General features: G+C 64.5%; 56 protein-coding genes (1 of these 56 cut by a window edge). 26 read left to right on the top strand and 30 right to left on the bottom strand.

Features of this window, described 5'->3' with window-relative positions; genetic code table 11:
- Positions 1-995 carry the 3' portion of an efflux transporter outer membrane subunit gene (locus AWB79_RS26660; protein ID WP_232471029.1) on the top strand. 544 nt of this gene lie to the left of the window's left edge, so only the last 995 of its 1,539 coding nucleotides appear in the window; its start codon lies off the left edge, out of view; its stop codon occupies positions 993-995.
- Here the strand turns inward: AWB79_RS26660 and AWB79_RS26655 are convergent.
- Positions 992-1,231 (bottom strand): hypothetical protein, encoded by a 240-nt coding sequence (locus AWB79_RS26655; protein WP_061170446.1) that lies wholly within the window; start codon positions 1,229-1,231, stop codon positions 992-994. The genes AWB79_RS26660 and AWB79_RS26655 overlap by 4 nt on opposite strands.
- A gap of 201 nt (positions 1,232-1,432) precedes the next feature.
- Between AWB79_RS26655 and AWB79_RS26650 the strand changes: the two genes are divergently transcribed.
- A complete protein-coding gene (locus tag AWB79_RS26650; RefSeq protein WP_061170445.1) occupies positions 1,433-1,897 on the top strand; it encodes a response regulator in 465 nt (154 codons plus the stop codon).
- A 3-nt stretch (positions 1,898-1,900) separates the two neighbouring features.
- Here the strand turns inward: AWB79_RS26650 and AWB79_RS26645 are convergent, their stop codons facing one another.
- From AWB79_RS26645 to AWB79_RS26635, 3 genes are all read right to left on the bottom strand, one after another.
- Positions 1,901-2,251, bottom strand: a complete 351-nt coding sequence (locus AWB79_RS26645) for a hypothetical protein (protein ID WP_232471028.1) — start codon at positions 2,249-2,251, stop codon at positions 1,901-1,903.
- Positions 2,252-2,516: 265 nt separating this feature from the next.
- A complete protein-coding gene (locus AWB79_RS26640) occupies positions 2,517-2,876 on the bottom strand; it encodes a hypothetical protein (protein WP_061170443.1) in 360 nt (119 codons plus the stop codon).
- Positions 2,877-3,012: 136 nt separating this feature from the next.
- Positions 3,013-3,951 carry a serine hydrolase domain-containing protein gene (locus AWB79_RS26635; protein ID WP_061170442.1) on the bottom strand — a complete coding sequence of 313 codons (939 nt, stop codon included), beginning with the start codon at positions 3,949-3,951 and terminating at the stop codon, positions 3,013-3,015.
- A 262-nt stretch (positions 3,952-4,213) separates the two neighbouring features.
- Here AWB79_RS26635 and AWB79_RS26630 point away from each other — a divergent pair, with 262 nt between their 5' ends.
- Positions 4,214-5,605: an AarF/UbiB family protein gene (locus AWB79_RS26630; protein ID WP_232471027.1), complete on the top strand. Its 1,392-nt coding sequence runs from the start codon at positions 4,214-4,216 to the stop codon at positions 5,603-5,605.
- Here AWB79_RS26630 and AWB79_RS26625 read toward each other — a convergent pair.
- The 8 genes from AWB79_RS26625 to cyoA form a co-directional block, all read right to left on the bottom strand.
- Positions 5,602-6,399 carry an IclR family transcriptional regulator gene (locus AWB79_RS26625; protein WP_061170474.1) on the bottom strand — a complete coding sequence of 266 codons (798 nt, stop codon included), beginning with the start codon at positions 6,397-6,399 and terminating at the stop codon, positions 5,602-5,604. The two genes, AWB79_RS26630 and AWB79_RS26625, sit on opposite strands and share 4 nt — an antisense overlap.
- 10 nt (positions 6,400-6,409) lie before the next feature.
- Positions 6,410-7,120: an SDR family NAD(P)-dependent oxidoreductase gene (locus AWB79_RS26620; RefSeq protein WP_061170440.1), complete on the bottom strand. Its 711-nt coding sequence runs from the start codon at positions 7,118-7,120 to the stop codon at positions 6,410-6,412.
- A 16-nt stretch (positions 7,121-7,136) separates the two neighbouring features.
- Positions 7,137-8,438, bottom strand: a complete 1,302-nt coding sequence (locus AWB79_RS26615; protein ID WP_061170439.1) for an MFS transporter — start codon at positions 8,436-8,438, stop codon at positions 7,137-7,139.
- A gap of 62 nt (positions 8,439-8,500) precedes the next feature.
- Complete coding sequence (locus AWB79_RS26610; RefSeq protein ID WP_061170438.1) at positions 8,501-9,028, bottom strand: 2,4'-dihydroxyacetophenone dioxygenase family protein; 528 nt, start codon at positions 9,026-9,028, stop codon at positions 8,501-8,503.
- Between the two features lie 188 nt (positions 9,029-9,216).
- Positions 9,217-9,549: a cytochrome o ubiquinol oxidase subunit IV gene (gene cyoD / locus AWB79_RS26605; RefSeq protein ID WP_061170437.1), complete on the bottom strand. Its 333-nt coding sequence runs from the start codon at positions 9,547-9,549 to the stop codon at positions 9,217-9,219.
- The gene (cyoC, locus tag AWB79_RS26600) at positions 9,549-10,157 is read right to left on the bottom strand and encodes a cytochrome o ubiquinol oxidase subunit III (protein WP_061170436.1); all 609 of its coding nucleotides are present in this window, start codon (positions 10,155-10,157) and stop codon (positions 9,549-9,551) included. Before cyoC ends, cyoD begins: the two co-directional genes overlap by 1 nt.
- Complete coding sequence (gene cyoB, locus AWB79_RS26595; RefSeq protein ID WP_061170435.1) at positions 10,158-12,167, bottom strand: cytochrome o ubiquinol oxidase subunit I; 2,010 nt, start codon at positions 12,165-12,167, stop codon at positions 10,158-10,160.
- 3 nt (positions 12,168-12,170) lie between these two features.
- A complete protein-coding gene (gene cyoA / locus AWB79_RS26590; RefSeq protein ID WP_061170434.1) occupies positions 12,171-13,058 on the bottom strand; it encodes a ubiquinol oxidase subunit II in 888 nt (295 codons plus the stop codon).
- A 393-nt stretch (positions 13,059-13,451) separates the two neighbouring features.
- Between cyoA and AWB79_RS26585 the strand changes: the two genes are divergently transcribed.
- The 10 genes from AWB79_RS26585 (at position 13,452) to AWB79_RS26540 (ending at position 27,109) form a co-directional block, all read left to right on the top strand.
- The gene (locus AWB79_RS26585) at positions 13,452-14,744 is read left to right on the top strand and encodes an MFS transporter (RefSeq protein ID WP_061170433.1); all 1,293 of its coding nucleotides are present in this window, start codon (positions 13,452-13,454) and stop codon (positions 14,742-14,744) included.
- 2 nt (positions 14,745-14,746) lie between these two features.
- Positions 14,747-16,135 carry a NarK family nitrate/nitrite MFS transporter gene (locus AWB79_RS26580; protein WP_061170432.1) on the top strand — a complete coding sequence of 463 codons (1,389 nt, stop codon included), beginning with the start codon at positions 14,747-14,749 and terminating at the stop codon, positions 16,133-16,135.
- A 142-nt stretch (positions 16,136-16,277) separates the two neighbouring features.
- A complete protein-coding gene (locus AWB79_RS26575; protein WP_061170431.1) occupies positions 16,278-19,985 on the top strand; it encodes a nitrate reductase subunit alpha in 3,708 nt (1,235 codons plus the stop codon).
- Positions 19,982-21,535, top strand: coding sequence for a nitrate reductase subunit beta (gene narH / locus AWB79_RS26570; protein ID WP_061170430.1), 1,554 nt, complete (start codon positions 19,982-19,984; stop codon positions 21,533-21,535). Before AWB79_RS26575 ends, narH begins: the two co-directional genes overlap by 4 nt.
- A 14-nt stretch (positions 21,536-21,549) precedes the next feature.
- Positions 21,550-22,224: a nitrate reductase molybdenum cofactor assembly chaperone gene (gene narJ, locus AWB79_RS26565; protein ID WP_061170429.1), complete on the top strand. Its 675-nt coding sequence runs from the start codon at positions 21,550-21,552 to the stop codon at positions 22,222-22,224.
- Complete coding sequence (gene narI, locus AWB79_RS26560) at positions 22,221-22,904, top strand: respiratory nitrate reductase subunit gamma (RefSeq protein WP_061170428.1); 684 nt, start codon at positions 22,221-22,223, stop codon at positions 22,902-22,904. The genes narJ and narI overlap by 4 nt, the downstream gene beginning before the upstream one ends.
- Positions 22,905-22,919: 15 nt before the next feature.
- A complete protein-coding gene (locus AWB79_RS26555) occupies positions 22,920-24,767 on the top strand; it encodes a type IV pili methyl-accepting chemotaxis transducer N-terminal domain-containing protein (protein ID WP_061170427.1) in 1,848 nt (615 codons plus the stop codon).
- A gap of 44 nt (positions 24,768-24,811) precedes the next feature.
- Positions 24,812-25,486 (top strand): response regulator, encoded by a 675-nt coding sequence (locus AWB79_RS26550; protein WP_061170426.1) that lies wholly within the window; start codon positions 24,812-24,814, stop codon positions 25,484-25,486.
- A gap of 91 nt (positions 25,487-25,577) precedes the next feature.
- Positions 25,578-26,753: an NAD(P)H-dependent flavin oxidoreductase gene (locus AWB79_RS26545; RefSeq protein WP_061170425.1), complete on the top strand. Its 1,176-nt coding sequence runs from the start codon at positions 25,578-25,580 to the stop codon at positions 26,751-26,753.
- A 134-nt stretch (positions 26,754-26,887) separates the two neighbouring features.
- Positions 26,888-27,109, top strand: a complete 222-nt coding sequence (locus tag AWB79_RS26540; protein ID WP_061170424.1) for a DUF3079 domain-containing protein — start codon at positions 26,888-26,890, stop codon at positions 27,107-27,109.
- A gap of 18 nt (positions 27,110-27,127) precedes the next feature.
- On the opposite strand, the gene AWB79_RS26535 is transcribed toward AWB79_RS26540, so the two are convergent.
- Genes AWB79_RS26535 through napE form a run of 14 tightly spaced genes read right to left on the bottom strand, consistent with a single transcriptional unit; the run spans position 27,128 to position 37,820 of the window.
- Complete coding sequence (locus AWB79_RS26535; RefSeq protein ID WP_061170423.1) at positions 27,128-28,177, bottom strand: tetratricopeptide repeat protein; 1,050 nt, start codon at positions 28,175-28,177, stop codon at positions 27,128-27,130.
- A complete protein-coding gene (locus AWB79_RS26530) occupies positions 28,174-28,557 on the bottom strand; it encodes a cytochrome c-type biogenesis protein (RefSeq protein WP_061170422.1) in 384 nt (127 codons plus the stop codon). Before AWB79_RS26530 ends, AWB79_RS26535 begins: the two co-directional genes overlap by 4 nt.
- Positions 28,550-29,089 (bottom strand): DsbE family thiol:disulfide interchange protein, encoded by a 540-nt coding sequence (locus AWB79_RS26525; RefSeq protein ID WP_061170421.1) that lies wholly within the window; start codon positions 29,087-29,089, stop codon positions 28,550-28,552. The genes AWB79_RS26530 and AWB79_RS26525 overlap by 8 nt, the downstream gene beginning before the upstream one ends.
- Positions 29,086-31,056, bottom strand: a complete 1,971-nt coding sequence (locus tag AWB79_RS26520; RefSeq protein ID WP_061170420.1) for a heme lyase CcmF/NrfE family subunit — start codon at positions 31,054-31,056, stop codon at positions 29,086-29,088. The genes AWB79_RS26525 and AWB79_RS26520 overlap by 4 nt, the downstream gene beginning before the upstream one ends.
- Positions 31,053-31,508 carry a cytochrome c maturation protein CcmE gene (gene ccmE / locus AWB79_RS26515; protein WP_061170419.1) on the bottom strand — a complete coding sequence of 152 codons (456 nt, stop codon included), beginning with the start codon at positions 31,506-31,508 and terminating at the stop codon, positions 31,053-31,055. Before ccmE ends, AWB79_RS26520 begins: the two co-directional genes overlap by 4 nt.
- Entirely contained in the window at positions 31,505-31,645 is a 141-nt protein-coding gene (locus AWB79_RS40165) for a hypothetical protein (protein WP_198399103.1), read from the bottom strand. The genes ccmE and AWB79_RS40165 overlap by 4 nt, the downstream gene beginning before the upstream one ends.
- Positions 31,642-32,382, bottom strand: a complete 741-nt coding sequence (gene ccmC / locus AWB79_RS26510) for a heme ABC transporter permease CcmC (RefSeq protein WP_061170418.1) — start codon at positions 32,380-32,382, stop codon at positions 31,642-31,644. Before ccmC ends, AWB79_RS40165 begins: the two co-directional genes overlap by 4 nt.
- Positions 32,383-32,387: 5 nt before the next feature.
- Complete coding sequence (gene ccmB / locus AWB79_RS26505) at positions 32,388-33,065, bottom strand: heme exporter protein CcmB (RefSeq protein ID WP_061170417.1); 678 nt, start codon at positions 33,063-33,065, stop codon at positions 32,388-32,390.
- Positions 33,062-33,685 (bottom strand): cytochrome c biogenesis heme-transporting ATPase CcmA, encoded by a 624-nt coding sequence (gene ccmA / locus AWB79_RS26500; RefSeq protein ID WP_061170416.1) that lies wholly within the window; start codon positions 33,683-33,685, stop codon positions 33,062-33,064. The genes ccmB and ccmA overlap by 4 nt, the downstream gene beginning before the upstream one ends.
- A 38-nt stretch (positions 33,686-33,723) precedes the next feature.
- Positions 33,724-34,329 carry a NapC/NirT family cytochrome c gene (locus tag AWB79_RS26495; RefSeq protein ID WP_061170415.1) on the bottom strand — a complete coding sequence of 202 codons (606 nt, stop codon included), beginning with the start codon at positions 34,327-34,329 and terminating at the stop codon, positions 33,724-33,726.
- Between the two features lie 9 nt (positions 34,330-34,338).
- The gene (locus AWB79_RS26490) at positions 34,339-34,824 is read right to left on the bottom strand and encodes a nitrate reductase cytochrome c-type subunit (RefSeq protein ID WP_061170414.1); all 486 of its coding nucleotides are present in this window, start codon (positions 34,822-34,824) and stop codon (positions 34,339-34,341) included.
- A gap of 9 nt (positions 34,825-34,833) precedes the next feature.
- Positions 34,834-37,317, bottom strand: coding sequence for a periplasmic nitrate reductase subunit alpha (gene napA / locus AWB79_RS26485; protein WP_061170413.1), 2,484 nt, complete (start codon positions 37,315-37,317; stop codon positions 34,834-34,836).
- Positions 37,289-37,627: a chaperone NapD gene (locus tag AWB79_RS26480; RefSeq protein ID WP_063963554.1), complete on the bottom strand. Its 339-nt coding sequence runs from the start codon at positions 37,625-37,627 to the stop codon at positions 37,289-37,291. The genes napA and AWB79_RS26480 overlap by 29 nt, the downstream gene beginning before the upstream one ends.
- A gap of 34 nt (positions 37,628-37,661) precedes the next feature.
- Positions 37,662-37,820: a periplasmic nitrate reductase, NapE protein gene (gene napE / locus AWB79_RS26475; protein WP_061170411.1), complete on the bottom strand. Its 159-nt coding sequence runs from the start codon at positions 37,818-37,820 to the stop codon at positions 37,662-37,664.
- 329 nt (positions 37,821-38,149) lie between these two features.
- Between napE and AWB79_RS26470 the strand changes: the two genes are divergently transcribed.
- The gene (locus AWB79_RS26470; RefSeq protein WP_061170410.1) at positions 38,150-38,572 is read left to right on the top strand and encodes a hypothetical protein; all 423 of its coding nucleotides are present in this window, start codon (positions 38,150-38,152) and stop codon (positions 38,570-38,572) included.
- 39 nt (positions 38,573-38,611) lie between these two features.
- Here the strand turns inward: AWB79_RS26470 and AWB79_RS26465 are convergent, their stop codons facing one another.
- Positions 38,612-38,914 (bottom strand): hypothetical protein, encoded by a 303-nt coding sequence (locus AWB79_RS26465; protein WP_061170409.1) that lies wholly within the window; start codon positions 38,912-38,914, stop codon positions 38,612-38,614.
- Between the two features lie 40 nt (positions 38,915-38,954).
- Here AWB79_RS26465 and AWB79_RS26460 point away from each other — a divergent pair, with 40 nt between their 5' ends.
- Complete coding sequence (locus AWB79_RS26460) at positions 38,955-39,377, top strand: HNH endonuclease (RefSeq protein ID WP_232471026.1); 423 nt, start codon at positions 38,955-38,957, stop codon at positions 39,375-39,377.
- Between the two features lie 16 nt (positions 39,378-39,393).
- Here AWB79_RS26460 and AWB79_RS26455 read toward each other — a convergent pair whose 3' ends face one another.
- Positions 39,394-39,672 carry a hypothetical protein gene (locus AWB79_RS26455; RefSeq protein ID WP_061170407.1) on the bottom strand — a complete coding sequence of 93 codons (279 nt, stop codon included), beginning with the start codon at positions 39,670-39,672 and terminating at the stop codon, positions 39,394-39,396.
- Positions 39,673-40,097: 425 nt separating this feature from the next.
- On the opposite strand from AWB79_RS26455, the gene AWB79_RS26445 reads away from it, so the two are divergent.
- Positions 40,098-41,156, top strand: coding sequence for an NAD(P)-dependent alcohol dehydrogenase (locus AWB79_RS26445; protein ID WP_061170405.1), 1,059 nt, complete (start codon positions 40,098-40,100; stop codon positions 41,154-41,156).
- A gap of 9 nt (positions 41,157-41,165) precedes the next feature.
- Here AWB79_RS26445 and AWB79_RS26440 read toward each other — a convergent pair whose 3' ends face one another.
- Positions 41,166-42,062: a LysR family transcriptional regulator gene (locus tag AWB79_RS26440; protein WP_061170404.1), complete on the bottom strand. Its 897-nt coding sequence runs from the start codon at positions 42,060-42,062 to the stop codon at positions 41,166-41,168.
- A 100-nt stretch (positions 42,063-42,162) separates the two neighbouring features.
- Between AWB79_RS26440 and AWB79_RS26435 the strand changes: the two genes are divergently transcribed.
- The 9 genes from AWB79_RS26435 (at position 42,163) to AWB79_RS26395 (ending at position 55,391) form a co-directional block, all read left to right on the top strand.
- A complete protein-coding gene (locus AWB79_RS26435) occupies positions 42,163-43,467 on the top strand; it encodes a CitMHS family transporter (protein WP_061170403.1) in 1,305 nt (434 codons plus the stop codon).
- Between the two features lie 12 nt (positions 43,468-43,479).
- Positions 43,480-44,838, top strand: a complete 1,359-nt coding sequence (locus tag AWB79_RS26430; RefSeq protein WP_061170402.1) for an acyclic terpene utilization AtuA family protein — start codon at positions 43,480-43,482, stop codon at positions 44,836-44,838.
- Positions 44,825-45,151 (top strand): AtuA-related protein, encoded by a 327-nt coding sequence (locus AWB79_RS26425; RefSeq protein WP_061170401.1) that lies wholly within the window; start codon positions 44,825-44,827, stop codon positions 45,149-45,151. Before AWB79_RS26430 ends, AWB79_RS26425 begins: the two co-directional genes overlap by 14 nt.
- A gap of 194 nt (positions 45,152-45,345) precedes the next feature.
- Positions 45,346-46,548 carry a non-hydrolyzing UDP-N-acetylglucosamine 2-epimerase gene (gene wecB / locus AWB79_RS26420; RefSeq protein WP_061170400.1) on the top strand — a complete coding sequence of 401 codons (1,203 nt, stop codon included), beginning with the start codon at positions 45,346-45,348 and terminating at the stop codon, positions 46,546-46,548.
- 232 nt (positions 46,549-46,780) lie between these two features.
- Complete coding sequence (locus tag AWB79_RS26415; protein ID WP_061170399.1) at positions 46,781-49,009, top strand: cellulose biosynthesis cyclic di-GMP-binding regulatory protein BcsB; 2,229 nt, start codon at positions 46,781-46,783, stop codon at positions 49,007-49,009.
- Complete coding sequence (locus tag AWB79_RS26410) at positions 49,009-51,189, top strand: glycosyl transferase family protein (RefSeq protein WP_061170473.1); 2,181 nt, start codon at positions 49,009-49,011, stop codon at positions 51,187-51,189. The genes AWB79_RS26415 and AWB79_RS26410 overlap by 1 nt, the downstream gene beginning before the upstream one ends.
- Positions 51,186-53,609, top strand: a complete 2,424-nt coding sequence (locus AWB79_RS26405) for an NfrA family protein (protein ID WP_061170398.1) — start codon at positions 51,186-51,188, stop codon at positions 53,607-53,609. Before AWB79_RS26410 ends, AWB79_RS26405 begins: the two co-directional genes overlap by 4 nt.
- The gene (locus AWB79_RS26400; RefSeq protein WP_374728566.1) at positions 53,606-54,469 is read left to right on the top strand and encodes an alpha-amylase family protein; all 864 of its coding nucleotides are present in this window, start codon (positions 53,606-53,608) and stop codon (positions 54,467-54,469) included. The genes AWB79_RS26405 and AWB79_RS26400 overlap by 4 nt, the downstream gene beginning before the upstream one ends.
- A 175-nt stretch (positions 54,470-54,644) precedes the next feature.
- The gene (locus tag AWB79_RS26395; RefSeq protein ID WP_061170396.1) at positions 54,645-55,391 is read left to right on the top strand and encodes a peptidoglycan DD-metalloendopeptidase family protein; all 747 of its coding nucleotides are present in this window, start codon (positions 54,645-54,647) and stop codon (positions 55,389-55,391) included.
- Between the two features lie 38 nt (positions 55,392-55,429).
- On the opposite strand, the gene AWB79_RS26390 is transcribed toward AWB79_RS26395, so the two are convergent.
- Entirely contained in the window at positions 55,430-55,708 is a 279-nt protein-coding gene (locus AWB79_RS26390) for a hypothetical protein (RefSeq protein WP_061170395.1), read from the bottom strand.
- Positions 55,709-55,914: 206 nt separating this feature from the next.
- Here AWB79_RS26390 and AWB79_RS26385 point away from each other — a divergent pair, with 206 nt between their 5' ends.
- On the top strand, positions 55,915-56,550 hold the full coding sequence (locus AWB79_RS26385; protein ID WP_061170394.1) for a TetR/AcrR family transcriptional regulator: 636 nt from the start codon (positions 55,915-55,917) through the stop codon (positions 56,548-56,550).
- The last annotated feature ends 111 nt before the right edge of the window (positions 56,551-56,661 follow it).

Here is a 56,661-nt window from a genome sequence, read left to right as displayed (position 1 = left end):
TGCGACGCTCGGTGGAATCGGCGAACGCGCAGACGCAGGCAGAAATCGAAAGCCGCAACGATGCGCTGGTTTCGCTCGAATCCGAAGTCGCGCGCACCTATGCGCAATTGCGCGGCGCGCAGGCGATCAAGCAGATCACGCTCGCCGAAATCGACGCCGAGGAGCAGATTCTCGATCTCACGCGCGAGCAGGCGCGCGTCGGCCTGACGAGCCAGCAGGACGTGCAGAGCGCGAGCGCGCAGGTCGGATCGTTGCAGGCGCAACTCCCGTCGCTCGATGCGCAGATCGCGCAGGCGATGAACGGCCTCGCCGTGCTCATCGGCAGTCCGCCCGGCACGCTGGATGCGGAGCTGTCCGACCCGAGCGCCCTGCCACCCGTGCCGCCGACGGTGCCGGTCGGCTTGCCATCGACCCTCGCGCGCCGGCGCCCCGACATCCGCCGGGCCGAGGCGCAACTGCACGCCGCAACCGCGGAAGTGGGCGTGGCGGTGGCGCAGTTGTATCCGGATATCTCACTAACTGGGCAAGTCGGTACGCGGGCCACCAAGGCGCGTTATCTCGCGCACTGGTCGAGCCTGTTCTGGTCGGTGGGGCCGAGCATTTCGCTGCCGATCTTCGAGGGCGGGGCGTTGCGCGCGAACGTGCGTGTGGCGAAGGCTCAGGCTGGCCAGGCGGCGTTGCAGTATCGTCGGACGGTGTTGAACGCGTTGCAGGAAGTGGATAACGCGCTGGTGTCGTATCGCACCGAGCAGGACCGGCGCGCCGCGCTCGAACGCACGGTCGAGGCGAACCGCGTCAGTCTGCAACTCGCCACCGACAGCTATCGCAAGGGCATCACGCCGTTCGTCACCGTGCTCGACGCCGAACGCCAGCTCGCGCAGACACGCGAGCAGCTCGCGCAATCGACCGTCAACGTAACGACGAATCTGATCGCCGTATACAAATCCCTCGGCGGCGGCTGGGAAGAGGACGCGGCCGCGACGGCGCGGAATTAAGGACGGCGTTTCTTCCAGTCGTAATCGGCTGGCGGATCGGCCACGCCTGGCTTGCCGACCGAATGCGGGTTTTCACTGCATAGCGTGACGAAGCCGATGTCCTCGCCATCGGCCTGACGCCGACGCAGCTCCTCCGCGAAGCGCAGCGCGTCGGCGAGCGCGTTCGCATCGAAGCGTTTGCAGGAGGCGGTGCCTTCGGCGTAAGGGTTGCCGCCAAGCCAATATACGACGAACATCGACTAGCCTCTTGTTTGGGGTGCACGCACGACACGGCTGGTGCAAAAGCTGCACGGCGCTCGTACGGCTGCGTGCCGCGACGGCCACGGGTATTCCCGAAGTGTAACGTCGGCGGCCCGCGCCGCGCTTGATGCCGAACGACCGGGCCTTCCGGCGGAACGATCGTTGCTGTCATCTCCGTCCATTCCGAGGCAAACAAGATGCAACGACACGACCGTGTTTCTTCGCAAGCGCTCTGGCAGATTCCGCTACCCGCGACGCGCCATGACGAGCCGCGCGTGCTGATCGCCGATGATGATATGGAGGCGACGCGCGCCATCAGCCTTGCGCTCGAGGACGCCGAGTTCACCGTGCGCGCGGTGCACACCGGACTCGACGCGGTGACGCTCGCGCGCAAGTGGCGCCCGGGCGTGGTGCTGCTCGATCTGATGATGCCGCTCGGCGACGGCTGGGAAGCGGCCGAGGCGATCCGCGCGATCGATCTTTCCACGCTGCTGATCGCGCACACGAGCCGCACCGATCCCGAAGACATGACGCGCGCGCAGCGCACCGGCTTCAACGGGTACTTCGTCAAGCCGACGGAAATCGAAGGCATGATCGCGGTAATCAGGGATTATTTCTCGAAGCAGGACGGCGAGAGTGCGACGGCTCGCTTGCGCAGCTAGGCCTCAAGCGGCGGGACGTTCGGCGTCGTTTTGAGCGTCCGCCTTCAGCATGTCTTGCCAGTACCGGCAGTAGCCGTCCCAGAAGGGCATCTGCGACTGCGCGGATGCGGCCGTCGGCAGCGGATCGGGCAGCATGCGGCGCAACCGGCGGATCTCGCGATGCTTCCATCGCAGCAGCGTGCGGCGGTTTCCGAGCTGCGGCGAGCACAGCTCGTCCATGCTCGCGACGGCGATCGAAAAGCCCTCGGCAGGCCGCGAGGCCATTTTCGTCAGCACTGCCGTCTGCGGACACGGCCCGCTTTCGTGACAGATGATCGCGCCGATTTGCCCAAGGATGTACATGGCCTTTGCCATCGGCCGTTCGTAATGGTGTTGCATGAGGTCTCTCAGAATGTCTCTTATGATTCTTCGCGCAGATGTGCTTGAAACGGCAACGTTCTTGATGTGGGTACGCTGCAGCGTTGCTGATTAATAAGATAACTTATTAAGGTATTTCTGAGATGCTCTTCGACAAAAAGATACGATTCGTTGCGCGCGCGTGTCAATTCTCGTCGATGGAAATGCAAAACGCCCCTGCATGCTCATGCAGGGGCGTTCGGTTTGGCGTCTCGCGCGAGGATCAGCGCTGCTGGGAGTAGTCGAGTGGTTGAGGCATTTCGATGCTCGCCGGCTGGTCAGTTTTCCGATAATGCTCCGCCGCCGCATTCACGCCCCGTTCGTAGTACGACTGCGCGGTGTGCTGCTCCAGCGCTTCTATGCCCGGAAGCTGTTCTTCGACGATCGAATGCATCAGAGCGAGGATGTCGCGCTTCATCGGATCGGGGAAGTGCGAAAACTGCTCGAAGCCACCCGGCGCGGCAACCATGTTGACCAGGGAAGCCAGCAGGCGCGCGCGGCTCTTGCAGTGCTCGCTGATCGGCGTGGAAAGGGAAACGACGGTATTGCCTTGTGCATCGACGGAGATTTGAGGAGCGTTCATTTCGCGCGGACCCGGTTCGGATTGGATGAACGGTATTTAAGTCGAAAGCGCCTAAGAATTCCGTAAGACACATCCTAAGCCCTCCGCGCGCAATGAAAACAGATCGATTCGCCACGCGAAACAATGCCTTGCCCGATCATCCCGACGCGCCCAGCACGTACTGCTCGAACAGCGCGCGCACGCCTTTGTGGGATTCGTCGTTCTCGCAGGTGATGGCGGCGACGGTCCGCTCTCGCGGCGCCACGAAGATGAACTGCTCGCCGTAGCCGGCCGCGAAGAAATAGCGGGGGTCGATCCAGCAGAGATAGCCGTACTTCGCGTCGGCCATTGGCGGGCCGCCTTCGCTTTGCACGGACGTGGCTTCGTCGATGAACCATTCGTCGATGACGCGCGCACCACGCCATGCGCCGCGATCCATCATCAGAATGCCCAGCCTGATCATGTCGCGAGCGCGCAGCATGAGACCCCGACCGCCGAAGGTGTGTCCCGCCTCGTCGCCGATCCATTCGCTCGCGGCAATGTCGAGCGGCGCGAACAGCGTGTCGCGCGCATAACATTCGAGCGTGCGCCCGGTCGCGGATTCCAGCGCGACCGAAAGCAACTGCAACGCGTGCGAGTCGTACTGGAAACGCGCGCCGGGCGGGTGTGCGAAGGGCCGCGATACGATGAAGCGCAACCGGCTGTCTCGCCCGGCGAAGCGCTCGCATGGACCGAGCACGCAGTCGTCGACGACGCTCTGATCCCACTCGAAACCCGAGGTCATGTCGAGCAGATGCCTGAGCGTTATGTGCCGCACGCGCGGGTCGAGGTCCGCAGCTTGCATCTGCGGCACGAGATGATGCGCGGGCGTATCGAGCGGCGGCAGCAGGCGTTCTCGCAACGCCGCACCGACCGCGAGCGCTACGACCGTCTTCGTGACCGAGTTGATGTCCTGCAGGCTCTCTGGCGCGACATCATGCCGATGATGCTCGAACGCGATGGCATCATCGCGCGCGACGACAAAACTGCGCACGCCGCCTTGATCGGCCAGTGCATGACGCAGCGAAGCGAAGTCCTGTTCCTTGAATGACGCCATGGGTGTGTGTGAAATATGAATATTGACAGGATGACGAAGCAAATGTTTCCGATGAATCGCGATGACGTGACCGTTGCGTCCACGTGCACGCCATGCAGAACCGTGTTACATATTGTGTTAGACGTTTAGCAAATCCGGTGCCACTCAAGACGGCAACGTAGCCATACAACGGTTTCAACTCACTTTCAACGAGGCTGAATTGCCCGTCCGACGACTCGCGACGCTTTGGCGGCTTGGCCGCGCATTCGTCCGTGAAAGCCATGTGACCCATGCCAGCGACAACGGCGCGTCGATGACGCGCGTGGCGCGCTTTTTCGCGTCGCATGGCGCGCGCGCCGCTCCGCTCGGCGCGGGTGTGCCGGCGTTGTCGCAACTGTCGCGCGTGCTCGAAAACGCGTCGGATGCGCTCGCGAGTCATCCCGCGCTCGCGGAAACCGCGGTGCGCGTCGCGCTGGCCGAACTCGACGGCCTGTTCACGCCCTACGATGCGCCACGCTTTCGGGCCGCCTGCAAAGCCGCGTTTCCCGCCACGCTGGCGTTCGAACTTGCTGAACTCAGCGACACGCCGTTGCGCTCAGGCGTAGCCGAGCAGACGCACCGCGCGCGCATCGGCGATATTCCGGTGCGCATCACATTGCTGCGCGCCGACGCGCGCGCCGAACTCGACGACGATCTCGCGCTTGCGCTCGCGGCGGCGCGCTTCGCGGAACGCCGTTCGCCCAAGGCGCGCGAGATGCACCCGGTGGAATGGGTGCGCCGCGCGCGCGAAAGCGTCGACGCGATGATCGACCTGCGCCAGCGCGCGGCCGATCAGAGCTATCTGCGCTTCCGCTTGCGTGAGGACAAGCGCCTCGCCGTGCCCGAAGTGCTCTGGGACTATTGCAACGACGCCGTGCTGACCACGCGCGAGATCGAAACTGTGGCCCTTTCGGACGCCGCGGGGATCGCGTCATGCGGACTCGATCAGGCCGACGTCGTCGCCACCCTGATCGAGGCGTTCTTCGAGATGGCGCTGGGCGTCGGCCTGTATCACGCGGGGCTCGACGCGGCGGGCGCGCGCGTGAGCGTCGAGGGGCAGACGCGCGGCCAGATCGTGCTCGAAGCCGACAACCCGATGATGATCTTCGCCGCGCACGAGCGAGAGTTTCTCGTTGGCGTGTCGCATGCGCTGATGGAAGGCGATCACAAGGCGGCGGCCCGCGCGCATCTCGAACATGGTCGGCCGGAAACGAACGCGACACACCATGAAGTGCGTGTCGAGGCGACATACCGGCGCGAGGCGGAGCGCTTCGCCTCGCCGCACGCGCGGCGCAACGTCGGCGTTGCTCATCTATTCGGCGCGATCGGCCGCGCGCCCGCCGAGCATATGTTCAGTGAGGCGCACGGGCGCATCGCGTCGCGCGCGGTGATGCTGTCGAGGTCCGCGGAGCGCATCGAGCGCATGGCGCAGGAACTCGCGCCGGGCGTCGATGTGTGGAAGATCGCGCGCAAGGTCGTCTTGCGGCTGGCGGCGGATCAGTTCAGCTTGCGCAATCTGGCGGCACGCTTCGCACACGAGGCGACGCACTGGCCGCATACGCTGCCGCGCCTGCCCGCGCTGATCGCGAAGCGCGCGGCGGCTTCACAGGACACGCACGGCACCGTGTTCCGCTAGCGCGTGCCCGGACACAGGCAATCGGCGATCGCTCGGCACGCTTGCCTGAGCGGTTCGATATACGTCTCCATCGGCGTGGCGCTTTTTCTGAACAGCGGAATGCTGACGCTCACGCAACCGAGCGTCGCGCCGTTCGCGCCGACGATTGCGCTGCCGTAGCAGAAAATCTGCGCCTCGTTTTCCTCGCGGTCTTCCGAGTAGCCGCGTTCGCGGGTGGCGTCGAGTTCGGCGTCGAGCGCGCTTCGGTCGACGATGGTGTTTGGCGTAAAGCGCTCGAACGCGATGTCTTGCAGCAGCGCATCGCGTTCGGCGGATGTCAGCGTCGACAGATAAGCCTTGCCGACGGAGCTCGAATACAGCGTTACGCGCGTGCCGATGCGCGAGGCCATGCGCACGGCATGCGGGCTTTCCAGTTTCTCGATGTACACCATCTCCGCGCCGCTCTTCACCGCCAGATGCACGGTTTCCTGCGTCGCGTCGCGCAAGGTCCGCAAGGCGTCGGTCGCGGCGACGCGCAAGTCCGAGCGTTCCCAGCTCCGGCTCGCGAGCGACATCAGGCGCGGGCCGAGCGCGTAGCAGCCGCCGCGCACGTTCTCGACGACCAGCCCCTCCGCGATCAGCGCGCCGACGATCCGGTACACCGTCGGGCGCGGATAGCCGCTCGCCGCCGCAAGACGCGCAATGGTTGGCGGCTCGGCGGCGTCGGCGATCAGTTGCAGCACCGCCATGAACTTCGAGAAGGCGGCGGTGCCGGTGGCCTTGGCGGCGTCGAGTGCGTGAGTGTCTGAAGGCATGGTGCCCGCATCATGCCACGAGATAGCCGCCATCGACCGGCACGATCGCGCCGGTCATGAACGACGCCGCCGGCGACGCCAGAAACGCCGTGACGCGCGCGACGTCCTCGGGCAGGCCCCAGCGCTTCATCGGCGTGCGTTCGAGGATGGCCTGCGAGCGGCCGTCGTCGTCCTGCAGCGCCTGCGTGAGCGGCGTCGCGATCCAGCCAGGCGCGACCGCGTTCACGCGAATGCCGTCCGTCGCGTAGGCGATCGCCAGCGACTTCGTCAGTTGCGCGACGCCACCCTTGCTCGCGCTGTACGCGGGCACGAGGCCGCCGCCGAAAAACGTCAGCATCGACGCTGTGTTGACGATCGAGCCCTTGGCTTTCGCGAGCAGCGGGCGGGCCGCCGCGCACATGCGCATCGTGCCGTTCAGATTCACGGCGATCACGCGTTCGAAGGTCTCGATGTCGTGCTCGTCGCCGCGCCGGATCATGCCGGCGCAGTTGACGAGCACGTCGAGCGCGTCGAGGCGTTCGTAGAGCGCGCCGACGCTGGCGCTATCGGCGACATCGAGTTCGACGACTTCGATGCCGGGCATATCGGTGCGGGAAAGGCCGGCCGCGATCACGCGCGCGCCGAGCGCCGAGAACTGCTGCGCGATGCCCGCGCCGATGCCCTGCGTGCCGCCCGTCACGACGACGGTCTTGCTCTTGAAGAGATCAGCTTGAAAAGTCATGACGTGGTTTTGAAAATCAGACGACGGGAACGGCTTCGGCCTGCTGCTCGGTATCCTGAATCGGCGAACGCACGACGAACATGTAGACGAGCGCGGCCGCAAACGCGACGCCCGCGCTGATCAGAAACGCGTTGACGAACGAGTGCGTCTTGTCGACCACCAGACCCGTGATGAACGGCGCGAAGGAGCCGCCGAAATAGCCGCCGAAGTTCTGAATGCTGCCGAGAGACGCGACCATGTGGCGCGGTGCCGCGACGGACACGAGCGCCCAGGCCGCGCCACTCGCCATGTTGACGAAGAACATTGCCGCCGAGAGATAGACGATGGCGAGCGTGAGATTCGGCGTGAACGCGGCGGGCACGGTGAACAGCGCGCCGCCGATGAGACCCGAGCAGATCGGCCACTTGCGGCTGCGTATCGGGGCCATGCCGCGCGCCATCAGGCCATCGGCGATGAAGCCAGACGAGAGCATGCCGAGCGTGCCGGCGAGATACGGAATCGTGACGACCCAGCCGGTCTTCGCGATGGTCAGATGACGTTCGTGTTCGAGATACGCGGGCAGCCACGTGAGATAGAGCCAGACCATATAGATCACGCCCATGAAGCCGAAAATCATGCCCCAGGTCGTCGCCTTGCCGAACAGGCCGCGCCACTCCGCGAACGTCATGCTGCGTTCGGCGCGCTGCGCCGGTTCGCCTTCGGTCAGATGCGCGAGTTCGTGGGATTCGAGCTTCACGTCGCGGCGATTGCGATAGACGATGTACCAGCCGATCGACACCGCAATGCCGAGCGCGCCCATGATGACGAACATGTTGCGCCAGCCGAAAGAAAGCAGGAGCACGGTGAGAATGGGCGGCGCGAGCGCGGGCCCGATCGTCGACGAGGTAACGAAGATGCCCGTCGGCTTGCCGCGTTCGCGTTGCGCGAACCATTCGGAGACGACCTTCGCGCCCGCCGGAAACTGCGGCGCCTCGCCGATGCCGAGCGCAATGCGCGCCGCGAGAAACTGGTGCAGGTTCGTCACGAGGCCGCCGAACAACTGCGCCACCGACCACACGAACATGCCCAGACCGAGCATCACGCGCGCGCCGAAACGATCCAGCATCGCGCCGACGGGCAACTGCGAAAACGCGTACGCGAACGAGAACGCGGAGAGCAGCAGGCCCATCTGCGAGGCGGAGAGGCCGAGTTCCTGCGTGACCGAATGATTCGCAATCGACAAGGTGCTGCGGTCGAGGTAGTTCACGATGCCCGCAAGCATCAGAAACGTGATCGCGACGACCTGAATGCGCTTCAGGCGCGGTGATTTTTCCAGCATGGTGTCTCCTCCGGATGCTCTTTTGAGTCTGATAGAGGTTGAGTTGGGCGTGTTTAGCGGATTTAGCGGATGAACTGGTCGACGAAGTCAGCGCCGAGTCCGACCGCCTCGTAATGCTTGCGGCACATATCCACCTTGGTGAAAACGTCTTCGTAACCGGTGTAGTTGCCGTAGGGGTCGCAATAGAACATCACGCCGTTCACCTGGAAGTACGTGATCATTTCTTCGACGTCTTCCGGCACGTAGAGGGTGTGCGTTTCGCCGGGCGGCTCGAACACGTAACTGCCCTCGGTCGCTTCCCAGTCGTGCTCCAGATAGCGCCAGCGGCCCTTCAGCACCATGCCGTGCACGGCCTGCGGATGCCGGTGACGCGACAGCACACCGGACTTGCGCACGCGCAGAAGATTCATCCAGTAGCCGGTCGAGACGTTCAGGCACAGCGGGCGAAACCACACGTTCTCGGCTTGCGGAACCCACTCGCGTTCGTCAGTGGGAATCGCGCTTCCGATGACGATCTCTTTTTGCGCTTCTTTCGGGAAGGGAAGTTGATACGGCGTCATGGCGTCCGCCGCCGGTTTGGGCGCGCTCATTGCGTCTCCTTGTCCAGATTGTGGATTTTGAAATCAAATTATGGACAGATGGTGTGCTTCGCGACGGCGATTGTCAAGATTCTTTAGCAGACGGCGAATTCGTGCAGTGGGCCTGCAAAACGTTCAGGCGAAAAAAAACGGGCCCGCTCGCGCGGACCCGTTTCTCATCGGTCGATGAAGGTCGAGGATTATCTCGCCATCATCAGCATGTGCACGTTATGCATGACCCAGACCGTGCCGACGATCAGGATCAGCGACATGAGAATGGTGTATGCGAACGACATGGCATGCCAGCGTTGTCCCTTCGACGCGTTCACGTGCAGGAAGAACACCACATGCACGATGACCTGCACCGCGGCCAGCACCGCAAGCGCGACGAGCGCGCTTTCGCCCTTGAACGCGCCCGAGGTCACAGCCCAGAACGAAGACACGGTGAGCACGACGGCCAGCACGAAGCCGATGAGATAACCACGCACGGTGACGTGCGGGAAATCGCTTGATTCGGTATGCGTATGTGCCATCAGACGACGCTCCCAAGATAGACGAACGAAAACACGCAGATCCAGACGATGTCGAGGAAGTGCCAGAAGAGGCTCAGGCAGGCGAGGCGGCGCATGTCGCGCTCGCTCATTTGCGGACTGCGCATGATCTGCACCGCCAGCACGACCAGCCAGATCATGCCGATCGAAACGTGCAGACCGTGCGTGCCGACCAGCGTGAAGAACGCCGACCAGAACGCGCTGCGTTGCGGACCCGCGCCTTCGGCGATCAGATGCGCGAACTCATACATTTCGAGCCACAGAAAGCCCGCGCCTAGCAGGAACGTGACGAACAGCCACGCGAGCACGCCGCCCTTCTTCTTGCGCAGTGCCGAAATCATCGCGAGGCCGAAGGTCAGGCTGCTCATCAGGAGCAGGCCGGTTTCGTACGCGACATCGGTCAGATTGAACAGATCCTTGCCCGTGGGACCGCCGGCCGTCTGCATCGCGAACATCGCGAAGGTCGCGAACAGCGACGCGAACAGCACGCAGTCGGTCATCAGGTAGGCCCAGAAGCCGAACACCGAATGCGACTGATGCTCGTGCTCCTGGTCATGCGCGTGTTGCGCGGAGAGTGTCGATTGCGACATTTACATTGCCTCCAGTTCGAGTTCGCGTTCCGTGCCGGCCTTTGCAGGCGTCTTCGGCGGACGGTTGCGCTCTTCGTTCGCAGTGACGGACGAGGCCGGGATGATGAAGCCCGCGTTGTCGCGGAAGCTGTAGCCGATCGCGGTCGCGACGATACCCACGAGACCCGCGATGGCCAGCCACCAGATATGCCAGATCGCGGCGAAACCGAACGCCAGGGCGAACAGGCCGATCGCGAGACCCGCGCTCGTGTTCGACGGCATGTGGATGTCGCGATACGGACGTGCATCGATGCGGCCGGTTTCCTTCACGTCGGCGAAGTCGTCGAGTGCGCGCACTGCCGGAATCTTCGCGAAGTTGTAGACCGGCGGCGGCGAGCTCATCGTCCATTCGAGCGTGCGGCCATCCCACGGATCGCCCGTGACATCGCGATAAGCCGGCTGATTGCGGCGCAGGATGCTGACCACGATCTGCAGGACCTGGAACACCACGCCCAGCGCGATGATGCCCACGCCGATTGCCGCGACCGTGAAGTACGGTTGCCATGCCGGGTTGTCGTAGTGATTCAGGCGGCGCGTCGCGCCCATGAAGCCGAGGATGTAGATCGGCACGAAGGCCACGAAGAAGCCCACGAACCAGCACCAGAATGCCTTCTTGCCGAGTTTCTCATCCAGCTTGAAACCGAACACCTTCGGCCACCAGTACGACACGCCCGCGAAGTAGCCGAACACCACGCCGCCGATGATCGCGTTATGGAAGTGCGCGATCAGGAACAGCGAGTTGTGCAGCACGAAGTCCGCGCCGGGAATGGCGAGCATCACGCCGGTCATGCCGCCGAGCGTAAAGGTGATGATGAAGCCGATGGTCCACATGACCTGCGAGGTCATTTCCACGCGGCCTCGATACATCGTGAAAATCCAGTTGAAGATTTTCACGCCGGTCGGGATGGAGATGATCATCGTCATAATGCCGAAGAAGGCATTGACGTTCGCGCCCGAACCCATCGTGAAGAAGTGGTGCAGCCACACGAGGAACGAGAGCACCATGATGCAGCACGTCGCCCAGACCATCGTCTTGTAGCCAAACAGCGGCTTCTTCGAGAACGTCGAGACCACTTCCGAGTAGATGCCGAACGCGGGCAGAACCAGGATATAGACCTCGGGGTGACCCCAGGCCCAGATCAGGTTCAGATAGACCATCGGGTTGCCGCCGCCGTCGTTCGTGAAAAAGTGCATGCCGAGGTAACGGTCCGCGGCCAGCAGCGCGAGCGCCACGGTCAGGATCGGAAACGTCGCCATGATCAGCACGTTCGAGCAGAACGCGGTCCACGTGAACACCGGCATCTTCATCCACGTCATGCCTGGCGCGCGCATCTTCACGATGGTCACGAAGAAGTTCACGGCGGTCAGCAGCGTGCCGACACCGGACAACTGCAAGGCCCAGATGTAGTAATCGACGCCGACGCCCGGACTGAACTGCGTCTCGGAGAGCGGCGGATACGCGAGCCAGCCCGTAGCCGAGAACTCGCCCACGAACAGCGACAGGTTGATCAGGATCGCGGCCACGGCCGTCATCCAGAACGACAGCGAGTTGATGAACGGGAAGGCCACGTCACGCGCGCCGATCTGCAGGGGCACGATGAGGTTGAAAAACGCGACCAGCAGCGCCATGGCCATGAAGAAAATCATGATGGTGCCGTGCGCCGTGAAGATCTGATCGTAGTGATGCGGCGGCAGATAGCCGGGCGAATCGAGCGCGATGGCCTGCTGGATGCGCATCATGACGGCGTCGGCGAAGCCGCGCACCAGCATGAGCCCGGCGACGACGAGATACATGACGCCGATGCGCTTGTGATCGACCGACGTCAGATACTCGCGCCAGAGCCAGCCCCATTTGCCGAGTTTGGTGATGAGAGCGGCCGTACCGAGCGCTGCGATCGCCATGAAGACGGTCGCCCCCATGATGATGGGTTCGTGGTACGGGATCGCCTCGAGCGTTAGTTTGCCGAACATGGCTTACCCCTTGGTTACACAGTTTTCGCCATTCACATCGAAACGGCCGTTGTTGTACTTGGCGACGATGTTCTTGAACAGCTTCGGATCGACGGTCGAGAAATAGCGCACCGCGACCTTCTCGCTCGGGCGCGCGACGCCGGCATAGACGTCCATGCTCAATGCTTCGGGTGCTGTTTTGACTTTCTTGAGCCATGCATCGAACTCGGCAGGCGACATGGCGAGCGCGCGGAACTTCATGTCGGAGAAGCCGGCGCCGCTGTAGTTGGCGGAAATGCCCGCGTAGTCGCCGGCGTGATCGGCTTGAAGATGAAGGCGCGTCTGCATGCCGGCCATCGCGTAGATCTGGCTGCCGAGTTGCGGGATGAAGAACGAGTTCATCACCGAATCCGACGTGATGCGGAAGTTCACCGGCGTGCCTACCGGGAACGCGAGCTGGTTCACGGACGCGACGCCAAGGTCCGGATAGATGAACAGCCACTTCCAGTCGAGCGCGACGACTTCGACATTGATCGGCTTGACGTTCGATTCGATCGGCTTGTACGGATCGAGCTCATGTGTGGATTTCCACGTCAGGATGCCGAGATAAAGGATGATGACCGCGGGAATCGCCCAGACCACGACTTCGATGGCCGTGGAGTGCGCCCATTTCGGCGCGTAGGTGGCGTTCTTGTTGGTCGCGCGATAGCGCCATGCGACAAACAGGGTGAGCAGGATCACCGGGACGACGACCAGAAGCATGGCGTAGGTCGCGGTGGCGATCAGCGAGGATTCCGCTGCGCCGATCACGCCTTTCGAGTCCAACACTTCCAGCTTGCAGCCCGAGAGACCGAGACTGGCTATCAACCCCGATAACAATGGCACTGCTAAACGGTGGGTATTTTCATTCATTGCATTCGCTGGTTTCTATGATCGAAGCGTCCCGGGAAGAACGCCGTTGCACGGCTTTGCGCCGCGTCAAGATCATGCCACGCGCGATTTATCGCGATGAGGCGAATGTTTGGAAAATTGTTTCAGATCAAGCTGATGCGACAGGGTGTCGCGGTGAATTCGGGCCTTGGCTTGTAGCGCGAAAGGGCCACGTTGTAGCGCGAAAGGGCCACGAAGTCTACAACGAAGAGGTGAAGTCAAGGGTGTAATAAAGCGTTGATCCGTGCGGCTTGTCCGTTTTAACTACGCCGCTTTGACTAGCGGCATATCGCCGCTGCATCCGCCCGGCGGATAGGCATGTCTCGCGGTGCTCCCTACGCTTGTCGGCAAAGCTACAACGACAAGGAAAGGACGATGAGCGTCGTCAACGCAAGTCTCGAAACCCACGCCCCGACCGGCACGCGCGCATGGCGTGTGCTCGGCGCAAGCACATTCGCATTCACCATCTGCTTCGCCGTCTGGATGGTCTTCGCCATTCTGGGCATTCCACTCAAGAAACAACTCGCCCTCACGGACACGGAATTCGGCCTCATCGCCGCGACACCCGTGCTCACCGGCTCGCTCGCGCGCGTACCGCTCGGCATCTGGACCGACCGCTTCGGCGGACGCATCGTGTTCTTTTGCACGATGGCCGTGACCATCGTGCCGATCTGGCTCATCGGCTACGCCACCGAATTGTGGCAATTCCTCGTGCTCGGCCTGTTCGTCGGCGTTGCCGGCGCGTCGTTTTCGGTCGGCACGCCGTACGTCGCGCGCTGGTTTCCGAAGTCGCGCCAGGGCCTCGCGATGGGCATCTTCGGCGCGGGCAATTCGGGCGCGGCGCTTACCAAGTTCGTCGCGCCGGTGCTGATTCTCGCAGCGGGCACGTGGACCATCGTGCCGAAGGTTTATTCGATCGCGATGCTCGTCACCGCCCTGCTTTTCTGGTTCATGTCGGCGTCGAACCCGGCGCACCGCAGCGGCGGCACGCAAAGCTTCTCCGCCCAGATGGCCGTGCTGAAAGACCGGCGCGTGTTGCGCTACGCGCAGTATTACTCGGTCGTGTTCGGCGGCTATGTGGGTCTCGCGCTGTGGATGCCGCAGTACTACGTCAATCAGTACGGCTTCGGCATCGAACATGCCGCGTTTCTCGCCGCGTGCTTCTCGCTACCGGGCGGCGTGCTGCGCGCGCTCGGCGGCTGGATGTCCGACCGCTTCGGTGCGTATCGCACGACGTGGATCGTCATGTGGGTCGCGCTCGCGTGCTTCTTCCTGTTGAGCTATCCGGTAACGGACTTCGTCGTCCACGCGAAGAACGGTCCGCTCAGTTTTCACCTCTCGATGGGGCCGGTCGCCTACACCGTGCTGATGTTCTTCGTCGGCGTCGCGATGGCGGTCGGCAAGGCGTCGGTGTTCAAGTTCGTGTCGGATGAATTCTCCGAGAACATCGGCGCGGTGTCGGGCGTCGTCGGCCTCGCGGGCGGGCTCGCCGGCTTCCTGCTCCCGATTCTCTTCGGACTGCTCGTCGATCTGACCGGCGTGCGCACCACCTGTTTCATGCTGATGTTCGGTGCGACCGCCGTCAGCCTGATCTGCATGCACTTCACGTTCCAACCTTCCGCGCGCGCGGCGAATCCGCAACGCGCCGTCAACGTCACCAGGCCCTGATCATGTCATCACGTTACCTCCTCACCCGATGGGAGCCCGAGAACACGGACTTCTGGCGGGCCACCGGCGAATCGGTCGCCCGCCGCAACCTGTGGATCTCGATTCCCGCGCTGGCGCTGGCCTTCGCCGTGTGGTCCCTCTGGAGCGTCGCCGTCGTCAATCTCGACCGCGGCGGCTTCCATTTCACGAAGGACCAGTTGTTCTGGCTGACGGCGCTGCCGTCGGTTTCGGGCGCGACGCTGCGCATCTTCTATTCGTTCCTCGTGCCGATCTTCGGCGGACGGCGCTTTACCGCCTTTTCGACCGCGAGCCTGCTGATTCCGGCGCTCGGGCTCGGCTTCGCGCTGCGCGACCCGTCCACGAGCTATTCGACGCTGCTCGTGCTCGCCTTGCTGTGCGGCCTGGGCGGTGCGAATTTCAGCTCGTCGATGGCGAACATCAGTTTCTTCTTTCCGAAGTCGAAGAAAGGCTTCGCGACCGGCATGAACGCGGGCATCGGCAACCTGGGTGTGTCGCTGGTGCAATTCGTCACGCCTCTCGTGATCTCGGCGAGCGTGTTCGGCGCGTTCGCGGGCGAGGGCCAGACCTGGGTGTCTAACGGCGTCGAGCGCGGCATCTGGCTACAGAACGCGGGCTTCGTCTGGGTGCCGTTCATCGTGATCGCGTCGGTCGCGGCGTGGTTTGGCATGAACGACATCGCGGACGCGAAAGCATCGTTTGCCGAGCAGGCGGTCATCTTCAGGCGCAAGCACAACTGGCTGATGTGCCTGCTCTACATCGGCACGTTCGGTTCGTTCATCGGCTTCTCGGCGGGGCTTGCGCTGCTGACGAAGGCGGAGTTTCCGTCGGTCAATCCGACTGCCTACGCGTTCCTCGGCCCCCTCGCGGGCGCGCTCACGCGTCCGATAGGCGGCTGGGTCTCCGACCGGCTGGGCGGCGCGCGCGTCACGCTGTGGACCTTCATCGCGATGATGGCGGCCGTGTTCGGCGTGATGACGTGCCTGCCGCACGAAGGCACGGACGGCAGTTTCGCCGGCTTTCTCGCCATGTTCATCGCGCTGTTCGCGCTGACCGGCATCGGCAACGGCTCGACCTTTCGCATGATCCCGGTGATCTTCCTCACGCAGAAGCAGCGCGAAGCCGAAGGCCAGTCCGACTTCCGCAAAAAGCAGGCGTTTCATGAGGCCGGCAAGGAATCGGCGGCGGTGCTGGGCTTCGCTGGCGCGATCGGCGCGTATGGCGGCTTTTTCATTCCGCGCAGTTTCGGCACATCGATGAGCATGACCGGCTCGCCCAACGCGGCGCTGTGGTGCTTCATCGCGTTTTACGCGCTGTGCGCGGCGGTCACGTGGTTCTGCTACGCGCGCCGCAACGCGGACATGCCGTGCTGAACTAGTCCGAAAGGCGTATGCGCATTAGTCCGCATGGCGCGTATCGGCTGCCCCTTTGGGGAATGGGCGCGTACGCGGCGCGTCCTTACACTCGAATCAACGAATAGATGGCCGCTCGCGGCCGCAAAGCCCGGAGAAACAGATGAGTCACTTTCTGGACCGGTTGAAGTTCATGTCGCGCATCAAGTCCACATTCTCGGATGGACATGGCGCGGTGGTGAATGAAGACCGAAAATGGGAAAACGGCTATCGCAGCCGGTGGCAGCACGACAAGATCGTGCGCTCCACGCATGGCGTCAATTGCACGGGTTCGTGCTCGTGGAAGGTGTATGTCAAGAATGGCCTGATCACTTGGGAAACGCAGCAGACGGACTATCCGCGCACGCGCCCCGACCTGCCTAATCACGAGCCGCGCGGATGCCCGCGTGGCGCGTCGTATAGCTGGTACGTGTACTCTGCGCAGCGCGTGAAGCACCCCATGATTCGCGGGCGGCTCATCGAAATGTGGCGTGAGGCGCGCAAGTCGCTCGACCCTGTCGCGGCGTGGGCCTCGATCTGCGAAGACCCGGTGAAGGCCAAGCGCTATAAGAGCGTGCGTGGCCTGGGCGGTTTCGTGCGCGCGGACTGGGACACGGCGAGCGAGATCATCGCGGCGGCGAATGCCTACACCATCGGGAAGTACGGCCCGGACCGCGTGATCGGCTTTTCGCCCATTCCGGCCATGTCCATGGTTTCCTACGCGGCCGGCGCTCGTTATCTGAGCCTGATCGGTGGCGCGTGCCTGTCGTTCTACGACTGGTATTGCGACCTTCCACCGGCCTCGCCGCAAGTCTGGGGCGAGCAGACCGACGTGCCCGAATCGGCGGACTGGTACAACTCCACCTACCTGATGGTCTGGGGTTCGAACGTGCCGCAGACGCGCACGCCGGACGCGCATTTCTACACTGAAGTGCGCTACAAGGGCACGAAGACCGTCGCGGTGTCGTCGGATTACGGCGAAATGGTGAAGTTCGGCGACATCTGGCTCGCGCCGAAGCAGGGCACCGACGCCGCGCTCGCCATGGCCATGGGCCATGTCGTGCTGAAGGAGTTCCATGCGAGCGGCAAGTCCGCCTATTTCCGCGACTACGTGAAGCGCTATACCGACATGCCGATGCTCGTCGTGCTGCGCGAACACGAAGGCACGCTCGTGCCCGATCACTTCCTGCGCGCGTCGCAACTGAAGAACGATCTCGACGAAGCGAACAATCCGCAGTGGAAGACCCTCGTCATCGACGAGAAAAGCGGCGAGATCGTCGCGCCCAATGGCAGCATCGGATTCCGCTGGGGCGAGGCGAATCATGACGGCGGCGCGAAAGTCGGCCGCTGGAATCTCGAACAGAAGGACGGCGGGTCGGGTCGCGACATCGACCCCCGTCTGTCGCTCGTCGGCAGGCAGGATGAGGTGGTCGAAGTCAGCTTCCCGTACTTCGGTGGTGAGCACGACGCGCTGCTTGCGCGCCGCGTGCCGGTGCGCCGCATCACGCTGGCGGACGGCGCGAGCGCGCTCGTCGCGACCGTGTACGACCTGCAGATGGCGAATTACGGCGTGGATCAGGGTCTCGGCGGCCCGAACGTCGCGTCTTCGTATGACGACGACGTGCCGTACACGCCTGCATGGCAAGAGAAGCACACCACCGTGTCGCGTCATCTGGTGATTCAGGTGGCGCGCGAGTTCGCGGACAACGCGGACCGCACGCAAGGCAAAAGCATGGTGATCGTCGGCGCGGCGCTGAATCACTGGTACCACAACGACATGATCTATCGCGGCATCATCAACTTGTTGATGATGTGCGGCTGCGTGGGCAAGAGCGGCGGTGGCTGGGCGCATTACGTCGGCCAGGAAAAGCTGCGTCCGCAGTTCGGCTGGGCGCCACTGGCGTTCGCGCTCGACTGGTCGCGGCCGCCGCGCCAGATGAACGGCACGTCGTTCTTCTATAACCACACCAGCCAGTGGCGTCACGAAAAAGTCGCGGTCGATGAAATCCTCGGTCCGGGCGCCGACAAGTCGCGCTACGAAAATCTTTCGATGCTCGATCTGAACGCGAAGTCCGAGCGCATGGGCTGGCTGCCGTCGGCGCCGCAGCTCGGCGCGAATCCGCTCGATATCGTCGATGCCGCGAAGCGCGCGGGCCGCGATCCGATCGAGTACACGGTGGAGCAACTGAAGTCGGGTGAGCTGAATTTCGCGTGCGACGACCCGGACAATCCCGCCAACTTCCCGCGCAACATGTTCGTGTGGCGCTCGAACATTCTGGGCAGTTCGGGCAAGGGGCATGAGTACTTCCTGAAGTATTTGCTCGGTACGCAGAACGCACTCTTCGGCGACGAGGCCGACGCGATCAAGCCCGCCGAAGTGAACCTGCGCGAAGCCGCCGAAGGCAAGCTCGATCTGCTGACCGTGCTCGACTTCCGCATGAGCACAACCTGCCTGTATGGCGATATCGTGTTGCCGAGCGCGACCTTCTACGAGAAGAACGACCTCAACACGTCGGACATGCATCCGTTCATCCATCCGTTGTCGGAAGCGGTGCAGCCGTTGTGGGAAAGCAAGAGCGACTGGGAAATCTACAAGGCGATCGCGAAGAAGTTCGCGGAGATCGGCGGCAAGCATCTCGGCACGCGCACCGATCTGGTGACCACGCCGCTCATGCACGACACGCCGGGCGAACTGGGGCAGGCGTTCGAGCCGAAGGACTGGCGTCACGGCGAATGCGATCTGATTCCGGGCAAGACGGCGCCTTCCATGACGCTCGTCGAACGCGACTACAACGCGATCTACGACAAGTTCACCTCCGTCGGGCCTTTGCTGGAGAAACTCGGCAACGGCGGCAAGGGCATCAACTGGAATACGGCGCACGAAGTGCGGGAACTCGCCACGCTGTCGGGCGAAAACAAGGGACGTCCGCGTCTCGAAACGGCAATCGACGCCGCCGAAATGATCCTCACGTTCGCGCCCGAAACGAACGGGCATGTCGCGGTCAAGGCGTGGGACGCATTGTCGAAGATCACGGGACGCAACCACTCGCATCTCGCCATCGGCCGTGAGCACGACAAGATCCGCTTCCGCGACGTGCAGGCGCAGCCGCGCAAGATCATTTCCGCGCCGACATGGTCGGGACTCGAATCGGAGGAAGTCAGCTACAACGCGGGCTACACCAACGTTCACGAGCTGATTCCCTGGCGTACGCTCACGGGTCGGCAGCAGTTCTATCAGGATCATCGCTGGATGCTGGATTTCGGCGAGGGTTCGTGCGTCTACAAGCCGGCGATCGACACGAAGACCATTTCGCCGATGCTCGGCGCGAAGCCGAACGGCGAACACGAGCTGGTGCTGAACTGGATCACGCCGCATCAGAAATGGGGCATCCACTCCACGTACTCGGACAACCTGCGCATGCTCACGTTGTCGCGCGGCGGCCCGCACGTGTGGGTTTCGGAAGCGGAAGCGAAGGAAGCGGGTCTGAAGGACAACGACTGGGTCGAAGTATTCAACGTGAACGGCACGTTGACCGCGCGCGTGGTCGTGAGTCAGCGCGTGCCGCGTGGCATGTGTCTCATGTATCACGCGCAGGAAAAGATCGTCAACGTGCCGGGCGCGGAGACGAGCGGCATGCGCGGCGGCATCCATAACTCGGTCACGCGCACCGTGCTCAAGCCCACGCACATGATCGGCGGATACGCGCAGCAGTCCTACGGTTTCAACTACTACGGCACCGTGGGCAGCAACCGCGACGAGTATGTGATCGTGCGCAAGATGAAGAAGATCGACTGGCTCGAAGGCCCGCTCAAGGAAGGAGCAGCATCATGAAGATCCGCGCCCAGGTGGCGATGGTTTTGAATCTGGACAAGTGCATCGGTTGCCATACCTGCTCGGTCACTTGCAAGAATGTGTGGACTTCGCGTGATGGTGTCGAGTACGCGTGGTTCAACAACGTCGAGACGAAGCCGGGCATCGGCTATCCGAAACAGTGGGAGAACCAGGACAAGTGGAACGGCGGCTGGGTTCGCAAGAGCGATGGCCGTCTCGAGCCGCGTCAGGGCCCGAAGCTGAAGGTGCTCGCGAATCTGTTTGCGAACCCGAACCTCCCGGCCATCGACGACTATTACGAGCCGTTCACGTACGACTACGAGCGCCTGCAGAACGCGCCGCTTTCCGCAACGCCGCCTACCGCGCGGCCCGTGTCGGCGATCACGGGCAAGAAGATGGACAAGATCCATTGGGGGCCGAACTGGGAAGACGACCTCGGCGGTGAGTTCGACTCGCGCGGCCGCGACGCGCTCTTCGAGAACGTGCAGAAGGAAATGTACTCGACCTTCGAGAACACCTTCATGATGTATCTGCCGCGTCTGTGCGAGCACTGTCTGAATCCGGCGTGCGTGGCGTCGTGCCCGTCGGGGTCGGTGTACAAGCGCGAGGACGACGGCATCGTGCTCGTCGATCAGGACAAGTGCCGTGGCTGGCGCATGTGCGTGTCCGGTTGCCCGTACAAGAAGATGTACTTCAACTGGAAGTCGGGCAAGGCGGAGAAGTGCGTGTTCTGCTACCCGCGTATCGAAGCGGGCGAGCCTACCGTGTGCTCGGAAACCTGCGTGGGCCGTATCCGTTACCTCGGCGTGATGCTGTACGACGCCGATCGCATTTCGGAAGCCGCATCGGTCGAAGCGACGACGGATCTGTATCAGGCGCAGCTCGACGTGTTCCTCGACCCGAACGATCCGGCCATTCAGGCCGAAGCGTTGCGGCAGGGCATCGCGCAGAGCTGGCTCGACGCGGCGAAGCGCTCGCCCGTTTATCGCATGGCGTGCGAGTGGAAGGTCGCGTTCCCGTTGCACCCCGAGTACCGCACGCTGCCGATGGTCTGGTACGTGCCGCCGCTCTCGCCGATCCAGTCGGCGGCGGATGCCGGTCACATGGGCATGAACGGCGTGATTCCCGATGTAAAGAGCCTGCGCATTCCCATGCGCTATCTGGCGAACCTGCTCACCGCAGGCGACGAAGCGCCGGTCGAAGCCGCGCTCAATCGCATGCTCGCGATGCGCGCGTTCAAGCGTGCGGAGAACGTGAATGGCGTGAGCGATGACGCGGTGCTGAAGGAAGTCGGCCTCACCGCGAAGCAGGTCGAGGAAATGTATCAGCTCATGGCGATCGCCAATTACGAGGACCGCTTCGTCGTGCCTTCGTCGCACAAGGAGATGGCGCAGGACAGCTTTGACGAGAAGGGCAGTTGCGGCTTTTCGTTCGGCAATTGCGGCTCGCCGGGAGCGTCGGATGGTTCGCTCTTCGGATCGAAAACGCACGGCGAAGTGAGTTACGCGGCGTTGCCGAAGTCGCGCAAGAAGCCTTTGGCAGAAGGTTGACGGAGGATCACAGCATGTCGCTCTATTCCATTCTCTCCGCGTTGCTCGACTATCCCGAACCGGCGTTGCTCGACGCATTGTCGGAAATCGAAGACACGCTGCACGACTGGCCGCAGGCCGACGCGCGTCTCGCGCCGCTCATCGCGTCGCTGAAGCGTCCGCTGATCGAGTCGCAGCAAGCGTATGTGGCCACGTTCGATCGCAATCCGTCGCATTCGCTGCATCTGTTCGAACACGTGCACGGCGAAAGCCGCGATCGCGGTCAGGCGATGGTCGATCTGCTCGAAGAATATCGCGGCCTCGGCCTCGATGTCGCGGCGAACGAGCTGCCGGACTACGTGCCGCTCTTCCTGGAAGTGCTCGGTGCGATCGATCCGGAACGCGCACAGTCGCTGCTCGATGAAGCGATTCACGTACTCGATGCGATCGGCCAGCGTCTCACACGCGATCAAAATCCGTATGCTGCGGTGTTCGCGGTCCTGCGTGACCTGAGCGCGGTCGAGCCGCGCCCGCTCACGCAGCCGCCCGTGCGCGACATGGACGAGATGCTCGAAACGTTCGGTCCCGGTCCGGACGGCGTCGAGCCGCTGCTCGCACCACACATGCGGCAGGACACGCAGACCATCCGTTTTCATCCGCGCGCTTCGGCAGCCGGCGCGGTCGCACCCATTGCAAAGGAAGCACGATGAACATGTTCAATGCCTTCATGTTCGGCATCTATCCGTATATCGCCGCGAGCATCTTCCTGTTCGGCAGCCTCGTGCGTTTCGAACGCGAACAGTACACGTGGAAGGCGGATAGCACGCAGTTCGTGCATCGCGGCAATCTCAGGCTCGGCAATATCCTCTTTCACATCGGTATTCTAGGCCTGTTCTTCGGTCACCTCGTCGGCTTGCTGACGCCGGTGGCCGTCTGGGATGCGCTCGGCATCGAGCACAGCGTCAAACAGACGGTCGCGATGGTCGCGGGTGGCGCAATGGGCACGATGTGTCTGGCGGGTCTGTTGATCCTGCTTCATCGTCGAATGACCAGCGCACGTTTGTCGGCCGTCACGAAAGTGGGCGACCGCGTGCTGCTGCTCTGGATTCTCGTCACGCTGCTTCTGGGTCTTTCGACAATCGGCGTATCGGCTGGCCACATGGACGGCTCGATGATGGTGCGACTCATGACCTGGGCTCAACACGTTGTGACGTTCAGGGCCGACGCGGCGAGTTATGTCGCAGATGCGCCGCTGCTCTTCCGTGTACATTTGTTCATGGGAATGAGTCTGTTCGTGATTTTCCCGTTCACGCGTCTCGTGCATGTCTGGAGCGGTTTCGCTTCGCTCGGCTATCTCACGCGGGCATGGCAACTGGTCCGCAGCCGCTGAGAAAAAATCAAAGTCATGTCCTTTCCGTCGTATCGCGCGCGCCTCACCACCCGCATCGTCACTTTGTCGATGGTGTCGCTGGTGCTCGTGCTCGCGATGATCGGCGGCACGCTCTGGCTCTCGTGGCAACTGCAAGGCGCGGGCGCGGCCATCAACGATGCCGGCAGCCTGCGCATGCGTGCGAATGCGGTGGCGCTCGCGCTGATCGGGCGCGGACAGTTTCCGCCGTCGCGGTTGCAGGCGGAAATGGATCAGATGAATGGGACGATCACCCGGTTGCACCAGGGCGACCCCGCGCGACCGCTCTTCTTGCCCAATGACGCCGACGTCCGCAGCCAGTTCGATCAGGTCGCGCGCGCGTGGCACGCGCAGCTCGAGCCGGCCGCGCGCGCGGGCATGACCGGCGACCCGGATGCGGCCTCGCGCTATCTGCGCGAATTGCCCGATTTCATCGGCGGAGCGGACCAGCTCGTCGTGCGGATCGAACAGGAAAACGCGCGCAAGACCGCGTGGCTGCGCATCTCGCAGATGGCGCTCGCGGCAATGGCATGCATCGGCACGCTGGCGATCGTATATCTCCTGCATCTCTGGATCGTGGTGCCGGTGCAGCGCTTGCAGGAAGGGCTCGCGCGCATCAAGAGGCGAGATTTTCATGCGCGCCTGCCCGTCGTGACGAATGACGAATTCGGACGTCTTGCTGCCGGTTTCAATCGCATGGCCGTCGAATTGCAGACGCTCTACGAGGATCTCGAAGGCCGCGTTGAAACCAAAATGGCCGAGCTCGCCGCCCAGAATCGCGAGCTCACGACACTGTATGAAATGGCCGCGTTCCTGAATCAGCCGAACGACGTCGACGTGCTGTGCCGCGGCTTTCTCGTGCGCCTCACGCGTCAGTTCGACGCGGACGGTGCGGCGGTTCGCCTCGTCACCGAAGACGGTCAGGTGCGTTTGATCGGGTCGGAAGGCTTGCCGGCCGCGCTGCTTCAGGACGAACGCTGCTTCGTCGCCGACGGCTGCGCATGCGATGCACGGCCCTGCCAGCACGCGGGCTTCGCGAGCGTGGCGACGTTCGATATCGTCTCGCAGGGAGAAAGGCTGGGCGCTTTCTCGCTGCACTTCAGCGGCGAGCGAACCATGCCGCCGTCCGAGGCGCAGTTGCTCGGCACGCTGGGCGCACACTTCGGCACAGCGTTGAAGAGCAGGCGGCTGGCGGCGCTCGCGAGGCAACTGGCGGTGTCGGAAGAGCGCAATCTGGTCGCGCAGGGCTTGCACGACAGTATTGCGCAGAGTCTGAATTTTCTGAAAATGCAGGTGCATCTGCTTGACGCGGCGACGCGCGAAGCGCGCATGGACGAGATTCGCGAGATCGTTCCGCTGCTGGCGGGTGGCGTTGCGGAAAGCTACGACGATGTGCGCGAACTGCTGGTGAATTTCCGCACGAAGCTGGGCACCGGCGAGTTGCGGCGCGCGGTGGATGAGGCGATCGGACGTTTCGGCGCGCAAACCGGCATCGCGCCCGAACTCGACTATCGCGATGAAGGCGGCCTCTCCTTACCGCCGGATCAGCAACTGCAGGTGCTGTTCATTCTTCAGGAAGCACTTTCGAATATTCGCAAACACGCGGAGGCGCAACGCGTATTCGTGACGATCGTCAATGAACGCGACTTCACCCTCCTTGTCGAGGATGATGGGCAGGGCTACGATCAAAGGGAGATGGCCGAGCTTGGCGAAACGCACGTCGGCTTTCATATCATGCGCGAGCGCGCGCAAAGACTCGGCGCCACGCTTTGTCTGACCGGAGCGCCGGGACGCGGCGCCCGTGTCGAACTCGTCTTGCCGGCACGGGTGCGTCAGGCGGCGTGAACCTTCCCTGAAGCGCTCGTTTCCAAGCCGCTCCGAGTTCAGTCATGACCATCCGCATTCTGTTGATCGACGACCACGCGCTGTTTCGCTCCGGCGTTCACGCGCTCCTGCAACGGCAGTCCGATTTCGAAGTCGTCGGCGAAGCAGCCGATGGAATCGAAGGCCTGAAGCGCGCGAAGCAATATCGGCCGGACGTGATTCTGCTAGACCTCAACATGCCGGGCTTGTCCGGACTCGAAACGCTGAAGCTGCTCGCTGAGGACGTGCCGCAAACGGCGGTCGTCGTGCTGACCGTGTCCGAGGATCTCGACGAACTCACGGTCGCGCTGCGTGAGGGCGCGGCGGGCTATCTGCTGAAGACGATCGAAGCCGACACGCTCGCAAGCGCAATCCGCAAGGCGGCGACCGGCCAGCCCGTCATCGCGGACGACATGACTGCGAAACTGTTCGAGAGCATGCGCACGCCGAAGGCCGTTGCCGCGCCAGCTCCGGCGGATTCGGCCGACCCGCTCACCACGCGCGAGCGCGACATCATGCGCGAACTGGCGCGGGGCGCGAGCAACAAGGAAATCGCGCGTACGTTGTTGCTCGCGGAGAGCACCGTGAAGATTCATGTGCGCAACATCCTGCGCAAGCTCAATCTCACGAGCCGGGTGCAAGTCGCGATTTACGCGGTCGGTCACGAGGCGAAGCGCAATGGCGCGCCCGCAATCGCGTGAACGCACCGGCAACAGATCATCCAGTTGCGCTCAAGCGCATCACATCAAGCAGCACATCATGAATTCATATCAGTCTCTTCCTGGATCGCACATGACCTCTCAGGCTCATTCGTTCGCGCCGCTCACGATTCGCGGCCGCAGCGTGCTGCCGATCGTGCAAGGCGGCATGGGCGTCGGCATTTCGGCGCATCGGCTGGCGGGTAGCGTCGCGCGCGAAGGGGCGGTCGGCACCATCGCCAGCATCGACTTGCGACATCATCATGAGGACCTGCTCGCGATGTGCCGCGAGGACCACTCGCGCGAGACGCTCGAACGCGCGAACCTGATTGCGCTCGCGCGCGAAATCAAGTCGGCGCGCGAACTGTCGCAAGGGCGCGGCATGATCGCCGTCAACGTGATGAAGGCCGTGAGCGCGCACGCAGACTACGTGCGCGTCGCGTGCGAGGAAGGCGCGGACGCCATCGTGATGGGCGCGGGCTTGCCGCTCGATCTGCCCGATCTGACGCAGGGCCGCGACATCGCGCTGATCCCGATTCTCTCCGACAGCCGCGGCGTCACGCTCGTGCTCAAGAAGTGGATGAAGAAGGGGCGCTTGCCGGACGCCATCGTGATCGAGCATCCCGCGCATGCGGGCGGTCATCTCGGCGTGGCGAACGTCGCGGATATGCACGACCAGCGCTTCGGTTTCGAGCGCGTGTTACAGGAACTCGATGAATCGTTCGCCGCGCTCGGCCTGAAACGTGAGGACGTGCCGGTGATCGTCGCGGGCGGCATCAACAGTCACGAAGCGGTGCGCAAGTGGCTGTCGGCCGGCGCGAACGGCGTGCAGATCGGCACACCCTTCGCCGTCACCGAGGAAGGCGACGCGCATCCCGAGTTCAAGCGCGTGCTGGTCGAAGCGGAACCGGAAGATATCGTCGAGTTCGTCAGCGTGACCGGTTTGCCCGCGCGCGCCGTCAAGACGCCGTGGCTCATGCGCTATCTACGCAATGAGGAACGCATCCGCACGAAGATCGGCGCGCGCAAGCAGACTTGCCCGTCGGCGCTCGAATGCCTGAGCGCGTGCGGCTTGCGTGATGGCATCGAGAAGTTTGGCCACTTCTGCATCGACACGCGCCTCGCTGCGGCGTTGCGTGGCGATGTCGGCAACGGTCTGTTTTTCCGTGGACGCGAGAAGCTGCCGTTCGGCGCGGCGATCCGCAGCGTGCGCGATCTGATCGAATTGCTGCTGACGGGCGCGACGAAGAGCGCGTCCGCCGCGTGCTGAAACACGCGCGGAACGAAACGCGGTGTTTCGCCGCGCGCTGCGCCAGATCGTCGCGTTCCTATTCGCGAAACGCCGCCGCTGTCCTAATCTTGATGTCGATGGCTCGCACGCCGTAATCGAAGGAGATCAGGATCATGTCGAAACGCTTTCCGCTGAACCCGAAGCATCCGGAACGCAACTGCTGGGGCTGCGATCACTATTGCGCAACGGATTCAATGCGTTGCGGCAATGGATCGAGCCGCACGCAGCATCCGGCGGAATTGCTCGGCGAGGACTGGTACGAGCAGGGCGACTGGGGCATTGAAGTCGATGGCAACGCGAAGTCGATCCAGCCCGGTGCTCCACGGGCGAAGTGAACCGTGCATCCGAAACTGTCAGCGAACCACCTCGGCGATCGTCACGCCGACCACGCCCGCGCCGCGTGCAGGCACGAGTCCGCTGGATCCGGTCAGATCGCCGGCGGCCGGCCTCGCCTGACCTGACATCGACACGCGCGCATCGATGCTGATGCGCGAAAAATCGGAGAGACGGCGGCCTGGCGTCATCGACATGGAATCGTCGAGGCGCACGGTCGCGGGGAGTTGATCAGCGCGCAGGCGCTGCACGGCGAGCGGCATGCGTGAGCCATCGTCGGGGAGTGCGTAGACGAACACCGTATCGGCCGCGCGAACGCGCTTGGCCAGCTCCGGACTCAAATCCACGCGCACTTCCACCGCAGCCGACTGCGCAAGACTTCCCTTCGCGGCAAGCACGCGCGTTTCATCGATATTCTTCCGTGCCTGCTGCGCGATCTCCGGCTCGAGATCGGGCACGCGGCTCAAGCGCTCCCAGAACTGAATCGCACGCGGGTAATCGCGCCGGTCGAATGCCGCCGATGCCGCGAGCGCCAGCGCCTTCGGCTGCTCAGCGTCGAGCGCGAGCGCGGAGTCGATGATCTTCGAGATCGAATCGTCGAGATCGCCGCCGTTCGCGCTCGCCGATGCATCGGCGTAATCCGCGAGCAGCTCCGCGTTGCGCGGGGTCAGCGCGACGGCGCGCCGGTAAGCCTCGGCCGCGTCGAGCGGGCGGTCGAGCGCCATGTACGAGCGCGCGAGCATGGCCCAGCCTTGCGCGTCGTTCGGGTTCTCGCGCAGGCGCGCGGCCAGACGGCTGATGGCGGCGTCCATCGAGGCGGGCGCATCGGCGTGTTCGGCGGTCGGAGCAAATGACGCCGTCTGGATCGCGAGCGCGGCGGGGTCGCCAATTCGCATGTAGAGCGTGAGCGCCGCACCCGGCACGAGCGCGATCAGCAAACCCGCCAGCGCGGCATGCGGCGCGACGAAGTTCCGTGGGCGTTCAGGCGAAGCCGCGCGCAAAAGCGGCGGCACGACGCAGGCGATCGCGGCGAGCATCATCGCGGCGGCGAGCAGCCAGAACGTGATCATGGGCTCATCCTCCTCGTCGATCGCGCGCGCCGGATATGCCGCGCCATCGCCAACGCGCCCGCCAGCAGCACCGCCAACGGCCCGAACCAGAGCGCCCACGTCACCGGTTTCACCGGCGGTCGATACAGCACGAAATCGCCGTATCGACGCACCATGTACGCCTGAATCTGCTCATCGCTCGCACCTTGCTCGACCTGCTCGCGAATCCGCGCGCGCAGGTCGGCGGCGAGACTCGCGTTGGAATCGGCGAGACTCTGGTTCTGGCAGACGACGCAGCGGAAATGCTCGGCGAGCTGCCGCGCGCGGGCGTCGTTCGGCGAGTCCTGCGCGTGAGCGTGCGCAAGCAGCACGAGAAAGATCAGCGCACAGCGCCTAATCACGCGCGTTCTCCTTTTGCAGCTTGCCGACGAGCGGCAGAATCACGCCATCCAGCGACGCGCGCGTAAGCGGCCCCGCCTGCCGATACCGCACCACGCCCGACCGGTCGATGACGAACGTTTCCGGCACGCCATACACGCCATAGTCGATGCCGGTGCGCCCGTCGCGATCGACCAGTGAGGTCACGTACGGATTGCCCGCCGTCGCAAGCCATTGCAGCGCGGGCTCGCGGTCGTCCTTGTAGTTCATGCCATAGACGGGCGCCGCGCCGCTCGCCGCGAAGTCCATCAGCACCGCGTGTTCGTCGCGGCACGCTTCGCACCACGACGCCCACACGTTCAGAATCCACACTTGCCCGCGCAGCGCGCCGGAGGACATCGTCTGGTTCGACGCGTCGAGACGCGGCAGATCGAACGCGGGCGCGGGCTTGCCGACGAGCGCCGAAGGCAGCCGGCGCGGATCGTGCCGCAACCCGGCCGCGAGCACGCCGACCAGCAGCGCCAACACGACGAGCGGGATCAGGAAGCGCTTCATCGTCCGGTCTCGCCCAATGCGCGCGGCGTTTCGTCGATGGCGGTCACGGCGGCGCGCGGCTGCGTTGCGCGGAGCTTCGCGTGACGCCGGTCGGCGGCGGCGAGCAGACCGCCCAGCGCCATCAGAATGCAGCCGCCCCAGATCCAGCGCACGAACGGCTTGATCTGGATGCGCACGGTCCACGCGTCGCCGCCCGCCGGCTGATCCAGCGCGACGTAGAGATCGCGCAGCACGCCGTGATCGATGGCCGCCTCGGTCGTCGGCGTGTTCGATACGAGGAAGGTGCGCTTTTCCGGATGCAGCGTCGCGATGCTGCGCCCTTCGCGGGTCACGTCGATGGTGGCGCGCGTCGCCCGATAATTCGGGCCGTCGATGGCGCGCACGCCGTCGAGCCGGAAGCGATAGCCGCCCGCGTCTACGCTCGCGCCTGGAACGAGCCGCGCATCGCGCTCGACGGGAAAGCCCTTCACCATCGTCACGCCGACGATGAACACGCCCACGCCCGCATGCGCGAGCCACATGCCGACGGTCGCGAGCCGCACGCGCTGCCGTCCCTTGACGACGCGCTCGATCACGCTCGTCGCGATGGTCGCGAAGGTCCACGCGGCGAGCGCCAGCCCGAGGCTCACGAGCGGCCGGGAGACGCCCGGCGCGAACGCCGTCGCGACGCTCACGAGCGCGGCCCAGCGCAGCCGCACGGCCAGTTCAGGCAGGCGCGCCGCTCTCCAGCGTGCGAGCGGACCGATGCCCATGAGAAATACGGCGGGCGTCATCAGCGGGACGAACACGCTGTCGAAATACGGCGCGCCGACGGAGATCTTGTCCAGGGCGAGTGCATCGAGAATCATCGGATAGAGCGTGCCGAGCATCACCGAAGCGGCCGCGACCAGCATCAGCAGATTGTTCGACAGCAACAGCGACTCGCGCGACACCGTCTCGAAACCCACCGCCGACGAAGCCGCGCGCGGCGCGCGCCACGCGAACAGCGCGAGTCCGCCGCCGGAGAACAACGCGAGCAGCGCGAGGATGAACACGCCGCGCGCCGGGTCCGACGCGAAGCCGTGCACCGATGTCACGACGCCCGAGCGCACGAGGAACGTGCCGAGCAGGGAGAGCGAAAACGCGCAGATCGCGAGCAGCGCGCTCCACGCGCGGAACGCGCCGCGTTTGGCCGTCGCGGCGAGCGAGTGGATCAGCGCGGTGCCGACGAGCCAAGGCATGAACGACGCGTTCTCCACCGGGTCCCAGAACCACCAGCCGCCCCAGCCGAGTTCGTAGTACGCCCAGGCGCTGCCGAGCATGATGCCGAGCGTGAGGAACATCCACGCGGCGAGCGTCCACGCACGCGATGCGCGCGCCCAGGCGGCATCGAGCCTGCCATCGAGGAGCGCGGCGATGGCGAATGCGAACGCCACCGAAAAGCCCACATAACCCATGTACAGCAGCGGCGGATGGATCACCATGCCGGGGTCCTGCAGCAGGGGATTGAGATCGCGGCCGTTCAGTGCGGCTGGCATGAGACGCGTGAACGGATTCGACGTCAGCAGCATGAACAGCAGAAAGCCCGCGTCGATCCAGCTCATCACGCCCAGCACGCGCGCGGCGAAAGGGCGCGGCAGGCGCCGGCCGAACGCGGCGACGGCGATCATCCACAGCGTGAGCAGCAGCGCCCAGAGCAGCAGCGAGCCTTCGTGGCCGCCCCACACGGCGGTGAAGCGATAGATCGCCGGCAGCGCGGAATTGGAATTTTCGACGACGTAGATCACCGAGAAGTCGTTGCCGAGGAATGACGCCGCGAGACAGCCGAACGCGATCGCGACGAAACCGAATTGCCCGTACGCGGCAGGCGCGGCGACGCGCATCCATTGGTCAATAGTGAAACGCGCGCCGAGCATCGGCACGACGCCCGCGACGAGCGCGAGCAGCATCGCGAGAATCAGCGCGAAGTGGCCGATCTCGGGAATCATCGGCGCGCTCCGGTGTTCGCATCCGCCGACGCGCGCACTTCGCGCAACGCGCGTTCGAGTTGCGGCGGCGTGTATTTCTCGTCGTGTTTGGCGAGCACTTCGTCGGCGTGAAAGCGTCCGTCCGCGCCGAGCGTGCCCTGCGCGACGACGCCGCTGCCTTCGCGGAACAGGTCCGGCAGCGCGCCCGAATACACGACCGAAACCGACGCGCGGTCGTCGGTGACGACGAAACGCACGGTGCGGCCATCGACATCGCGCACGAGCGAGCCGCGCTCGACCAGTCCGCCGAGCCTGAACCGGTGGGCGCGTGTTTGTTCCTGCGACGCAATCTGGCTCGGGCTGACGAAGAACATCACGTTGGCGCGAAACGCGTTGAGCACGAACGCGCACGCCAGAGCCGCACTCGCGACGCCGAGCGCGATGAAGGCGAAGCGCCGATGCCGCGCTTTCATCGGCCGGCCTCCGGCTCGCGCAGCGCGCGGTGCACGAGCCATGCTTCCACGCCCATCAGCAGAAAGGTGACGAGAAGCGCCGCCGAGAGAACCGGATTGGCGGCGAGCATCGAGCAGATCGAGGAAAGCGTGTTCATGCCGCGCGCTCCTCGATGCGAGACGGACGTTCGCCCGATGCCACGCGCGCACTCGCCCGCATGATGACGCGCACGCGCGCCAGCGTGATGGCGATCGCGTACGCCCAGAAGCCCGCCGTCATGACGACGATGCCGCACGCCATCGATTGCGTCATCGACACGCCGCTGCCGAAACCGAGCGATGGTCCCTGGTGCAGCGTGTACCACCACTGCACCGAGAAATAGATGATCGGAATGTTGACCACGCCGATCAGCGCGAGCACCGAGCATGCGCGGTCGGCGCGGCGCGTGCCGTCGAGCGCGGCGTGCAGCGCGAGAAAGCCGACATAGAGAAAGAACAGCAGCAGCTCTGACGTGAGCCGCGCGTCCCAGACCCACCATGCGCCCCATGTCGGCTTGCCCCACAGCGCGCCGGAGATGAGGGCGATCGCGGTGAACAGTGCGCCGGTCGGGGCGAGGGCGCGCGCCATCATCGCTGAGAGGCGCGCGTTCATCGCGAGATGCAGCGCGGCGTAAGCGGCCATGACGAGATAGATGAACATGGACATCCACGCGGCCGGAACGTGCACGAACATGATGCGGTAGACGTCGCGTTGCAGCGCATCGGCGGGAGCGATGGCGAGGCCGATCACGAGGCCGCCCGCGATCAGCACGACCGACGCCGCCGCGAACCACGGCGTCGCGCGCGCGGCGAAGCGCTCGAAGCGACGGGGGGACGCAAAGCGAAACCAGTTCATCGGCGCTACTCCATCGAGATGCGCAGGGCGGCGGCGCTCGCCCAAGGACACAGCCACAGCGCGACGCACAGCGCCGCCGCGAGCAGCGAGAAATTCGCGTTCGACCATGCGTTGCCTGAGGCCACATCGGCCGCGCCGACGCCGAACACGAGCACCGGCACATAGAGCGGCAGGATCAAAAGCGCGAGCACGACGCTGCCGCCGCGCACGCCGAGCGTGAGCGCCGCGCCCATTGATCCGATCAGCGAAAGCAGCGGCGTGCCGACCAGAAGCGACGCCATCAGCATGAGGATGGTGCGGGCGTCGAGTCCATATTCCAGCGCGACGACCGGAGCTAGCACGACGAGCGCGAGGCCCGTCGTCAGCCAGTGCGCGACGATCTTGCCGAGTACGATGCCCGCGAGCGGCTGCGGCGAAAGCAGCATCTGCTCGAGCGCGCCGCTCGCGAAATCGCCGCTGAAAAGCTGTCCCGCCGAAAGCAGCGCGGCGAACAGCGCGGTGACCCACAGCACGCCCGGCGCAATGGCGTGCAGCAGCGCCGGATCGGGACCGATGCCGAGCGGAAACAGGCTCGACGCCAGCACGAAGAACAGCAGCACGGAAAGCGTGACCGTGCGCGAGCGCCAGTTGAGGATCAGCTCGCGGCGGATGACCTGAAGCGTCAGATGCGCGAGGCCCGTCATGCCGCGCTCCGGGCGAGATGCAGATGCCGCGTGCGGGCGGCATCGACGGGAAGCGGGCGATGCGTGGTCGCGACGAGCGTGCCGCCAGCGCGCAGATGTTCGTCGATGCACGCGGTGAACCAGCGCGCGCCGGTTTCGTCGAGGGCTTCGGTGGGTTCGTCGAGCAGCCAGAGCGGCTTATGCGCCAGCACGAGACGCGCGAGCGCGACGCGTCTGCGCTGGCCTTGCGACAGACGCGCGAGACGCGTGCGCATCAGCGGCAGGACGCCGGCGGCGTCGAGCACGTCGCGCTCCCGTTCTCGCGCGCCGCTCGCGCCGAGCACGGCCGCAAAGCGCAGATTCTCGGCGACGCTCAGTTCGCCGCTGCAACCGTCGGCGTGTCCGAGATACGCGAGATCGCGCCGGAAGCGCACGGGTTCGTCGCGCACGTCCGCGCCGCGCCACGATACGGTGCCCGCGACGGGCGGCAGCAGTCCAGCCAGCGCCGCGATCAGCGAGCTTTTGCCACTGCCGTTCGCGCCGTGGATCAGCAGGGCCGCGCCGCCATCGACGCAAAAGTCCGCGCTGGCCACGATGGTGCGGCTGCCGCGCATCACGTCGAGTTGCCGGGCGCTGAGCATCGATGTCTCCTCTCGGTCGATTCGCTTCGATGGATGCGCTACTTCTTTCCGCTGTTCTCCCTTTCCTGCGCCTTCACCATGTTCGGCAATTCGTGCGCGATGCCCTTGTGACAGTCGATGCAGGTCTTCTCGCCGGTCTCAAGAAAGCGCTGATGCGCTTCCTGCGCGCGCGGGCTCTGGCGCGTGAAGTCCATGTACTGGAACGAGTGGCAATTGCGGCACTCCAGCGAATCGTTCGCCTTGAAGCGCGCCCACTCGTGCTCGGCGAGTTCGAGCCGCTTGTCGAGGAACTTCTCGCGCGTGTTCACGGTGCCGAAGATCTTCGCCCACACTTCCTTCGACGCCTGCATCTTGCGCGCGATCTTGTCGGTCCAGTTGTGCGGAACGTGACAGTCGGAGCACTTCGCGTGGACGCCGGTGCGGTTGCTGAAGTGAATCGTGTTCTTCAGCTCCGCATAGGTGTTGTCGCGCATCTCATGACAGCCGGTGCAGAAGACTTCGGTATTGGTGAACTCCATCGCCGTGTTGAACGCGCCCCAGAAAATCACGCCCGCGACGAAGCCGCCCAGCGTCAGAAAGCCGAGGCTGTAGTACAGGCTCGGCCTTCGGATGGTGATCCAGTAGCGTTTGATCAATGCCCACATGATGGTCGCTTATCGCTTCTGGTTTTTGGGCGCTTGCGGCTTGATGTCCTCGACGGCGACGAACGAATTGCCGACGAGCGGTTTCGCATCCGCCTGCGGAACGTGACACTGCGTGCAGAAGTAGCGGCGCGGCGACAGATGCCCCGACACCACGCCATCGCGATCCATGTAATGCGACACGGCCACCGGCACCGCGCCGCTTTCCTCCGCGCGGCTGCGCGCGTGACAGGCGAGACAGCGGTTGGCGTTCTTGTCGAGCTGATAGTTGTCGATCTTGTGCGGGATCGTCGGCGGCTGCTGCGCGTAGTTCAGGCCGCGTATGACGTCCTTGTTTTCCGTCGGCGCGATCAGCGGCGGCTTCGTTTCCTCGTTGATCGGCGTCATGCCGCGCAGCGAGTCGTGGAACGGCAGGCTCGGCACGGTCGGCTGCGCGAGCGCCACCAGCGCGGCGAGCGCAACCAGCGATGCGATGACGGTGGCGAAGAACGCGCGCATGATGGGCTCCTAGACCCGCACGATCTTGACCGCGCACTTCTTGAAGTCGGTCTGGAACGAGATCGGATCGGTGGCGTCGAGCGTCACCTTGTTGATGAGCTGGCTCGAATCGAACCACGGCACGAACACGAGTCCGCGCGGCGGCTTGTCGCGTCCGCGCGTCTCGATGCGCGTGCGCATTTCGCCGCGCCGCGAGATCACGCGCACCTCCACGCCGCGCCGCACGCCGAGCGCCTTTGCGTCGTCCGGATGCATGAAGCAGACCGCGTTCGGAAACGCGCGATACAACTCGGGCACGCGACGCGTCATCGAGCCGGAATGCCAGTGTTCGAGCACGCGCCCGGTCGCGAGCCAGAACGGATATTCCTTGTCCGGCGATTCGGCGGGCGGCTCGTAGGGCAGCGCGTAGATCACCGCGCGGCCATCCGGATTGCCGTAGAACTGCCAGCCGGTGCCCGCTTTCACGTAGGGATCGGTGCCTTCCTTGTACCGCCAGAGCGTTTCCTTGCCGTTCACGACCGGCCAGCGGATGCCGCGCGCCTTGTGATACATGTCGAACGGCGCGAGATCGTGACCGTGTCCGCGTCCGAAGCTCGCGTATTCCTCGAACAGGCCTTTCTGAATGTAGAAGCCGAACGCCTTCGCTTCGTTGTTGCGGTATTTCGCGTCGACTTCGGATGCCGGGAACTTGTCGACCTGGCCGTTGCGATACAGGACGTCGTAGAGCGTCTTGCCCTTGTATTCCGGCTTCTTCGCGATGAGCTCGGGCGGCCACACTTCCTCGACCTTGAAACGCTTCGAGAACTCGACGAGCTGCCAGAGATCCGAGCGCGCGTCGCCGGGCGCCTGAACGAGCTGATGCCAGAACTGCGTGCGCCGCTCCGCGTTGCCATACGCGCCTTCCTTCTCGACCCACATCGCGGACGGCAGGATCAGATCGGCGGCGACGGCCGTGACCGTAGGATAGACATCCGACACGACCACGAACGCCGCGGGATTGCGATATCCCGGAAAGCCTTCGTTGTTCAGGTTCGCCGCGGCCTGCATGTTGTTGTTGACCATCACCCAGTAGGCGTTGATCTTGCCGTCGTGCAGCATGCGGTTCTGCAATACGGCGTGATAGCCCGGTTTGTCGGGAATGGTGCCCTCCGGCAGTTTCCAGATGTGCTCCGCTTCCTCGCGATGCTTCGGGTTGGTCACGACCATGTCCGCCGGAAGCCGATGCGAGAACGTGCCGACCTCGCGCGCCGTGCCGCACGCCGAAGGCTGGCCGGTGAGCGAGAACGGACTATTTCCGGGCGTCGAAATCTTGCCCGTCAGCAGATGCAGGTTGTAGACCATGTTGTTGGCCCACGTGCCGCGCGTGTGCTGATTGAAACCCATGGTCCAGAAGGACACCACTCTCGTCTTCGGGTCCGCATACATTTCCGCGAGCTGGTCGAGCTTGCTCTTCGGCACGCCCGAGAGCTTTGTCACGTAAGCCGCGTCGTAGCGCGAGACGAATTTCGCGAAATCGTCGAAGGTGATCGGCTGGGAACCGTTGGCGTCGTTCGCGTTTTTCGCAGCCTTCTGCAGCGGATGGTCGGGCCGCAGTCCATAGCCGATATCCGTATTGCCCTTCCTGAAGTTCGTATGTTTGTCGATGAAATCGCGATTTACCTTGCCATTCTTGATGATGTAGTTCGCGATGTAGTTCATGATCGCGAGATCGGATTGCGGCGTGAACACGATGGTTTCGTCGGCGAGATCGAACGAGCGGTGCTCGAACGTCGAGAGCGTGACGACGCGCACGTTCGGGTCCGAGAGCCGCCGCGCCGTGACGCGCGTCCAGAGCACCGGATGCATCTCCGCCATGTTGGAGCCCCACAACACGAAGGCGTCGGTTTCCTCGATATCGTCGTAGCAGCCCATCGGCTCGTCCATGCCGAAGGTGCGCATGAAACCCGTCACCGCCGAAGCCATGCAATGCCGCGCGTTCGGGTCGAGGTTATTGCTGCGAAAGCCCGCTTTCATCAGCTTGACGCCGGCGTAGCCTTCCCACACGGTCCACTGGCCCGAACCGAACATGCCGATCGCGGTCGGCCCCTTGTCCTTCAGCACGCGCTTGAACTGCTCGGCCATGACGTTGAACGCCGTGTCCCACGAAACCGGCGCGAACTCGCCGTTCTTGTCGTACTTGCCGTTCTTCATGCGCATGAGCGGCGTGGTCAGGCGATCCTGCCCGTACATGATCTTCGAGAGGAAATAGCCTTTCACGCAGTTGAGCCCGCGATTGACTTCGGCTTGCGGGTCCGCCTGCGTCGCCACGACCTGATTGCCTTTCACGCCGACGAGCACGCCGCACCCGGTGCCGCAGAATCGGCACGGCGCTTTCGACCACGTGAGGTCGTCGCTCTGGGCGACGGCTTCCATGCCGGGCAGCGTGATCCCGGCGGATGCGGCCGCGGTGGCGGCGGCCGTCTGCTTAATGAACGCGCGACGAGTCAGTTTCATCCGCAATATCCTCGGCAAGCGAATCGATATGCTCGTGATGCTGATAGACGAGCGCGGTGCTCACGACATCGGGAATGGCCTGCACCGCGTGCAATTGATCGGCAACGTGCGACGAGCGATCGCCTTCGAGCGTGAGTACGATTTTTCCTTCGGCGCTCGATCCGTGAACCTGCGCGCCCGGCAGCGCGGCGAGATCGCGGATCACCCGTTGCATTGCTTCTATACGGGCGTATACAACGACACCGGCTATGTGAAACTCGCAAGACGCATCGGTCTTATCGTCGTAACGATCATTGCTGTTGACGGGCATGTGCTCCATTTAATTGAAATAGTCGCGACGCTCGTTAGTGATGTGGCGGTCCGCCTATCAGCATTTGATAGAACCAGATCGTGAATCCGTAAGCGGCAATGATCATGACCGTAAGCACGGGAACCATGACGACGGTCAGAAACAAAAAACTGCGCATCTCTTCGGATTTGCGTATTTCGTCGTTCTCATCCATGGGGCGCGTCAGATCTCGCTTGGCAATGTGGGATGGCCTGCACGAAAGACGATTCCATTGTTGGCATATGGAATGCGTGTTTTCAAGTCGAAATTCGCTTTGCGCGTGGCGCGGGTTGTGCAACGGTTGATTAAATGTGCGCCCTGAAGACATGCCGACAGGACGCAATGCGCGGATTGTTTCTTCTTCTAAAACTCATGGCCGCTTTGTGAATGCGGCGACCGCAACGTTGTATTTCAAGATGCCGTTCGGTTTTCGCCCGACTCTGAATGGCGCATTTGACTCGGCTGCATAAAATTCGGGCAACTTCAAAACCACGCAAATGCATCATGCCGACCAGACTCGAATTCTCGACGCCCGAAGGGCGCATGTCTCTTTCCGTCGCCGACGCCCAGTTCATGGCTTACGACGCAGGCGAGCTCGCAGTGAAGTCCATGCGCGAATTCGTCCAGCGCCTGCGCGCGATGGGCATCGGTCAACTCGCTGAAACCTATGCGCGGCTGCTGGCGCAGAACAAGGTATCCATCATGGAATTGCGCGAAGTGCGCGAGGACGCCGAAGCCTTGCTCGCGAGCAAGGAAGAGGGTGAGACGATCGTCAACGTCATCACGCCGCGGCTCGACGCGTTACGCGAGACGATCGCGCGCACGCAAGCGGAGATGCGCGAAAGCGTGGAGCGGCTGGCCGCGCTCTCCGCTGCGTGCGAGCATGCGCTGCACCAGATACCGGGTTATCGTCCGCCGGCGCGCTAATGCTGGCCGATAGCTTCAGATATCCATTCGGATATCAAATCAAGCGCCACCGTATTTCTTCAACAACGCCTGAACATCGATACGCTGTCCCTGCAGCAACAGCAGTCGCGCATGCAGCACGAGATTTTCCAGAACCAGCAATGCGGTCGTGAGCATGTAGGTCAGGTTGACGTCGCCAGGATTGAGGCCGCTTGCCTGAAGCTTCCGGTGCTTGTCGACGAGCGCGGTGATCACGAGCCTGCGCAATTCGGGCTCGCCGAATGGAAGATCGCCGTAGTCGACGGGATCTTCCCGTTCCAGTTCCGTGAGCATGCCCGTCAACTCGCTGATGGTCACTTCCATGGCTTCTCCGCAATTGAACCGCTATTGGACAGCGTGAACGGTGAACGGCGTCTTCATGTTGCCACGCCCGCGCGGAAAATTAAACGGTGTGAAGCGTCTTTGCAAGACGCGACGTACACTCGACCAGACCCGTCGGGAAATTGCAATGGCGAAGCGCGCACCAGAACCGTGGTATCACCCGCCGCAAGAAGAAATTTGCGCGTTGTGCGGGCGCGCGGTGCCGCTGGTGGAACGCGATCTGCATCATCTGGTGCCGAAGTCGCAGGGCGGAAAGCAGACGGCGGTGCTGCATCGCATCTGCCATCGGCAATTGCATGCGCTGTTCTCCGAGAAGGAGCTGGCCCAGCATTATTCGACCGTCGAGGAGTTGCTCGCGCACGAGGCCGTGCGCAGCTTCGTCGATTGGGTCAGGACCAAGCCGGACGGTTTCTACCAGCGCACGCGACGCGCGCGAGCACGCTGAGCGCTGAACGCGCGCATTACTGAGCGCAGGACGTTTCGCTCCGAAGCGCCGTCATGCCAAAGCGCTGCATGATGAAACTCTCGACGACGAGCCGAATATCCTTCTCGCGCGGCCGCGTGCCCCAGCGACTGTTGCCGGCCACCGACGCCACCGTGAACCACGAGTGCGGCGGAAACAGTTCGACGCGCAGCATGCCGCGCTCGAAGATCCGAAGACGCCCCGTGTCGATATGAAACTCGGCGCTGACCGCGCCGCCCGGCATGTCGATGTTCGCCGTGATTGCCTTCGCCTTCATGGTCTCGCTCTCTCAAAAATATGCGCCGGACACCGGGCTTGCGAACGGGTCCGACGCCGCGCGACAAGCCTCATCGTCTCTCCGCGCATATGACAACCTTATGGCGCGCGCCGCCTGCCGGATAGTCCCGCTTAAGCAGGGCGACGACCGGAGGACGCGCGATTGCCGGATTCTCCAGCGACGCCCGACGCGCGCTGTGATTTCGGCAGGGATCGAGTGATAGGCATACAGTACTGACGTTGCGACTTGCCGCCGAAATACCGGCAATATCGGCAAGTCATCCGCAACGTGTGCGAAGCATGATGGCGACCGTTCGCTTGCGCACACAAACCCGAACATCACGCATGTCTCACCGGCCGCGCATCCGCCATCAGGAGCAAGCGCCGGACCTGTTCACACGATTCGAATTCAAGAGGGAAGCAACCATGCTGAACGCGTATTCCTATGCAGCATCCGCCGCCGACAAGCCGCTCGGCCCGCATGAAATCCAGCGCCGCGCTGTCGGCCCGAACGATGTGCGCATCGACATTCTTTTTTGTGGCGTGTGCCACTCCGACCTGCACATGGCGAAGAACGAATGGGGCGGCACGAACTATCCGGTGGTGCCGGGCCACGAGATCGTCGGGCGGGTGGCGGAAGTCGGCTCGGACGTGACGAAGTTCAAGGCCGGGCAGCTCGCGGGCGTGGGCTGCATGGTCGATTCGTGCCGCGTCTGCGATGCCTGCAAGGAAGGACTCGAACAGTTCTGCGACGGCCCCGACAGTTTCATCCAGACTTACAACTCGCCGGACAAAAAGTCGGGAGGTTTCACGGCGGGCGGCTATTCGAGTTCGATCGTCGTCGATGAAGCCTTCGTGCTGAGCGTGCCCGAGAACCTCGATCCGGCCGCCGTCGCACCGCTGTTGTGCGCGGGCATCACGACGTATTCGCCGCTACGTCACTGGAACGTGAAGAAGGGCGACAAGGTCGGCGTCGTGGGACTTGGCGGGCTTGGCCACATGGGCGTGAAGCTCGCCGCCGCGATGGGCGCGCATGTCGTGCTGTTCACGACTTCGCCCGGCAAGATCGAGGATGCGAAGCGTCTCGGCGCGCATGAGGTCGTGATCTCGAAGGACCCGGCTCAGATGGCGGCGCACGCCAACAGTTTCGACTTCATCCTGAACACGGTGGCGGCGTCGCACGATCTCGACCAGTTCATGGCGCTGCTCAAGCGCGACGGCACGATGACGCTCGTCGGCGCGCCGGAGCATCCGCATCCGTCGCCTTCGGTCATGAACATGATCTTCAAGCGGCGCTCTCTCGCCGGATCGCTGATCGGCGGCATTGCGGAGACGCAGGAAATGCTCGACTTCTGCGGCAAGCACGGCATTACGTCCGATATCGAAATGATCCGCATGGACGAGATCAACACGGCCTACGAGCGCATGCTCAAGAGCGACGTGAAGTATCGTTTCGTGATCGATATGGCGACGCTGTCGAAGTAAGTCGCGCGTTCAGCGGGTCGCGCCCAGTGCCTGCCGCATGCTTTCGACGAAGCGTTCGGTCACCGCGGGCAAGGTCCGCCCGCGCTTCTTCACGATCGCGATCGGCCGCGCGAACGCCGCGTGGCCGATCGGTTTCGCGACGAGTCCCGGCTCCGCGCGCACCTCGCGCGCGGTTTCGGGCAGGATGGTCACGCCAAGGCCGCCGCGCACCATGGCCACGGCGGTCATCATGTAAGTCGGTTCGCACGAAATATCCAGCGCTTCGCGCGTTTCGCTCAAGGCTGCATCGACGACCGCGCGTACGCTCGTGCCCGGCGCGGTAAGCACGAGCGGCAGGCGCGCGAGATCGTCCAGGCTTACGCGCCGCTTCTTCGCCAGCGCGTGTTCGCGCGGGCACACCGCGACGAGCCGATCCACGCCCGCGTGCAGCACCTCGAGCATCGGGTCGAGCACTTCGCCGCCTGTCAAACCTACATCCGCTTCCTCGTTGCGCACGAGCGCATTCACGGTGCTCGCCACCACATCGCGAATCTGAAAGACGACGCGCGGCACCTCGCGCTTCATGCCGATGATGAGCTCAGGCAACACGCTGGCCGCGAACGTCGGCAAACAGGCGATGCGGATCGTGCCGCTTTCGCCGACACCCAGCGCGCGCGCGTCGCGCAGCACGGTTTCCATGTCGCGCAACGATTTGCGCAGCAGCGGCAGCAACTCGCGTCCCGTGGGGGTGAGCGCGACATTGCGGCTGTTGCGATCGAACAGGCGCGCGCCGACCGCTTCCTCCAGCCTGCGTATCTGCACGGTCAAGGCCGGCTGCGACAGATGCAGCCGCTCCGCCGCGCGCGTGAAACTGCCCGCCTCGGCCACGGCGACCAGCGCCCGGATATCGCGTAGATTCAGATCCATTATAGTTCGTGATAGCTGCGATCAAATCATTTCAATTGTGTTATTGCCGCTTCGAACTTACTCTGGGCTACATCAAAAAACAAGATTCGGAGACAAGTTCATGCTGCCGTTGCTCGGCCTGGCCACTATCGTCGTCCTGCTCGGGGCGATTCTTTCCAAGCGCATGTCGCCGCTGGTTGCGCTCATCATCGTGCCGATCGCGGCGTCGCTGATCGGCGGCTTCGGCCTGCACACGAGCAAGTTCGTCATCGACGGGCTGAAGAGTCTCGCGCCCGTTGTCGGCATGTTCGTGTTCGCGATTCTCTACTTCGGCACGATCACGGACGCGGGCACGCTCGATCCGATCATCGACCGCATTCTGCGCGCGGTCGGCACGAAGCCGACGCGCATCGTGATGGGCACGACGTTGCTCGCGCTGCTGATCCATCTCGACGGCTCCGGCGCGGTCTGCTTTCTCGTCACGATTCCCGCGATGCTGCCGCTCTACGAGCGCCTGAACATGGATAAGCGCGTGCTCGCGGCGGCCGTGTCGATGGCGGCGGGCATCAACTTCCTGCCGTGGACGGGGCCGATGATCCGCGCCTCCGCCTCGCTGCATCTGCCGATTTCCGCGCTGTTCAATCCGCTGATTCCCGTGCAGGCGATCGGCCTCGCGTTCGTGTTCGGCATGGCGTGGTGGCTCGGCCGACGTGAAGAGATACGCCTCGGCTATTCGAGCGCGAACGGCGCGGCGCCGATGCCCGAGCGCAAGCTCACGCCCGAGGAAGCCGCGCTGCGCCGGCCGAAGAACTTCTGGTTCAACATTGTTTTGACGATCGTCGTGCTCGGCACGATGGTCGTGATGGGCGAGAAAATTCCGCCCGCGATCATGTTCATGGTCGGCCTGTGCATCGCGCTGATGGTGAATTACCCGAACGTCGACACGCAGAGAAAGCGCATCGACGCCCACGCGCGCGCCGCGCTGATGATGGCGGGCATTCTGCTGGCGGCGGGCGTGTTCACCGGCATCATGCAGGGCAGCGGCATGCTGAAAGCGATGGCGCAGGCGGCGGTCGGCTTCGTGCCGCCGGCGATGGCCGGGCACATTCCCGTCGCACTCGGCCTGCTGTCGATGCCGCTTTCCATGCTCTTCGATCCCGATTCGTTCTATTTCGGCGTGTTGCCGGTGATCGCCGAAGTGGCTTCGCAGCTCGGTGTGCCGGCGGTGCATGTCGGGCAGGCCGCGCTGCTCGGCCAGATGACGACCGGCTTTCCGGTCAGCCCGCTCACGCCCGCGACGTTTCTCGTTGTCGGACTGTGCGGCATCGATCTCGCGGATCATCAGAAGTTCACGTTTCCGCTGCTGTTCGGCGCCTCGATCGTCATGACGATCGCGTGCGTCGTGCTCGGCGTGTTTCCGTTGTAAAGGGCGAGCATCATGAAAGACACCATCAGAATCGGCGCGGGCGCGGGTTACTCGGGCGATCGCATCGAACCCGCGGTCGAACTCGCGGAGCACGGCGCGCTCGACTATCTCGTGTTCGAGTGCCTGGCCGAACGCACTATCGCCATTGCGCAGCAGGCGCGCCGCAACGATCCCGGCGCGGGCTACGATCCGCTGCTCGAAGCGCGCATGCGCGCGGTGCTGCCGGTCGCGGCGAAGAACGGCGTGCGCATCGTCTCGAACATGGGCGCGGCCAATCCGCGCGCGGCGGCGTTGCAGACGGCCCGAATCGCGCGCGAGCTCGGCCTGCGCGGATTGAAGATCGCGGCCGTCACCGGCGACGATGTGCTCGATGTCGTACTGCGCTCGAATCTGCGTTTTGAGGAAAGCGGCGATGAAGTCAGCGCCTACGCGGACCGCATCGTGTCGGCGAACGCGTATCTCGGCGCCGCGCCGATCGCGGCCGCGCTCGCGGCGGGCGCGGACATCGTGCTGACCGGACGCGTGGCGGACCCGTCGCTGTTCACCGCGCCGCTGATCCACGAATTCGGCTGGAGCATGGACGACTGGAACACGCTCGGGCAGGCAACGGTCGTCGGGCATCTGCTCGAATGCGCGGGCCAGGTGACGGGCGGCTATTTCGCCGATCCGGGCTGCAAGGACGTCGCCAATCTCGCGCGGCTCGGCTTTCCGATCGGCGAAGTGACCGCGGATGGGACGGTCGTCGTGACCAAGGTGGCGCATGCGGGCGGTTGCGTCACCGAAGCTACCTGCAAGGAGCAGCTGCTTTATGAAATTCACGATCCGGCGCGTTACTTCCAGCCGGACGTCGTCGCGGATTTCACGCAAGTCCAGGTCGCGCAACAGGCGCGGGATCGCGTGCGCGTAACCGGCGGACGCGGCCACGCGCGCACCGGCACGCTGAAAACCTCGGTGGCTTATGTCGATGGTTACATCGGCGAAGGTCAGATTTCCTACGGCGGACCCGGCGCGGTGGCGCGCGCGCGGCTCGCGCTCGACATCGTGCGCGAGCGTCTCGCGATCACGAACGTCGACACGAGCGAGTTGCGCTTCGACCTGATCGGTGTGAACTCGCTGCATGGCGACGCCATCGCGGCGAAGTATGGCGAACCATACGAAGTACGCGTGCGCGTCGCGGGCCGGGTGTCGAATGCTAAGGAGGCGGCGCGCATCGGCAACGAAGTCGAAACGCTGTATACAAACGGCCCGGCGGGCGGCGGCGGCGTGACGAAGGCGACACGCGAGGTCATTGCGGTGCAGTCCGTGCTGCTCGCGCGCGAACATGTGAATCCCGTCTTCGAATTCGTGGAGGCAAGCGATGAAACTGCGTGAACTGGCGCACGGCCGCACCGGCGACAAGGGCAACACGCTCAACGTCTCGGTGATCTGCTTCGACGCGAAGCACTACGCGCATCTGTGCGAACAACTGACGCCGGAGCGGGTGAAGGCGCATCTCGCCGATATCGTCAAAGGCGACGTCGTGCGTCACGAACTGCCGCTTCTGCACGCGTTCAACTTCGTGCTGGGCTACGCGCTCGGCGGCGGCGTCACGCGCTCGCTGGCGCTCGACGCTCACGGCAAGTCGGTAAGTTCTGCGCTGCTGGATATCGAAATCGCCGAACCCTCGATTGGTCGTATGAAATGAGGGCCCTGGGTCAAAAGCCGGATGGTGGGAAAAACTAACTAACCAGGTAAAAAACGCCGTCTGACAATAGACAAAAGCTCGCCAAAACCACGCATAAAGCTCTCGTTAGACTTTTTTACACTTTAGTTGAGGGGCGGTCCTAAACGTCTGAATACAATCGGAAATTGTTAAAGATTGTGTAATCGACGGGGACAATGGCGACGAAGCGAAAAACGATACTCTGCATTTTCGGAACGCGGCCCGAAGCCATCAAGATGGCCCCGTTGGTGAAAGCGCTGGAAGCGGAGTCCGGGTTTCGTTGCGTCGTGTGCGTGACTGGCCAGCATCGCTCGATGCTGCAGCAGGTGCTCGACCTGTTCGATATCACGCCTCAATACGATCTCGCGGTCATGTCGGAGAACCAGACCCTGAACGGGCTGGCGTCGCGGCTGATCGCGGGTATCGATGAAGTCATCACGCGGGAAGAGCCGGATCGCGTGCTCGTGCACGGCGACACCACGACCGCGACGGCGGCGGCGCTCGCCGCGTTCCACCGGCAAGTGCCGGTCGGGCACGTCGAGGCGGGCCTGCGCACCGGCGACATGCAGCGGCCGTGGCCGGAAGAGATGAACCGGCGCGTGGTCGATGTCGTCAGCGACCTGATGTTCGTGCCCACGCCGCGCTCGCTCGAAAATCTCGCGAAGGAAACGCTCCATGGACGCGCGTTCGTCACCGGCAACACGGTGATCGACGCGCTCCTGTCCGTGACCGCGCGCATCGATTCGAACGATGCGTTGCGTCACTCGCTCGATGCGCGCTTTCCGTTCCTCGACGCCACGAAACGTATGGTGCTCGTCACCGGCCATCGGCGTGAAAGCTTCGGACAGGGCCTGCGCGACATCTGCACGGCGCTTGTGCAACTCGCGCGGCGCGACGACGTACAGATCGTCTATCCCGTGCATCTGAATCCGAACGTGCAGGAGACGGTGAAGCAGGCGCTCGGCACTGCGCCGAACGTCCATCTGATCGAGCCGCAGGAGTACACGGGCTTCGTGCGGCTGCTGCAGCGCGCGACGCTCGTGCTCACCGATTCCGGCGGCGTGCAGGAAGAAGCGCCGGCGCTCGGCAAGCCGGTGCTCGTCATGCGCGACGTCACTGAGCGGCCCGAGGCGATCGATGCGGGAACCGCGAGGCTTGTCGGCACGCAAAGCGATGTCATTGCCGCAGCGGTGAATCTGCTGCTCGACGACGAGAACGCTCGTGCGGAGTTTGCCCGCAGCGTCAATCCGTATGGCGACGGACACGCGTCGGCGCGGATCGTTGCGGCGCTCGCGGAGCGTCCCTTCGAGGAATTTCGTCCGCCGTCCTTGCGCGGAACGAAAAATGCACCTCATACGAATGGCGAGACGCTCGCTTAAGTCCCTTCGATGAAATCCGCATCACTTGTCGCGCCAAGGCCGGGCCGCGACCTCGGACGGGAAAGCTTGCTCGCAGTAGTAACAATTTAAATATCCCGGCCGGGAATCAGGTTTCACGCAATCGCGGCGTTCGCGCGCGTCGTGCGGATTTCGAGGCGGTCCGATCGATTCGGGCAGCGTCGAACCGTGCGCGGCCATTCCGCCACGTTGCGATTATTTCGAGTCACACAACGTGGTCAACGACAATTTCAAACGGTGTCGCGTGCGCGCCGTTCTGGCCTTTTTTACGGCGTGCGCAATTCTTCTCACATGCGTGCCGCGCGCGGCGCTCGCGGCGGACAACGAAATATCCGGCGCATTCGACCGCCTGAGTCTCGACGTGCCGGAAACGCGCACCGTCACGCTGCGCCAGCTCGGTCTGCTCGAAAGCGTGACGATGAACGCGCCCGACACGCGCCGCGAGTTCTTCCTGCCGGTTCCCGCCGGCATCCCGATCAGCGACGCGACGCTGCAATTCGACGGCGGTTACGTGCGCGGCGACGGCGGCCGGGTGACCATGCTGCTGTCGCTCGACGGCTCGCCGGTCGCCGCGCGCGCGTTCACGCAGGACGCGGGCGGCGTGTCGGTGAATCTGGGCGTCGATGGCGCGCCGCGTAGCGCGGGCTTCGTGCGGCTGGGGCTCGGCTTCGCCTCCGTCATTAGCCAGACCGAGTGCACGGACCAGACCGCGATCGCCAACGTCCTGCGCGTCGATCCGACCACACGGCTCACGTTCCGCTTCAATCCCGCCGATGTGCACGACCTGCGCACCGCATGGAGCGCGCTGCCGTACGCGCCGGTGCTCGGCATTTCCGGCCGCAAGCTGACGACGAGCGCCTTCGATACCGCCTGGCGCACCGACGCCCTCCTGCAGCGCGACGGCAAGCGGCCCGTCATGCAGGCGCTGCCGTCCGTGGGCGATACGGTCGATCTGACGGGCATCGACGTGCCCGCCGCGTTGCATGCGGTTCCGGCCTTCGCCGCGCTGACGGCGGGCGGCAAGCACGCGATCAAGGACGACGCGGAAGTCGGCGCGCTGATCGCGCTGGGCGCGCGCGGCGCGTTCGAACCGGACGTGATCGTCGCCGACGACGCGATGCGCAAGACGCTCAACGGCGCGCTCGATGCGCTGCGCGCGCAGATCGCGAACACATCGGCGGATGCGGCTGCGGCTTTCGATGCATGGCGCAAGCGCACCGCGTCCCAATTGACCGCGCCGCTCGCGCCGGGCGAAGTGCGCGTGGCGCACGTGGGCGGGCGCGCGGCGATCGTCGTCGGCGATACGCGCGGCATCGGCGCGCTGGCGCACGGCTGGCGGCCCATCGACGTGTCGAACCGCGTGGTCGTGCATCGCATCGACGTGGCGCAGCCAACGCGCGCCGACAACATCGCGCTGTCCGATCTCGGCGGCGAGCCGCGCAGCATCGACGTGCAGACGGCCGCTTCCTGGGACGCGCGCTTCGATCTCGCGGCGGCCTCGGGCAACGGGCGCCTGCCGGAACAGGTGGTGCTCGATCTCGCCGCTTCGCCGACGCTTTCCAACGGCGGCGCGACCGCCACGGTCTATTTCAACGACGTGATGATCGGCGCGAAGCTCATCAACGTGGATGGCGCCCGCCAGCGTCTCATCGCGCCGATTCCACGCTACGCGCTCGCGCGCACCAACGATCTGCGCGTGACCTTCCGGCGCCAGCCCGACGCGGGTTGCCAGGCGCGCCAGACCTACCCGGTCGCCGTGTTGCCGACGAGTCATCTGCGGCTCGCCAAGGCCACGCCCGAGAACACCTTCGCGGGCATGGCGGCGCGCTATGCGTCGTCGGCGACGGTCTACGTGCCGCGCGCCTATCTGGATGACGCCATCGACAGCGTGCCGCGTCTGGCCGTGCTGACCGGCGCGGCGGGTATCGCGCCGGTGTCCGCGAAGTTCGCGGTCGGCACGGCACAGGGCGCGACGCCCGACGGCCCGTTCCTCGCCGCCGACGTGAAACTCGCCGACGAAAAGAATCCCGCCGTGTATTCGGCCGAGCGCCTTTCGCTGACATCGCCTTCGGGCGACACGCTGCTGGACATGTCGGGCCTCTCGCGCGTGGCGGTGCTGAGCGTCGCGAGCGCGGGCGGGCAGAGCGGAATCGTGTACCGGTCGGCGGGCGCGGCGCCGGTGCTCACCGACAAGCTGCAGCTCTCGCGCGGCAATATCGCCGTGGTCGATGGCAGCGGCGTCCTCAAGCAGTTCGACACGGTGAACCCCGACGACCTGATCGATGAGCCCGCGAGCAGCACCGACTGGGTTACGCGTCACTGGGCGCGCTGGGGCATTCCGGCGGTGCTGGTCGCGCTGCTGCTCGCGCTGATCGCGCTGGCGGGCGCCGCGCGCAGGAAACATCGCAACGGCCGCGCCATGGACGACGAGGACGGCGCGTGATGCTCGACACGCTCAGGTGGTACGGCGGAATCCTGCTCGCCGATTACTACCAGGGACTCGAATACGTGGCCGCGACGGTCGCGGCGATCATCCTGCTTTCGAGCCTGGACGATCTCTTCATCGACATCTGGTACTGGACGCGCCGGGTATGGCGGCGCGTCACGATCGAGCGGCGATACGCGCCGCTGACCGTCGAGCAGCTTTACGCGCGCGACGAGCAGCCGATCGCGATCATGGTGCCCGCGTGGCACGAACACGACGTGATCGCCGCGATGATCGAGGATCTCGTGCGCGTTCTCGACTACCGCGCGTACACGGTGTTCGTCGGCACCTATCAGAACGACGCGGCGACGATCGCCGAAGTCGAGCGCATGCGGCATCGCTACAAGCATCTGCATCGCGTGGAAGTGCCGCACGACGGCCCGACCTGCAAGGCCGACTGCCTCAACTGGCTCGTGCAGGCGATCCTGCATTACGAGTTCGAGGCGGGTATCGAGTTCGCGGGCATCGTCATGCATGACAGCGAGGACGTGCTGCATCCGGTCGAGCTCAAGTTCTTCAACTATCTTCTGCCGCGCAAGGACATGATCCAGTTGCCGGTGGCGTCGCTGGAGCGGCACTGGTTCGAGCTGGTCGCGGGCACCTATATGGACGAGTTCGCCGAATGGCACGCGAAGGATCTCGTCGTGCGCGAAAGTCTGGCGGGCGCGGTGCCCTCGGCGGGCGTGGGCACGTGCTTTTCGCGCCGCGCGATGCTCGCGCTCGTCGCGCAGACGGAAAGCCAGCCGTTCAACACCGAAAGCCTGACCGAGGATTACGACATCGGCACGCGCATCACGCGGCTCGGCATGCAGTCGATCTTTCCGCTGTTTCCCGTCGAATTCACGACACGCCGCAAGGGCTGGTTCGGCCTCGGTCCCGAACGCGAAATCAGGATGACGATGCCGCTGTGCGTGCGCGAATTCTTCCCCGACACGTTTCGCACCGCGTACCGGCAGCGGGCGCGCTGGACGCTCGGCATCGGCTTGCAGGGCTGGGCGCTGACGGGCTGGAGCGGGTCGCTTGCGAACCGCTATCTGCTGATGCGCGATCGAAAAGGCGTGGTCACCGCGTTCGTCGGCATGCTCGCGTATCTGCTCGCGGTGCAGTTCATGCTGTTCGCCACCGCCTCGTGGCTGGGCGTCGCGACGCAGTTCTTTCCCTCGCCGTTCATCGATTCGCCGTGGCTCGGCGCGCTGCTCGCGGCGAACTCGGTCGCGCTCGTGCTGCGCGTCGTGCAACGCATCATCTTCACGACGCGGCTCTACGGCTGGGAGCACGGCGTGCTCGCGGTGCCGCGCATGGTGATCAGCAACGTCATCAACTTCATGGCGGTGGCGCGTGCGTGGCGGCTCTTCATCGTGCATGTGGTGACGGGGCGGCGGCTCGCGTGGGACAAGACCATGCACGATTTCCCCAGCAGCGACGGCCTGCGCGACACGCGCCAGGAACTCGGCGAACTGCTCGTGTCCTGGCAGGCGATCGATCCCGAACGGCTCGACGAAGCGCGCCGCACCGAACACGCGCGCGAGGCGCCGATCGGCCGGGTGCTGGTCACGCGCGGCTGGCTCGACGAGGAGACGCTTGCCGAGGCGATCGCGTTCCAGGCCGACTTGCCGCGCGGGCGCTTCGAGCCGGCGCGCATGAGCTTGCAGAGCGTCGTGACCCCGGACACGCTGGTGCGCCTGCGCGTGCTGCCGCAGGGCAGCGATGCGAACGGCCACGCGGTGTTTGCCTGCGCGAGCCTGCTCGACGACGCGTCGCTCGCGGAACTGCGTGCGGCGGCGCGTCATACGGTCGCGCTGCATATCGTGCGCGAGAGCGAGATCGCAGCGGGCCTGCGGATGCTGCGCGCGGTCGGCATGCCGGTCCATACGGGCGATGACGGCGGCGACGACGAATCGCCATCGCTCGTGGATGTGTCCGCTTCGCGCGGCGTGCCCTTGCTCGGCGACATCATGATCGAGATGGGGCTCGTCACGCGAAGTGCGTTCGAGACGGCGTTGCAGGACTATCGGCCGGAGCGGCACGGCCGCATCGGCGATTACATGGTGGCGGAGCAGGTCATCACGCCGGGTGCATTGACCGTCGCGATTGCCGAGCAACGCCGCCGCTATCTCGCGCGGGCCGGGATTCGATGACGGGGCGGCTTCGCATCGCGATCTGCACCGCCGCCGCGCTGTGGGCGTCAGGCGCCGCCCGCGCGGATGAAACCTTGCCGCTGCCCTTGAGCGGCGCGGCGTATCGCGTCGCGCGCGAGGCGTTCGCGGCTTACGACCAGCATCGTTATGCCGATGCCATCGCCGGCGCGCGCGAGGCGATCCGCCAGCGCCCGGACGTCGTCGATCTGCGTCTGCTGCTCGCGAATTCGCTCGCGGCGCGCGGGCGTCTGAAGGACGCGAGCCGCGTGCTTGCCGAAGCGATCGCGCAGTTCGGGCCGTTGCCGTCGCTCACGGCGCGGCGCAGGCAGATCGACGTGCTGATCGCGTCGGGCGGCGCGGGCGGCGTGCCGGGCGATTTGCCGGAACCCGCTCTGAAGGCCGCGCGCGCGGCCTATCGCGCTTATGGGAAGAAGGATTACGCGGCGGCGGCGGCGGCAAGCCGCGAAGCCGTGCGCCTCGCGCCGCAGGCGGAGCGCTTGCGCTATCTGCTGATCGACTCGCTCGCCGCATCCGGCGACGATGCCGCGGCGTGGGACGCCGCCGTCGATGCATCGAAGCGCTTCGGCGATGGCGAGGGCCTGCGCGAGCGGCGGCGCTTCATCGGCGACCGGCTGGCGCCGGCGGAATCGAAAGCGGCGTACGCGGCGCGCGAGCGCGGCGACCTCGACGACGCGCAACGGCTCGCGCAAAAGGCGGTCGTGTACGCGCCGGAGCGCATGGAGTTCCGCATGCAGCTCATCGAGACGATGTTCGCGCGCGGCGATCTCGCGGGCGTGGAAGCGGCGGCGAACGACGCCATCGCGGTCGACCGGAACGATGCGCTCGTCTGGACGATGCGCGGCTATGCGCGCGCGGCGCAGGGCAGGGACGCGGACTTCGCGCAGGCGCTCGCGCTCGCCGCGTCTGCGAATGCGAGCGACGCGCGCAAATACCGCGACGCCCGCGTGGCGCGCACGATCGTCGCGGATGTGCGGCTCGCTGCGGGCGAGCCGCAAGCCGCGCTCGATGCGCTGCCGCCCGTCGACACGTCCACGCCCGACGACGCCGATGCCGCGATCATCCTGCGCCGCCATCGCGCGGAGAAAATGTTGCGCATGAACGCGACGCGGACGGCGCAAGTCGATCCGCACGCGCGCCCGACCTTCGAATGCCGCGCGGATGAGTTCGGCGCATCGTGCGATGTCTACGCGCACGATCCCGCGCTCGCCGCGACTCGCGAGGCGCGTCTTGCGCAACGGCGCGGCGATCGCGACGCGGCCATCGGTTACTGGCGCACGGCGATCGCGGAAGTGCCCGACGATCCGCAGCCGCGCATCGCGCTGATCGACGCGCTCGCGGCAGCGGGCCGCACCCGCGAGGCTACGGCGGAGGCACGCGCCGTCATCGACGCGGATCTGCTCGATTCGATGAGCGACCTGCAGGCCGCGTTCATCGCCCAGCGCGCCGGCGACAGCGCGCTCGCGCTCGACCACTTCGCGCGCGCCGAGCGCGACGGCAAGCTGCCCGCCTCCGCCGAAGCCGACGCGGGTTACGCCGCGCTGGCGATGCATCGCAACGACGAGGGCGTGAAGTATCTGGAACGCGCGATCGATCGCAGCGCGCACGCTTCCGCCGACGAGGCGCTCACGCCGCAAGCATTGAACGACGCCCGCGCCGCGCACGCCGAAGCGACGCGCGACTGGGGTTTCAGCGCGACCGTGAACTATCGCGGCAACGGCGCGCAACAGGGTTTCGCGTTCGCGCCGGCGCCGGGCTTGTCGAACAACTGGCAGGCTGGCGTGGAGGCGTACTGGCGTCCGTTCGGCAGTCTGGGCGACCGCATGTTCGAGGTCTACGCGCGCGGTTACGAGAACTTCGGCGTGAAGGGCGGCGGGCCGTCGGGCCTGTCGACCTTGCAGGCGGCGATCGGCGCGCGCGCGAAGCCGTTCGCATCGGTCAATGCGATCTTCGCGTTCGAAAAGATCCTGCCGATCGGCTCGGACGTGCGTTCCGACTGGCTCGCGCGCGCCGCCTATTCCACCGGCTTCGGCGACACCCGCCGCCTCGACGTGCCGAGCTGGTGGACCGGCACGGTGTACGGCGAGGCCGGGCATTACATCGTCAACGACTCGACCTACGCGACCGCGAACGCGCGTCTGGGCCGCACGTATCGCGTCGATGCCGTGAGCCCGCGTCTGACGGTGTTTCCGCATGCGGTGATCGGCATGGACTACGATTCCGCGATCGATCGCAGCGTGCCCGTGGGCATCGGCGCGGGCGTGGCGGCGCGCTGGTGGTTTCGCGGCGGGCCGTACGACGCGCCGCGCTCGTTCGTCGATATGTCGGTGCAGTACCGTTTCCGGCTGGCCGGCGACGATCGCGCGCGTGGTGTGTTCTTCGGCGCGGTATTCTCGTACTGATGCGACCGTCTTCCTTTCTCTCTGTTCTCGTCCTGACGCTCGGCCTCGCGCTCGCGCCTGCACTGGCGCATGCGGAGAACGCGCGTACGCGCCTCGTCGACGGCGTGGTCTGGCAGCCGGACAACGCGCACGTCGATCCGCGCGGCGACTGGGACCGGCTCGGCGCGCACGAGCTGATCGTGCAATGGACGGCCGTGGACGGCATCTCGTTTCTGCCCGGCGCGGGTCTGCGCGCGGCGCCGCGCCTGCCGGACTGGGAGCGCATCGGACAGGAGCCGTGGGCGCGAGATGTGATCGTCGGGCTGGCGGGGCGTTTCGACGAAGCGGCGGCGCGCGCGAACGCGGCGCAGTTGTTCATCGAATCGATGTGGCTCGCGGATGTCCGTCCGCCGGTGCATGTGACGGGCTACTACTTTCCCGTCGAAATCGATCCGACCTGGCAGAACGCGAGCGCGCTGCGCACGATGCTCGATGCGCTACCGAAGCCGTTGTGGATCAGCGTGTACGACCGCGCGAACGTGGGCGGCGCGGCGCTCGCGGAATGGCTCGACGGGTGGCTTCCGCGCAATGTCGGCGTGCTCTTGCAGGACGGTTGCGGGGTGTACGCGCGCGAGCCGCGCGTCGCGCGCGAGTACGCGGATCAACTGGCGGCGCGGCTGGGACATCGCCGCGTGCGGATCATCGCGGAGGCGTTCAGGCCGCAAGTGGGCGGCGGATTTCGCCCGGCCACCGTCGCTGAACTGAAACCGCAGATCGATGCCTATCGCGGCTACAAAACCTATCTCTTCGACGGGCCGCATTACGTTTCGCCGGCCCTGGTGCAGGGCCTGGTCGATGCTTATGGCATCGCGCGCAAATAAGGTTCACGGCCCCCCATCGGTCGATGCCGCATTCCACGACGAATCGATAACAAGTTGTCAAATTATCGTGGCGTTCAGGCAGTCGTCGCGCATCTGAAGGCGGGTCCCGGTTAATCTGGCCGCTTACGGCCGCGGTTCGTCACGCGGCCCCTCGTCTTCACGGTCAAGCACTCAGATGAACACCACACAACGCCCTGCAGGCGCGTCCGGCGCGACGCGCGCGTTAGTCATTTCGGCCTGCCTGTTGGGTTGCCTGCTTGCAGGATGCGCGAGCAAACAGGCCGCGCCTGCTTCGGCCGACGAGGCAACGCGCGCGGACGCATCGGCGCGCGTGCTTCCGGGCTTCTATCGCGTCGGCAGCGGCGATACGCTCGCGAGCATCGGCGCCGCGTTCGGCCGCGACGCGGCATCGCTGGCGCGGTGGAACGGGCTGTCGGCAACGGCGGAACTGGAACCCGGCCGGGTGTTGCGCGTGGCGCCGCCGCCGGACGACGGCAAGCCTCCGCGCATCAAGTCACCGCAAGCCGGCGCGAACAACGCGGCCTGCAGCACGAACGGACTCTCGTGGCCGGTGAGCGGCGCCGTTCTGACGGCGTTCGACGGCAAGCATGCTTCGGGCATGACGATCGGCGGCAAGTCGGGAGATGCGGTGAAGGTCGCGAGGAGCGGGCGCGTCGTTTATACGGGGAGCAGTATCAAGGGATATGGCCTGCTCATCATCGTCAAGCATGACGAGAGTTTGCTGACGGCCTACGGCTACAACCAGCGCGTGCTCGTCAAGGAAGGCGACAAGGTCAAACGCGGCCAGGCGATCGCCGAGATGGGCAAGACGCCCAATGGCAAGCCGGCGTTGCTGTTCGAAGTGAGAAAAGATCGCAAACCGGTCGACCCGGCGCCATATCTGAAACGATGTGAGTCGTAGGGCAGCGCGTTTTGTCGAGGCGCCGCCCTCGGCGCTGTTTACTTGATCGATGCCGTCTTCACCGGCCGTGCGGAGTTGGACGGCAACACGGAAGTCAACACATTCGCCGGCACATGCTGAGCTTCTTCCTTAGACACCGCGCCGACGAACTTCCAGCCGGCCGGCATCTTCACGAACGTGAAGCCAGTCGGTTGATCGACGAACACGGAATACGTCGCAGGCGAAGCGGCAGGCTCGCCCGCCGTTGATTGCGCGAACGACACCAGCGGGCTGGCAAGCAACAATGCGGCGGCAAGCGCGGACAAAGTCGATTTCATGACTAGATACTCCTGAAAGGGTTCTCGCGAAGCGCCGCAAACCGCTCGATTCGGCGCGCGAAGATTTATGTAACGATCGATACACATATGTTAACTGCGACGCGCGACAACGTCCAGTTATTTTGTTACGATCGACACATAATTCAGAATTCCGATGCACGCACCAATCGCCGGCACGGAAATTCGCGCGAAAAATGGAGCGAGACATGTCGTCGCAGCAAGATCAGGAGACGCAGCACAAGACGCGTGGCAGGCCGCGCGAGTTCGACCGCGAATCGGCTTTGCGCCGGGCAATGGAAGTGTTCTGGGCCAAGGGCTTCGACACCTGCTCGATGGCAGATCTCGTCGACGCCATGGGCATCAATTCGCCGAGCCTCTACGCGGCGTTCGGCAGCAAGGAAAACCTCTATCGCGAGGCGGTCGAACTGTACACGGACGCGGAAGGCGGCGCGGCGCTCAGGCAATTGCAGACGCACGAATCGGTGCGCGATGGTTTGCGCGCGATGTTTCGCGCGAGCGTCGAACTTTTCACCGGTGCGGCGCATCCGCGTGGCTGCATGATCTTCCTCGGTGGCATGTCGGTGGGTGCGGAGCACGCGGAACTGCGCGCGGAGATGCACAAGCGCCGGCGCAAGGTGGCGTCGATCGTCGCCGCGCGGCTGGCGCAAGGCGTCGAGAACGGCGAACTCGACGCACGCACCGACGTGCAGGCGCTCGCCGCGCTGTGCATGACGCTGTTCGCGGGTCTGTCGATCCAGGCGCAGGACGGCGTGCGTCGCGCGGCATTGTTCGCGGCCATCGACCAGTTCATCTCGACCTTGCCGATGCGCGCGAAACGCTGACGGCTGCGCGCGCCGTTTTGCGAAACGATCGAACCGGTACGACATCAGGACAGAAACAAACTGTGCTTGTGCTTGCTAGCACGCCGGACAGCGGGACAAAATTCCCTGCTT

Origin of the sequence: Caballeronia hypogeia (assembly GCF_001544875.2) — a bacterium.
GTDB classification, from domain to species: Bacteria; Pseudomonadota; Gammaproteobacteria; order Burkholderiales; family Burkholderiaceae; genus Caballeronia; species Caballeronia hypogeia.
Note: the sequence above shows the minus strand (reverse complement) of the source record. Positions and strands in the feature narration are given on the sequence as shown.

Coding starts and splice junctions, on each gene's coding strand:
- AWB79_RS26655 (WP_061170446.1), bottom strand. CDS start 1,231: ATGTTCGTCGTATATTGGCTTGGCGGCAACCCTTACGCCGAAGGCACC.
- AWB79_RS26650 (WP_061170445.1), top strand. CDS start 1,433: ATGCAACGACACGACCGTGTTTCTTCGCAAGCGCTCTGGCAGATTCCG.
- AWB79_RS26645 (WP_232471028.1), bottom strand. CDS start 2,251: ATGGCAAAGGCCATGTACATCCTTGGGCAAATCGGCGCGATCATCTGT.
- AWB79_RS26640 (WP_061170443.1), bottom strand. CDS start 2,876: ATGAACGCTCCTCAAATCTCCGTCGATGCACAAGGCAATACCGTCGTT.
- AWB79_RS26635 (WP_061170442.1), bottom strand. CDS start 3,951: ATGGCGTCATTCAAGGAACAGGACTTCGCTTCGCTGCGTCATGCACTG.
- AWB79_RS26625 (WP_061170474.1), bottom strand. CDS start 6,399: ATGCCTTCAGACACTCACGCACTCGACGCCGCCAAGGCCACCGGCACC.
- AWB79_RS26620 (WP_061170440.1), bottom strand. CDS start 7,120: ATGACTTTTCAAGCTGATCTCTTCAAGAGCAAGACCGTCGTCGTGACG.
- AWB79_RS26615 (WP_061170439.1), bottom strand. CDS start 8,438: ATGCTGGAAAAATCACCGCGCCTGAAGCGCATTCAGGTCGTCGCGATC.
- AWB79_RS26610 (WP_061170438.1), bottom strand. CDS start 9,028: ATGAGCGCGCCCAAACCGGCGGCGGACGCCATGACGCCGTATCAACTT.
- cyoD (WP_061170437.1), bottom strand. CDS start 9,549: ATGGCACATACGCATACCGAATCAAGCGATTTCCCGCACGTCACCGTG.
- cyoC (WP_061170436.1), bottom strand. CDS start 10,157: ATGTCGCAATCGACACTCTCCGCGCAACACGCGCATGACCAGGAGCAC.
- cyoB (WP_061170435.1), bottom strand. CDS start 12,167: ATGTTCGGCAAACTAACGCTCGAGGCGATCCCGTACCACGAACCCATC.
- cyoA (WP_061170434.1), bottom strand. CDS start 13,058: ATGAATGAAAATACCCACCGTTTAGCAGTGCCATTGTTATCGGGGTTG.
- AWB79_RS26585 (WP_061170433.1), top strand. CDS start 13,452: ATGAGCGTCGTCAACGCAAGTCTCGAAACCCACGCCCCGACCGGCACG.
- AWB79_RS26580 (WP_061170432.1), top strand. CDS start 14,747: ATGTCATCACGTTACCTCCTCACCCGATGGGAGCCCGAGAACACGGAC.
- AWB79_RS26575 (WP_061170431.1), top strand. CDS start 16,278: ATGAGTCACTTTCTGGACCGGTTGAAGTTCATGTCGCGCATCAAGTCC.
- narH (WP_061170430.1), top strand. CDS start 19,982: ATGAAGATCCGCGCCCAGGTGGCGATGGTTTTGAATCTGGACAAGTGC.
- narJ (WP_061170429.1), top strand. CDS start 21,550: ATGTCGCTCTATTCCATTCTCTCCGCGTTGCTCGACTATCCCGAACCG.
- narI (WP_061170428.1), top strand. CDS start 22,221: ATGAACATGTTCAATGCCTTCATGTTCGGCATCTATCCGTATATCGCC.
- AWB79_RS26555 (WP_061170427.1), top strand. CDS start 22,920: ATGTCCTTTCCGTCGTATCGCGCGCGCCTCACCACCCGCATCGTCACT.
- AWB79_RS26550 (WP_061170426.1), top strand. CDS start 24,812: ATGACCATCCGCATTCTGTTGATCGACGACCACGCGCTGTTTCGCTCC.
- AWB79_RS26545 (WP_061170425.1), top strand. CDS start 25,578: ATGACCTCTCAGGCTCATTCGTTCGCGCCGCTCACGATTCGCGGCCGC.
- AWB79_RS26540 (WP_061170424.1), top strand. CDS start 26,888: ATGTCGAAACGCTTTCCGCTGAACCCGAAGCATCCGGAACGCAACTGC.
- AWB79_RS26535 (WP_061170423.1), bottom strand. CDS start 28,177: ATGATCACGTTCTGGCTGCTCGCCGCCGCGATGATGCTCGCCGCGATC.
- AWB79_RS26525 (WP_061170421.1), bottom strand. CDS start 29,089: ATGAAGCGCTTCCTGATCCCGCTCGTCGTGTTGGCGCTGCTGGTCGGC.
- AWB79_RS26520 (WP_061170420.1), bottom strand. CDS start 31,056: ATGATTCCCGAGATCGGCCACTTCGCGCTGATTCTCGCGATGCTGCTC.
- ccmE (WP_061170419.1), bottom strand. CDS start 31,508: ATGAAAGCGCGGCATCGGCGCTTCGCCTTCATCGCGCTCGGCGTCGCG.
- AWB79_RS40165 (WP_198399103.1), bottom strand. CDS start 31,645: ATGAACACGCTTTCCTCGATCTGCTCGATGCTCGCCGCCAATCCGGTT.
- ccmC (WP_061170418.1), bottom strand. CDS start 32,382: ATGAACTGGTTTCGCTTTGCGTCCCCCCGTCGCTTCGAGCGCTTCGCC.
- ccmB (WP_061170417.1), bottom strand. CDS start 33,065: ATGACGGGCCTCGCGCATCTGACGCTTCAGGTCATCCGCCGCGAGCTG.
- ccmA (WP_061170416.1), bottom strand. CDS start 33,685: ATGCTCAGCGCCCGGCAACTCGACGTGATGCGCGGCAGCCGCACCATC.
- AWB79_RS26495 (WP_061170415.1), bottom strand. CDS start 34,329: ATGTGGGCATTGATCAAACGCTACTGGATCACCATCCGAAGGCCGAGC.
- AWB79_RS26490 (WP_061170414.1), bottom strand. CDS start 34,824: ATGCGCGCGTTCTTCGCCACCGTCATCGCATCGCTGGTTGCGCTCGCC.
- napA (WP_061170413.1), bottom strand. CDS start 37,317: ATGAAACTGACTCGTCGCGCGTTCATTAAGCAGACGGCCGCCGCCACC.
- AWB79_RS26480 (WP_063963554.1), bottom strand. CDS start 37,627: ATGCCCGTCAACAGCAATGATCGTTACGACGATAAGACCGATGCGTCT.
- napE (WP_061170411.1), bottom strand. CDS start 37,820: ATGGATGAGAACGACGAAATACGCAAATCCGAAGAGATGCGCAGTTTT.
- AWB79_RS26470 (WP_061170410.1), top strand. CDS start 38,150: ATGCCGACCAGACTCGAATTCTCGACGCCCGAAGGGCGCATGTCTCTT.
- AWB79_RS26465 (WP_061170409.1), bottom strand. CDS start 38,914: ATGGAAGTGACCATCAGCGAGTTGACGGGCATGCTCACGGAACTGGAA.
- AWB79_RS26455 (WP_061170407.1), bottom strand. CDS start 39,672: ATGAAGGCGAAGGCAATCACGGCGAACATCGACATGCCGGGCGGCGCG.
- AWB79_RS26445 (WP_061170405.1), top strand. CDS start 40,098: ATGCTGAACGCGTATTCCTATGCAGCATCCGCCGCCGACAAGCCGCTC.
- AWB79_RS26440 (WP_061170404.1), bottom strand. CDS start 42,062: ATGGATCTGAATCTACGCGATATCCGGGCGCTGGTCGCCGTGGCCGAG.
- AWB79_RS26435 (WP_061170403.1), top strand. CDS start 42,163: ATGCTGCCGTTGCTCGGCCTGGCCACTATCGTCGTCCTGCTCGGGGCG.
- AWB79_RS26430 (WP_061170402.1), top strand. CDS start 43,480: ATGAAAGACACCATCAGAATCGGCGCGGGCGCGGGTTACTCGGGCGAT.
- AWB79_RS26425 (WP_061170401.1), top strand. CDS start 44,825: ATGAAACTGCGTGAACTGGCGCACGGCCGCACCGGCGACAAGGGCAAC.
- wecB (WP_061170400.1), top strand. CDS start 45,346: ATGGCGACGAAGCGAAAAACGATACTCTGCATTTTCGGAACGCGGCCC.
- AWB79_RS26410 (WP_061170473.1), top strand. CDS start 49,009: ATGCTCGACACGCTCAGGTGGTACGGCGGAATCCTGCTCGCCGATTAC.
- AWB79_RS26405 (WP_061170398.1), top strand. CDS start 51,186: ATGACGGGGCGGCTTCGCATCGCGATCTGCACCGCCGCCGCGCTGTGG.
- AWB79_RS26395 (WP_061170396.1), top strand. CDS start 54,645: ATGAACACCACACAACGCCCTGCAGGCGCGTCCGGCGCGACGCGCGCG.
- AWB79_RS26390 (WP_061170395.1), bottom strand. CDS start 55,708: ATGAAATCGACTTTGTCCGCGCTTGCCGCCGCATTGTTGCTTGCCAGC.
- AWB79_RS26385 (WP_061170394.1), top strand. CDS start 55,915: ATGTCGTCGCAGCAAGATCAGGAGACGCAGCACAAGACGCGTGGCAGG.